Source organism: Verrucomicrobiota bacterium (assembly GCA_016871495.1).
Classification (GTDB): Bacteria; Verrucomicrobiota; Verrucomicrobiia; order Limisphaerales; family VHDF01; genus VHDF01.
Map to the genome: position 1 here is coordinate 1 of VHDF01000016.1, position 57,671 is coordinate 57,671.

40 protein-coding genes, 10 tRNA genes and 3 pseudogenes are annotated in these 57,671 nt (G+C 60.1%); 31 read left to right on the top strand and 22 right to left on the bottom strand.

The genetic code is table 11. The annotated features are described in order from the left end of the window. Nucleotides 1-334: 334 nt before the first annotated feature. On the top strand, nucleotides 335-1,393 hold the full coding sequence (locus FJ404_05370; protein ID MBM3822316.1) for a 3-isopropylmalate dehydrogenase: 1,059 nt from the start codon (nucleotides 335-337) through the stop codon (nucleotides 1,391-1,393). Between the two features lie 55 nt (nucleotides 1,394-1,448). On the opposite strand, the gene FJ404_05375 is transcribed toward FJ404_05370, so the two are convergent. From FJ404_05375 to FJ404_05390, 4 genes are all read right to left on the bottom strand, one after another. Further along, nucleotides 1,449-3,557 carry an EAL domain-containing protein gene (locus tag FJ404_05375; GenBank protein MBM3822317.1) on the bottom strand — a complete coding sequence of 703 codons (2,109 nt, stop codon included), beginning with the start codon at nucleotides 3,555-3,557 and terminating at the stop codon, nucleotides 1,449-1,451. A gap of 67 nt (nucleotides 3,558-3,624) precedes the next feature. Then, complete coding sequence (locus tag FJ404_05380) at nucleotides 3,625-6,537, bottom strand: hypothetical protein (protein ID MBM3822318.1); 2,913 nt, start codon at nucleotides 6,535-6,537, stop codon at nucleotides 3,625-3,627. 689 nt (nucleotides 6,538-7,226) lie between these two features. Further along, nucleotides 7,227-7,811, bottom strand: coding sequence for a DUF4230 domain-containing protein (locus FJ404_05385; GenBank protein MBM3822319.1), 585 nt, complete (start codon nucleotides 7,809-7,811; stop codon nucleotides 7,227-7,229). An 11-nt stretch (nucleotides 7,812-7,822) separates the two neighbouring features. Further along, nucleotides 7,823-8,362 (bottom strand): FHA domain-containing protein, encoded by a 540-nt coding sequence (locus FJ404_05390; protein ID MBM3822320.1) that lies wholly within the window; start codon nucleotides 8,360-8,362, stop codon nucleotides 7,823-7,825. 837 nt (nucleotides 8,363-9,199) lie between these two features. On the opposite strand from FJ404_05390, the gene FJ404_05395 reads away from it, so the two are divergent. The 7 genes from FJ404_05395 to FJ404_05425 all read left to right on the top strand — a co-directional run bounded on the left by FJ404_05395 (nucleotide 9,200) and on the right by FJ404_05425 (nucleotide 16,461). Further along, nucleotides 9,200-10,099, top strand: coding sequence for a DUF1559 domain-containing protein (locus FJ404_05395; GenBank protein ID MBM3822321.1), 900 nt, complete (start codon nucleotides 9,200-9,202; stop codon nucleotides 10,097-10,099). 349 nt (nucleotides 10,100-10,448) lie between these two features. After that, entirely contained in the window at nucleotides 10,449-10,793 is a 345-nt protein-coding gene (locus FJ404_05400) for a hypothetical protein (protein MBM3822322.1), read from the top strand. A 61-nt stretch (nucleotides 10,794-10,854) separates the two neighbouring features. Next, entirely contained in the window at nucleotides 10,855-11,541 is a 687-nt protein-coding gene (locus FJ404_05405) for a UDP-N-acetylglucosamine diphosphorylase (protein ID MBM3822323.1), read from the top strand. Nucleotides 11,542-11,553: 12 nt separating this feature from the next. Next, on the top strand, nucleotides 11,554-13,719 hold the full coding sequence (locus FJ404_05410; GenBank protein MBM3822324.1) for an ATP-dependent DNA helicase: 2,166 nt from the start codon (nucleotides 11,554-11,556) through the stop codon (nucleotides 13,717-13,719). A 97-nt stretch (nucleotides 13,720-13,816) separates the two neighbouring features. Beyond that, on the top strand, nucleotides 13,817-14,170 hold the full coding sequence (locus FJ404_05415) for a hypothetical protein (GenBank protein ID MBM3822325.1): 354 nt from the start codon (nucleotides 13,817-13,819) through the stop codon (nucleotides 14,168-14,170). Nucleotides 14,171-14,309: 139 nt separating this feature from the next. Continuing rightward, nucleotides 14,310-14,993: a response regulator transcription factor gene (locus FJ404_05420; protein MBM3822326.1), complete on the top strand. Its 684-nt coding sequence runs from the start codon at nucleotides 14,310-14,312 to the stop codon at nucleotides 14,991-14,993. Further along, nucleotides 14,875-16,461: a HAMP domain-containing histidine kinase gene (locus tag FJ404_05425; protein ID MBM3822327.1), complete on the top strand. Its 1,587-nt coding sequence runs from the start codon at nucleotides 14,875-14,877 to the stop codon at nucleotides 16,459-16,461. Before FJ404_05420 ends, FJ404_05425 begins: the two co-directional genes overlap by 119 nt. Here FJ404_05425 and FJ404_05430 read toward each other — a convergent pair. Genes FJ404_05430 through FJ404_05455 form a run of 6 tightly spaced genes read right to left on the bottom strand, consistent with a single transcriptional unit; the run spans nucleotide 16,440 to nucleotide 23,607 of the window. Further along, a complete protein-coding gene (locus tag FJ404_05430) occupies nucleotides 16,440-17,843 on the bottom strand; it encodes a YihY family inner membrane protein (protein MBM3822328.1) in 1,404 nt (467 codons plus the stop codon). The two genes, FJ404_05425 and FJ404_05430, sit on opposite strands and share 22 nt — an antisense overlap. Before the next feature lie 4 nt (nucleotides 17,844-17,847). Then, nucleotides 17,848-18,747: a sugar kinase gene (locus FJ404_05435; protein ID MBM3822329.1), complete on the bottom strand. Its 900-nt coding sequence runs from the start codon at nucleotides 18,745-18,747 to the stop codon at nucleotides 17,848-17,850. After that, complete coding sequence (gene thiE, locus FJ404_05440; GenBank protein MBM3822330.1) at nucleotides 18,744-19,394, bottom strand: thiamine phosphate synthase; 651 nt, start codon at nucleotides 19,392-19,394, stop codon at nucleotides 18,744-18,746. The genes FJ404_05435 and thiE overlap by 4 nt, the downstream gene beginning before the upstream one ends. After that, the gene (locus tag FJ404_05445; GenBank protein MBM3822331.1) at nucleotides 19,391-20,614 is read right to left on the bottom strand and encodes a c-type cytochrome; all 1,224 of its coding nucleotides are present in this window, start codon (nucleotides 20,612-20,614) and stop codon (nucleotides 19,391-19,393) included. The genes thiE and FJ404_05445 overlap by 4 nt, the downstream gene beginning before the upstream one ends. A gap of 7 nt (nucleotides 20,615-20,621) precedes the next feature. After that, nucleotides 20,622-22,712 carry a hypothetical protein gene (locus tag FJ404_05450; protein ID MBM3822332.1) on the bottom strand — a complete coding sequence of 697 codons (2,091 nt, stop codon included), beginning with the start codon at nucleotides 22,710-22,712 and terminating at the stop codon, nucleotides 20,622-20,624. A gap of 25 nt (nucleotides 22,713-22,737) precedes the next feature. Then, nucleotides 22,738-23,607 (bottom strand): hypothetical protein, encoded by an 870-nt coding sequence (locus FJ404_05455; protein ID MBM3822333.1) that lies wholly within the window; start codon nucleotides 23,605-23,607, stop codon nucleotides 22,738-22,740. A gap of 346 nt (nucleotides 23,608-23,953) precedes the next feature. Here FJ404_05455 and FJ404_05460 point away from each other — a divergent pair, with 346 nt between their 5' ends. Beyond that, nucleotides 23,954-25,612 (top strand): c-type cytochrome, encoded by a 1,659-nt coding sequence (locus FJ404_05460; protein MBM3822334.1) that lies wholly within the window; start codon nucleotides 23,954-23,956, stop codon nucleotides 25,610-25,612. A gap of 25 nt (nucleotides 25,613-25,637) precedes the next feature. Here FJ404_05460 and glpK read toward each other — a convergent pair whose 3' ends face one another. Together glpK and FJ404_05470 are read right to left on the bottom strand one after the other, a co-directional pair. Next, a complete protein-coding gene (gene glpK, locus FJ404_05465; protein MBM3822335.1) occupies nucleotides 25,638-27,119 on the bottom strand; it encodes a glycerol kinase GlpK in 1,482 nt (493 codons plus the stop codon). A 1-nt stretch (nucleotide 27,120) separates the two neighbouring features. Beyond that, complete coding sequence (locus tag FJ404_05470; protein MBM3822336.1) at nucleotides 27,121-27,852, bottom strand: aquaporin family protein; 732 nt, start codon at nucleotides 27,850-27,852, stop codon at nucleotides 27,121-27,123. An 803-nt stretch (nucleotides 27,853-28,655) separates the two neighbouring features. On the opposite strand from FJ404_05470, the gene FJ404_05475 reads away from it, so the two are divergent. From FJ404_05475 to FJ404_05505, 7 genes and pseudogenes are all read left to right on the top strand, one after another. Beyond that, nucleotides 28,656-29,192, top strand: a complete 537-nt coding sequence (locus tag FJ404_05475; GenBank protein ID MBM3822337.1) for a VPDSG-CTERM sorting domain-containing protein — start codon at nucleotides 28,656-28,658, stop codon at nucleotides 29,190-29,192. Between the two features lie 121 nt (nucleotides 29,193-29,313). Continuing rightward, a complete protein-coding gene (locus FJ404_05480; GenBank protein ID MBM3822338.1) occupies nucleotides 29,314-29,532 on the top strand; it encodes a hypothetical protein in 219 nt (72 codons plus the stop codon). Between the two features lie 354 nt (nucleotides 29,533-29,886). Further along, nucleotides 29,887-31,002, top strand: a complete 1,116-nt coding sequence (locus FJ404_05485; GenBank protein ID MBM3822339.1) for a glycosyltransferase family 4 protein — start codon at nucleotides 29,887-29,889, stop codon at nucleotides 31,000-31,002. Between the two features lie 10 nt (nucleotides 31,003-31,012). Beyond that, on the top strand, nucleotides 31,013-31,357 hold the full coding sequence (locus FJ404_05490; GenBank protein ID MBM3822340.1) for a hypothetical protein: 345 nt from the start codon (nucleotides 31,013-31,015) through the stop codon (nucleotides 31,355-31,357). Nucleotides 31,358-31,709: 352 nt separating this feature from the next. Next, nucleotides 31,710-31,877: pseudogene (locus FJ404_05495) on the top strand (hypothetical protein). Between the two features lie 102 nt (nucleotides 31,878-31,979). After that, on the top strand, nucleotides 31,980-35,015 hold the full coding sequence (locus FJ404_05500) for a DUF1549 domain-containing protein (GenBank protein MBM3822341.1): 3,036 nt from the start codon (nucleotides 31,980-31,982) through the stop codon (nucleotides 35,013-35,015). Nucleotides 35,016-35,021: 6 nt separating this feature from the next. Beyond that, the gene (locus tag FJ404_05505) at nucleotides 35,022-36,488 is read left to right on the top strand and encodes a DUF1501 domain-containing protein (GenBank protein MBM3822342.1); all 1,467 of its coding nucleotides are present in this window, start codon (nucleotides 35,022-35,024) and stop codon (nucleotides 36,486-36,488) included. Nucleotides 36,489-36,614: 126 nt separating this feature from the next. On the opposite strand, the gene FJ404_05510 is transcribed toward FJ404_05505, so the two are convergent. From FJ404_05510 to FJ404_05540, 7 genes are all read right to left on the bottom strand, one after another. After that, nucleotides 36,615-37,055: a hypothetical protein gene (locus tag FJ404_05510; protein MBM3822343.1), complete on the bottom strand. Its 441-nt coding sequence runs from the start codon at nucleotides 37,053-37,055 to the stop codon at nucleotides 36,615-36,617. 6 nt (nucleotides 37,056-37,061) lie between these two features. After that, nucleotides 37,062-37,517 carry an RES domain-containing protein gene (locus FJ404_05515; protein ID MBM3822344.1) on the bottom strand — a complete coding sequence of 152 codons (456 nt, stop codon included), beginning with the start codon at nucleotides 37,515-37,517 and terminating at the stop codon, nucleotides 37,062-37,064. Further along, the gene (locus FJ404_05520) at nucleotides 37,517-38,032 is read right to left on the bottom strand and encodes a DUF2384 domain-containing protein (protein MBM3822345.1); all 516 of its coding nucleotides are present in this window, start codon (nucleotides 38,030-38,032) and stop codon (nucleotides 37,517-37,519) included. The genes FJ404_05515 and FJ404_05520 overlap by 1 nt, the downstream gene beginning before the upstream one ends. Beyond that, nucleotides 38,029-38,208: a hypothetical protein gene (locus tag FJ404_05525; protein MBM3822346.1), complete on the bottom strand. Its 180-nt coding sequence runs from the start codon at nucleotides 38,206-38,208 to the stop codon at nucleotides 38,029-38,031. Before FJ404_05525 ends, FJ404_05520 begins: the two co-directional genes overlap by 4 nt. A 931-nt stretch (nucleotides 38,209-39,139) precedes the next feature. After that, nucleotides 39,140-40,666 carry a hypothetical protein gene (locus FJ404_05530; GenBank protein MBM3822347.1) on the bottom strand — a complete coding sequence of 509 codons (1,527 nt, stop codon included), beginning with the start codon at nucleotides 40,664-40,666 and terminating at the stop codon, nucleotides 39,140-39,142. An 11-nt stretch (nucleotides 40,667-40,677) separates the two neighbouring features. Further along, a complete protein-coding gene (locus tag FJ404_05535) occupies nucleotides 40,678-41,697 on the bottom strand; it encodes an iron-containing alcohol dehydrogenase family protein (protein ID MBM3822348.1) in 1,020 nt (339 codons plus the stop codon). A gap of 7 nt (nucleotides 41,698-41,704) precedes the next feature. Beyond that, the gene (locus tag FJ404_05540; GenBank protein ID MBM3822349.1) at nucleotides 41,705-43,165 is read right to left on the bottom strand and encodes an amino acid permease; all 1,461 of its coding nucleotides are present in this window, start codon (nucleotides 43,163-43,165) and stop codon (nucleotides 41,705-41,707) included. 1,460 nt (nucleotides 43,166-44,625) lie between these two features. On the opposite strand from FJ404_05540, the gene FJ404_05545 reads away from it, so the two are divergent. The 11 genes and pseudogenes from FJ404_05545 to FJ404_05595 all read left to right on the top strand — a co-directional run bounded on the left by FJ404_05545 (nucleotide 44,626) and on the right by FJ404_05595 (nucleotide 50,445). Continuing rightward, nucleotides 44,626-44,701 (top strand) — tRNA-Asp (locus tag FJ404_05545). Between the two features lie 5 nt (nucleotides 44,702-44,706). Continuing rightward, nucleotides 44,707-44,783 (top strand) — tRNA-Pro (locus FJ404_05550). 285 nt (nucleotides 44,784-45,068) lie between these two features. Then, nucleotides 45,069-45,142, top strand: a tRNA-Asn gene (locus FJ404_05555). Nucleotides 45,143-45,489: 347 nt separating this feature from the next. After that, nucleotides 45,490-45,563: transfer RNA gene (locus FJ404_05560), tRNA-Ile, on the top strand. Nucleotides 45,564-45,600: 37 nt separating this feature from the next. Further along, a tRNA-Phe gene (locus FJ404_05565) sits at nucleotides 45,601-45,675 on the top strand. Nucleotides 45,676-45,762: 87 nt separating this feature from the next. Beyond that, nucleotides 45,763-45,840: transfer RNA gene (locus tag FJ404_05570), tRNA-Arg, on the top strand. A gap of 4 nt (nucleotides 45,841-45,844) precedes the next feature. After that, nucleotides 45,845-45,920 (top strand) — tRNA-Thr (locus tag FJ404_05575). A gap of 282 nt (nucleotides 45,921-46,202) precedes the next feature. Next, on the top strand, nucleotides 46,203-46,985 hold the full coding sequence (locus FJ404_05580; GenBank protein ID MBM3822350.1) for a hypothetical protein: 783 nt from the start codon (nucleotides 46,203-46,205) through the stop codon (nucleotides 46,983-46,985). Between the two features lie 198 nt (nucleotides 46,986-47,183). Then, nucleotides 47,184-47,359, top strand: a pseudogene (locus FJ404_05585) (nucleic acid-binding protein). Nucleotides 47,360-47,562: 203 nt separating this feature from the next. After that, nucleotides 47,563-49,254: a TROVE domain-containing protein gene (locus FJ404_05590; protein ID MBM3822351.1), complete on the top strand. Its 1,692-nt coding sequence runs from the start codon at nucleotides 47,563-47,565 to the stop codon at nucleotides 49,252-49,254. A gap of 1,115 nt (nucleotides 49,255-50,369) precedes the next feature. Beyond that, nucleotides 50,370-50,445: transfer RNA gene (locus FJ404_05595), tRNA-Arg, on the top strand. Nucleotides 50,446-50,667: 222 nt separating this feature from the next. Here the strand turns inward: FJ404_05595 and FJ404_05600 are convergent. Next, nucleotides 50,668-51,552 carry an amidohydrolase family protein gene (locus FJ404_05600; GenBank protein MBM3822352.1) on the bottom strand — a complete coding sequence of 295 codons (885 nt, stop codon included), beginning with the start codon at nucleotides 51,550-51,552 and terminating at the stop codon, nucleotides 50,668-50,670. 9 nt (nucleotides 51,553-51,561) lie between these two features. Beyond that, the gene (locus tag FJ404_05605) at nucleotides 51,562-52,020 is read right to left on the bottom strand and encodes an amidohydrolase family protein (protein MBM3822353.1); all 459 of its coding nucleotides are present in this window, start codon (nucleotides 52,018-52,020) and stop codon (nucleotides 51,562-51,564) included. 199 nt (nucleotides 52,021-52,219) lie between these two features. Between FJ404_05605 and FJ404_05610 the strand changes: the two genes are divergently transcribed. The 4 genes and pseudogenes from FJ404_05610 to FJ404_05625 all read left to right on the top strand — a co-directional run bounded on the left by FJ404_05610 (nucleotide 52,220) and on the right by FJ404_05625 (nucleotide 53,727). Beyond that, nucleotides 52,220-52,295, top strand: a tRNA-Arg gene (locus FJ404_05610). A 178-nt stretch (nucleotides 52,296-52,473) separates the two neighbouring features. Next, nucleotides 52,474-52,547: transfer RNA gene (locus FJ404_05615), tRNA-Gln, on the top strand. A gap of 255 nt (nucleotides 52,548-52,802) precedes the next feature. Then, nucleotides 52,803-53,387, top strand: a complete 585-nt coding sequence (locus FJ404_05620) for an HNH endonuclease (GenBank protein MBM3822354.1) — start codon at nucleotides 52,803-52,805, stop codon at nucleotides 53,385-53,387. A gap of 175 nt (nucleotides 53,388-53,562) precedes the next feature. Further along, nucleotides 53,563-53,727, top strand: a pseudogene (locus FJ404_05625) (RtcB family protein). A 310-nt stretch (nucleotides 53,728-54,037) separates the two neighbouring features. Here FJ404_05625 and FJ404_05630 read toward each other — a convergent pair. After that, a complete protein-coding gene (locus FJ404_05630) occupies nucleotides 54,038-57,079 on the bottom strand; it encodes a hypothetical protein (GenBank protein MBM3822355.1) in 3,042 nt (1,013 codons plus the stop codon). Nucleotides 57,080-57,671: the final 592 nt, after the last annotated feature.

The window sequence follows — 57,671 nt, forward strand, 5'->3', positions numbered from 1 at the left end:
CCCCACCAAATGCCTGGTTTTGGTTTAGACTGCCACCAAATGGGCCGAGGAGTCAATCTTGAACTGTGGGTTTTTTCGGACCTATTGAGCTTTTCTCTCAGAACGACTAATGCAACTATATGGTCACGTGGGTTTTATAAATAACCACGAATTGATCTAGTTTCGCTTAGAATAGAGCTCGCATCTGCGATCTATGTATTTTGTTGCCTCCCCGACATAATCCTTGCCTGTCCAATCGCACCCGATACCATCCGCAGTCCTTGTTCGCGAACCCGGCTGCGGGATGGTCCATGGGGTCGGAATTCGCGGCGCACGGGACTGATCTCAAAACTGCATGAAGAGTTACAATGTCGCGGTGATCGGAGGAGACGGCACAGGGCCCGAGGTGGTTCGCGAAGCCATCAAAGTCCTCGACGCCGCCTGCCCAAAATTCGGCTTCAAACTGAATTACACGCCGTACGACCTCGGTGGTGAACGCTACCTTCGAACGAACGAAGCCTTGCCCGCCAGTGTCGTGACCGAGTTGCGCCAATTCCCCGTCATTCTTCTCGGCGCCATCGGCCATCCCGATGTCAAACCCGGCGTGCTCGAAAAAGGAATTCTTCTGCGCCTACGCTTCGAGCTCGAACAATACATCAATCTTCGCCCGGTCAAACTCTACGACGACCGCTTCTGCCCGCTGCGCGACAAAGGACCATCCGACATCGATTTTGTCGTCGTGCGCGAGAACAACGAGGGGCTCTACACGGGATCGGGCGGATTTGTTTTCAAAGGCACGCCCCACGAAATCGCGGTCCAGGAAAGCATCAACACGCGCCGTGGTGTGGAGCGTTGTTTGCGTTACGCCTTCGAAATCGCGCGCAAGCGCAACAAGGACAAAAAGCTGACGCTCTGCGGCAAGACCAACGTGCTCACGTTCGCCTTCGATCTCTGGGAGCGAGCCTTCCATGAAGTCGGTGCCGCAGAGTTCCCGGACATCAAAAGGGACTATGCGCATGTGGACGCCACCACCATGTGGTTCGTGAAGAATCCCGAATGGTTCGATGTGATCGTGACGGACAACATGTTCGGTGACATCATCACCGACCTCGGTGCCATGATCCAGGGCGGCATGGGAATCGCCGCCGGCGGTAATATCAATCCCTCCGGCACCAGCATGTTTGAACCGATCGGCGGCAGTGCGCCGAAATACACGAATCAAGGTGTCATCAATCCGCTCGCGGCCATCTGTGCGGGTCAAATGCTTCTCGATTTCCTGGGAGAGTCCGCCGCCGCGAAGGCCATCGAAACCGCGGTCATCAAAACGACCCGCGAAAAAATCAAGTCTCTCGCCGCGGGCAAGATGGGTTACTCCACTTCACAAGTGGGAGACCTCGTCGCCGCCGCCCTCTGATCCCCGCCCAACGCCCGCCAAGAGGGAGCCACGCCGACCTCCTCTCGACGGCAGATCAAGCGGACTGCACGATCGGACTCACGCCTGAGAAACCCTCCCTCAAAAATTGCTCCGGCGGCGCCGGCTCGCATATGTGCCAGCCCTGGGCGAAATCCAGCCCGATTTCGACCACATGCCGGAATACCTGCGGGTTGGTGACGAATTCCGCCACCGTCTGCTTGCCCAAAATATGAGCCGTTTCATGCATGGCTCGAACCAAAGATCGGCTGACCGCGTCCTGATCCAGATGCTTGATGAAGTTGCCTTCGATTTTCACATAATCCACCGGCAGATCCCGCAAATAGGTCATCGAGGAAAAACCTGACCCGAAATCGTCCAAGGCAAAAGTGCTGCCCTGTTGCTTGATCCTATCGATCAACCGGCGCGTTTGCGCCAGATTCTGGATCGCGGCTGTTTCGGTGATTTCGAACGAGGCCCGCGCCGCGTCCACCCCTCTTTCCCGAAAACTTTCCTCCAGAAAGTCCGGCAACTCGGGATCACCCAATGTCTGTGCGGATAAATTGATCGCCAGATGCAAGCTGGGATGGGCTTGCAACAACTGAATCGACCTCCGGATCACAAACCGGTCTATGAGCGCCATGTTGCCAAAACGCTGGGCCGCGATCATGAAGGCACCGGGCAAAATCCGCTCCCCTCCGGTGTCCCGCATTCTGAGCAAGACCTCGAAATACACCCGGGTGATGGCTTCGCGAACCGGCAAAATCGGTTGCAGCCAAATCTCCATGCGATCCTCGCGCAACGCATCTTTGATGGCCACGGACCATCGCGACTCCGCGTCCAACTGCCGCAACGCCTGTTCATCGGGCTGAAATTCGGCAAACCCATTCCGCCCCCGCTCCTTGGCCACAAAACACGCCGAGGCGACATCCGACAAATGATCCTCCGCCGTCCTTCCGCTCCGCACCTGGGCCACTCCCACGCTGGCGGTTGCCGGATAGGCTCGTCCCTTGTCGAAGAAACGATGCCGGTCGAAGCGCTCGACCAATCGACGAGCCAAGGCCAGCGCTTCTTGCGCGTCCGCCTCCCGCATCAAGACCACAAAATCGTCGCCTCCAAACCGCGCGACCAGATTGGTCGGGTTGACTTCGGACTGAATCATCCCCGCGACATCCTTCAGCAACCGGTCGCCGGTTTCAAACCCGGCGGCCGCGTTCACCGCTTTGAATTGATCCAAATCCAGATAGAATACGTAGCCCTTCGCGGGCCTCGTCTCCAGGAACTGGTCGAGCTGTTCGGAAAAATAACGCCGATTCGCCAGCCCGGTCAGGGGATCATGATTGGCAAGGTAAAGCAATTCGCCCTCGAGCCGCTTGCGCTCCGTCAAATCGGTGAACAACAACACCACCTCTGCACCGCCCGTGAGGAGACTGGCCCGGCAGAGGCAAAACAACACCGCGCCCCCCGGACTCCTCACCGGAACCTCACCCGACCAGGATCGCCCGCACCGGCAGGTCTCCCATAACGTGGACCACCCGTCCTCCGCAAGTTCGAGCCGTTCCAATGGAAACACCCCTTCGACGCCGGCGGAGAACCCTCCGAACATCGCCGCGAACGAGGAATTGCTGTAAAGCACCCGGTTGTCTTCCGCCACGATCGCGATGGCGTCAGCTGCATGATCCACCGCGCTGCCCAATCGGCGCATTTCTTCGTGCGTGCGCGCGTTCTCCTTTTGGTGGGCTCGTTCCCATTCTTCGAAACGTGCCTTGCGTTGCAAGGTTGCGTGCACTCGCGCCAGCACCTCGGGAATCACAAAGGGCTTGTTGATATAATCCACCGCCCCCAAGGCAAAGGCCCGAACCTTGTCCTCCGTGCTCTGCCGTCCCGTCATCATGATCACCGGAACGCGAGTCAAACCGGGCTCCGACCGGAAAACAGCGCACGCCTCCAATCCATCCATCCCGGGTAAAACCAAATCGACCAACGCCAGATCGAATCCCTCGCGCCGCGCCAGCTCCAGCCCGCCTTCAGCATCGGCCGATTTCCAAACCTCCATCCCTTCGCCCCGCAACGCTGATTCCATGAGGTCCGCCACTTCCGGAATGTCCTCAATGATCAGAATTTTGCGTGGATTCATGGAGACATCACGAAGCGGGGCACCGCCCATCCTCTCCTCGCATCTTGGAGTGAGCGGAACGGTCTGTCGCGCCGACGGCAGGATTGCCTGCGGGGTTCTATCGATTCAAAACCCGGTAGAACCTCGCTGGAATCCCTCCCGCAAAATCGGTCACCACAAAATGATCGGCGGGTGCGGTGTTCGTCTTGAGGGAAATCCAACTCACCAGATCTGGTGAGGCCTGTAAAATGTAGGATCGGCCGGCCTTGCCCTCCAAGGTCAATTCCACAAAACCTCCCGAGGCCACTAATCCCAGAAACTTCGCCGAATCTCCTCCACCTCCTGTCGTGGCGTCGGCCTCGCCATGTAATCGAACGACGTAGGCGTAGTTGAATCCGTTCGCTTGCCGGAAATCTCCGCCCACCAGAATCGAGCCGTCCTGGGTCCGAGCCAGGGCGTTCGCCCTGGGAACAAACCCGCCCGCGATGCCGCTGCCTACATCAAAGCTCGGATCGAGTTGCCCTTGAGCGGTGAGGCGGGCCACCCCCGCGCGCGATTGGCCGAAAGCCTTGGTGAAACCTCCCGCCACAATCACCCTGCCGTCAGCCTGCACCGCCACGGCATTGATCGCCGCGTCCGTTCCAGCACCCGGGTTGAACAAAGGATCGAGCGCACCACTCATCATCAAGCGCGCCACCCCACCCCGGGCCTGGCCTTGCACTTGCCCAAACGCTCCCGCCACAAACACACTGCCGTCCTTTCCCAAACTCATCGCGTTCACCGCCTGGTCGGGGCCCGCACCCGGATCAAACCCCGCATCCAGTGTCCCATTGGACTTGAATCGAGCAACCCGGTTGCGCGGAATCCCGCCGGCCTCCGTGAAATCACCCGCCGCCACAATGTTCCCGCCCGCGTCAATGGCCAGCGCCGAAACCCGGGTCACCAACCCCCCCCCAATCCCGAGATTGTCGAACCCGAAGTCCAGACTCCCGTCCGTGTTCAGTCGCGTCAAACCGTTCCGGCGCTGTCCCGAGAATTGAGTGAACGCACCCCCCACCACAACCTTGCCGTCACTCTGCAATGCAATGGCATACACGGCATTATTACCTCCAGCGCCGATAGCGAAACTGGAATCCAGCGATCCATCCGGCATCAATCGCGCCAATCCCGGACGAGACACCCCGGAAACCCGATCGAAAGCGCCAGCTAACAGAAGCTTTCCATCCGCTTGAAGCGCCAGCGCGAAAACGGAATTGTTCGCTCCCGCCGACGGATTGAATCCCGCGTCCAAGGACCCGTCCGAGCGAATCCGGGCCACGCGCCCTCGCGAGACATCGTCATAAGTCGAGAATCCGCCCGCCACGAACCATCCACCCTGCCCGTCTGGAACGGCGGCCAACACCGGTCCGTTCGGGCCGATATAAGGGTTGAACGCACTATTCGGCTGTCCTGGAGTGGTCGGACCCGTGGAAACTCCGGTCATCGTCACCCCTGAGGATGTGGTGGTCGCGCCACGATTATCCGTGGCCACGGCCACGATCGAATAGGTGCCCGGTGGCAAATTGGAAACGACCAGGCTGAAAGGGGCGCTTTGGGCGCTGCCCAACAGGGAAGGTCCGGCGTAAAATTCGACTTTGGCAACCTGCCCGTCGAGGTCGCTGGCATTGGCCGAAAGTTTGATCGATTTGGGCGCAAAAAAGCGGGTGCCATTCAAGGGGCTCGACATGGATACAATCGGGGACAAATTGGCCCGCGGAGCCACCGTAATCACCGCCACACTGCTCGTGACGGACCCCGAACTGCTGTTGACCACCACGAAGTAGGAACCTGCGTTGGTGGACTCCACCGCCGGGATCTGGAAGAAGGGTGAGGATGCGCCCGGCAGGTTTGTTCCGTTAAATGCCCATTGGTAGCCCAGGGGCGGAACCCCCGCCGCTTCCACGCTCAACAGCAAAGGAGTGCCCACCACGAGAGTCTGGCTTTGCGGCTGAACCAAAATCGCCGGGGGCGTCTGCACGCTCAGTGTCGAGGCCAAACTCGTCACGGAACCGGCGCTGTTCGACACGGTGACTCGGTATTCGCCCGCGTTCAGCGGACTGACGATGGGGATGTTGAGGACGGCGCTCGTGGCTCCCGGAATGTTCGCGCCCCGAAACTGCCACTGGTAGGTCAACACCCCCTGCCCCGTGGCGACGACGCTGAAAGAAGCCGGCGAGCCCGAAGCCACCGCGACATCCGTCGGCTGGGTCACGATGACCGGCGGTTTCGTCTGCGGACCGGTCACGGTCAGATCAAAAAAATCGCTGGCATTCAAGCCCTGGGGATCCGCCACCGAAAGCGTGATGCGGCTGGTGCCCACCGCCGTCGCGGGCAGATTCAAAATCACCAGTCGATCCGATCCGGAACCGCCAAAGAAAATACTCGTGTCCGATACCGCCGCGAAGTTCGAGGAAAACCCGATGAGCACAAGGTTGCTCACCCCGTCGGGATCCTGCACTTTGAAGGGAACACTCACCAGGGTGCCTGCTTCCGCACGGACCGCTTTGTTCGTCACCACAATGGTGGGAGGATCGTTCAAATTAAACACCTTGAATTGGAACGAGGTGCTCGCCGCTAAATTCTCGCCATCCAACACGCTCACCGTGATGAGGGTCACGCCCACCTCGTTCGTGGCGGGAATGATCGTCAGAAACCGCTCGGCGCCCGTCCCTGAAATGATCACGTTGCCGGAAGGCACGAGTTGCGTGTTGGAGGATACCGACGCCACCCGGAGGGACGCCGCTGGAGTTTCGGCATCGTTCACCGTGAAGGGGATCGGCTCCCCCGGAGTGTCCTCCGTCACGAATCGATCCGTGATCACCGAAATCGTGGGAGGCACCGCCAGCGCCCGGGAAAATCCCAGGACCAAGAGCACAAAAACCGCCCCGAGGAGCGGCAGCCGGAAGATTTTGGGAAGAGTGCGAAGTGGATTCGCGTCGGATGCTTTCATGGAAGTTGGAACTGAAACGCTAAACGGACGCATCATTCGCATCGACCCGCCTGAAAACAAGCTCTTTGTGCCCCGCCCCACAGAGCAGAATCAATGGGGTCGAAAGGACCCGGTTGCGGAAACCTCATCATCATGGAATGTCACTTACTGAAATGCAGAGGCTCTCGCGGAACCACGAAGGCCAGGAGATGGGAAAGCATGCTTGAACCGTTGATCCCGTGAGGGAGACGGGCTTCGAATGCTTTCTCTCCGTCACTCTGTGCCTCCGTGAGAGCCATCCGACCGCCCGGTGCGCCCCAGCAGAATGCAAGTTTGTCGGGGACAGAAATCTTGGATCGTCTCCCCTGCTTCATCTCGAACTCTGCGATCTCTGCGCCTCTGCGCGAGAACAATCCCTGCTTTCACGAAAGCACGTCAGATTCGTCAAGTTTCTAGAGTTTCTAGGGGACAGAGATCTCGAGTTTGAACCGCCGAATCCTTCTCTCGGTCGAATGCGCCTGAGGGGTCGCATCTCACAATTCAACAATTGGCGAAGGGGCGATAAGACTTTCGAACAGGGTCCGACCGTTGCAGATCCAGCCACTGTTGAATGGTGAGATGGGAATCTATTCCATGACCCTCTTGCTGAGAACAACGGCTCCGCGGGTAGCCTGGGCGGAAATCGTGAGTTGCAACCGGCAGCGTCAAACCTCTCCCCGCCACCCCTCGGTGACGTGAACAGTCACGCACCCTTATTGCGTCTTAAAATCGACCCGTTCAAACCCAAGGGCGGTGAGCATGGCTCGCAGTTGCAAATGAGCTCGTTCCTCAGCTTCCTCGTAAATCCCACTGTTTCGCGCCCCAATCCGGATGTCGTTCACCGCTTGCTGCCTGGCATTCTGCTCCAGATTGGCGTCGGCCGTCCGCATCAGGCCGGTGGATCGCTCAATCACCCGTGTTTTTTTCTCGTCCAGGTAGGCATCGGTCACCATGGCACGAGGCAGTCGCAACAGGATCGACCGGCCCTCGATCACGATGTCCTCAGGCTTGATCTGGCCCAAATCGATCCCGGCCTTGACGACCCCGTGGGCAAGCAGAAGCAGGCGATTCTCCCCATACCACTTGACGTCCTCCAGAATCACCACTTTCTCCAAGACATACTTTACCGTCACCAAATGGGATAATCCCTGCACCTGGGTCAGCACCACGGATGCATTGATTCCCGGACGCGTGGAAAGTACAGGGCCGAGCGGAGGAAGCAACAGGCCCAGCAACACCCCAAACGCCAGCACCAGCGCCAGGATGACGGCGAAAAAGACGGCCCGTTGGCGCCCCATGGCAACCTCCTCTACTGTCCGATCTCGCCGAAACGGAGAACCGAGAGGACGATGAAAATGATGATGGCGAGCGCGAGGATGACGCCGACTCCAATAAAAATGAGATTGGCCTTGTTGCTCTTCTTCGCGAAACCGGGATTCTTGTCGAGCGCAACGCTCTTGGGAACACTCTCACTCTCGCCCAATCGCACCCCTTGACTGGGCCCTGACTCAACCGATTTCTTCGCAGCCGCAGCCGTAGCCGCTGGCGCAGCCGCCGGAGCTGCCGGCGTGTCGAGCTTCAGATCCACCTGGCCCAGCCGCAAGGTTTGGCCAGGTTTCAAAACCGACTCCGAAATCTTGTCGCCGTTGATGAAGGTCCCATTCGTCGAGTTTAGGTCCTTAATGACCACGTCCGAACCACGCAAAAAAACCTCGCAATGATGGCTCGAAATCGAAGCTTCGGCGATTTGGAAAGTATTGTCCTCGACACGCCCAATCGTCACTTTCTCCGTCGTGAGCTCGTAGCTCCTTCCCGCGTGGCCATCGCTGAGTACGACGAGTTTGGGCATAAAAGGTTTCGGTCCGCGAATTATCTTCACGAAGTCCGGCAAGTCAAACGGAATTCTAGCAAATCCTTGGTGCTCATACGAAAAGACAACTTGGCCGCCAAGTGGGCGCAGCAACGTTACACCTCTGGAGGCAAACGATTTGGGAGCGGGAGGCGAACCTTTGAATCCTCAGACTCCACACTCGAAATCCCCGCCGTTGGCAGACGTGAATCCCTGTTGACCTCAACGGGGAAACACCGACGAAGGCAGGGATCCCTCGGAATCGCAGCGGGAAACAGGAAAAGGTCATTCTCGACCTGGGGCGACCCTTCCCACCAGGAGAGTTCGTCGAAGATCCAATCGCATACCTCATCGTCAAGGATCGTCATCAGGTCCCCTCTGAAATCTTGCGCGGCAAGCAGGGACCCAGTCCAGGTCGATGTTGGCTAAGAGCGATGAAGCATCGGCATCTCGTCTGTCCTGTCTCAATCTTCGAATCGAATGATGAGACAAAAATGGAACGGGCTCTCACGGAGCCGCGAAGGCACGGAGATGGGGAGGTATGCTTGAACCGGTGACGTCGTGAGTGAGACGGGCTTCGAATCCTTTCTCTCCGTGTCTCTGTGCCTCCGTGAGAGCCGTCCATCCACCGGAACAAATCAGTTCAAGCGGTTCAGGACTTCGCGATGTCGATCAATCCCTCGGCCTCCAGGAAGTCACCCGAAATGCCGTCGCCGTTCTTGTCGAATGGCCGTGGGCATCCGCATTCAGACAAAAGGTGCTTGGGAGTGCAGCAAGTCGGACACGTCACGGCACGTGTCGGCAGCAACCCCGTCGAATCGAAAAACTGCTATCCGCATGAATCCGGAGGTGGTAGGAGCACTGGGTTACCTTGATGACACGCAACTCCTCGTTGGTATGAAAAGGTTATCGCTTCGATCCCTTCCTCCCGGCCCCGAGCCCCGGATGATCCCCGGCCCCAGCCGCGCGATTCGCGCCGGGTTCACCCTCATCGAACTTCTGGTGGTTATCGGGATCATTGCGATCCTCGCCAGCATGCTGTTGCCCGCGCTTTCCAAAGCCAAAGCGAAGGCGCAGCAAACCGCGTGTTTGAACAATCTCAAACAGCAAGGCCTCGCCCTGATTCTCTACGTCGACGAAACCCGGCAGTATCCGGGCAGTGTGCAGGAGGCCGGGGATTTGGTCGCCCTCTTGAACGGCAAAGTGAGTTGGCCCCCACGCATGCTCCCTTACCTCAGCAGCAATCACGTGGTCTTCAACTGCCCCACGGAAAAGCAGCGTTATCACTGGACCAACAACCCTTCCAAGGGACCCCCTTTCCCATTCAACATCCTTCCCAATCAAACCGGGTTCACCTATGGCTACAACGATTGGGGCGTCGGAGAGGGCGGTCGCAACAGCTCGCGAGCCACGCTCGGATTGGGCAGCCACTTGGGCCTGGGCGATCCCCAACTCAGGCCCATCAAGGACACGGATATCCTGGTGCCCAGCGACATGATCGCCATCACGGACACGAAGTCCGACAACAATTGGGACAGCGTCACCGATCCCTCCGATCCGGGCACCTTTGCCAATCCGGCAGGCGAATGGCCGAGCCGGCGGCACAGTCTTGGATCGAATGTGTTGTTCACGGATGGACACGTGGAATCCTGGAAGCAAATGCGACTGGTCGCCCGCGATGAAAACGTGCGCAAGAAATGGAACAACGACAATCTGCCTCACAAGGAGGCGTGGTGACCCGGGGCATCCGCGGGATGTCGTTGACACGCGCCGGGGCTGACAGGCACGGCGTTCAAGCCGCTTCAAGGCGGGTTGTCGAAGTAGCACGGCAAGCCCGAGGCGCAAAGGTGTTGCCAGGGCGAAGGCATGTCCACTGGGCGGGCCATCGACCCGGAGGAGATCGCCGCGGGTGGGTTCGCGCGCGCGGAAGCGCCGTGAACGGCGCGGTCCGGCAACTCGGGGAGGCACCGGGATTGACCCGCTAGAGGCTCTTGGAAGTTTCGCCTGCGCTGGCTTCCATTCCCGCGCTGCCTGATCGCCCGGCGGCGCCAGACTCCAGCCCTTCGAGGTTCATCCTGACCTTTCGATGAAAAATACCGTTCTCCTCGCCCTGGCCCTGGCCCTCCTGGCGGGCAGCGTTCTGGCCTTGCGAAATTACGTCCGCGAGCAGCGCCAGAGCGAAGATTTCCCTGAAGGCGCCCATTGGTTGTGCCTCCAATGCCGGGAGGGTTTCACGGTGAGCCTTGAACAGGTGAACCAGTGGGCAGGCACCGATCCCGCCGGTGGTTTCGCGTGTCCGAAGTGCAAGAGCGGCCAAACTGCGCGCGCCAAGAAATGCCCCCTCCCTGCCTGCGGCAAGTTTTACCTCGAACGTAATCTGGTCATTGACGACAAAGTGTGCTGCCCGATCTGCAAGTCACCCCTGCCCTGAGCCAGGCTCGCGAGGCCGAATTTGGATTGCCCGAGCCGGGGGTTCCCATAACCTAGCAGCCATGTATGCGCCGTCCGATTTGTTCGATCTCAATCACACCCGCCACGCTGCCCTGTTCCAAGGCTGCGAATTTGCCTGGGATGGATTGAAGAGGCTCAAGGATTACCTCCGCCAACATCTCAAGCCAGGACTTCACAATCGCTGCGAAGGCCGCGCCTTCATCGGCGAGAACGTTTTCATCGGCGAAGGCACCGTCGTGGAAGACGGCGTCATGATCAAGGGCCCCGCCCTCATCGGACGCAACTGCCAGATCCGCCACAACGCCTACATCCGCGAAGACGTCATCATCGGCGACGATTGCGTGGTGGGAAATTCCACGGAACTCAAGCACTGCCTGCTCTTCGACCATGCCGTCGCGCCCCACTTCAACTACGCGGGCGATTCGATCCTGGGCTACAAGAGCCATCTCGGCGCCGGCGTCATCCTCTCCAATCTCAAAGTCGTGCCGGGTAACGTCACCGTGGAGAAGGACGGTGTCCCTTTTGACACCGGTCTGCGAAAGTTCGGAGCGCTCATCGGCGATAGCGCCGACATCGGCTGCAACAGCGTGCTCAACCCCGGATCGATTCTCGGACGCGGCTGCCTGCTCTATCCCGGCGTCAATTGGCGGGGCTTTCTCCCGGCCAACATGATCGTGAAAAACAAGGCGCAATCCGAAGTCGTGGTCCGTCGTCCGCGCGGCGTGTAGCACCGACTGGTCATGATCGGCTTCCTGGATGAGACCGGGAAAAGCGCGGCATCCAGCTTGGTGGACAAGGTGGAGGCGATCTTTTCCCCGACGGGCCTTTTGTCCGGCGCGAGTTCTTTCGAATACCGCCCGCAACAGCAGCGCATGGCGGTGGAAGTGGCGCGCGCGCTCATGTCCAAGCAATCCTTGGTCGTGGAAGCCGGCACCGGCGTGGGAAAGAGCCTGGCCTATTTGATCCCCTCCATCCTCTACGCGATGCAGGAGGGTAAAAAGGCCGTCATTTCCACACACACGATCAATTTGCAGGAACAACTGATCGAAAAGGATTTGCCCCTGCTCTCCCGCATCCTCGAAGTCCCCTTCCGCTACACGATGCTGAAGGGGCGATCCAACTATCTCTGCACCCGCCGGCTTCAAAAAGCCCTGCAACAAGCCTCGACGCTCTTCACCTCGCCCGAAACCGCCGAGTTGCACCGCATCGCCGAATGGGCCAAGACCACCGGCGATGGAAGCCTGTCCGACTTCGAAATCGAACCGGATCCGAAGGTGTGGACCCAGGTCTGCTCCGAGCGCGGCATCTGCACGCCCAAGAGATGCGGGGCCACGAGCGACTTCGCGCGCGATCACGGCCCCTGTTTTTTTCAAAAAGTCAGGCAACGCATCCTTTCCTCGGACGTGCTCGTCCTGAACCACACGCTTTTTTTCACGATGCTTTCGGGCGTGGACGAGGAACAAACGAGCGGCATCCTTTTCAAGAACGACTTCGTCGTGTTCGATGAAGCCCACACCGTCGAGAGCGTGGCCGCGCGCCACAGCGGCCTGAGCGTCTCCAACACTCAACTGCGTTACGCCGCTCAACGGCTCTGGAATCCCAACTCCGGAAAGGGCCTTCTGGCGGACCTCGTGAAAAGCCAGCCGGTTCAACTGGTGGACGAGTTGATGGAGGCGGGAGCCTCCTTCTTCCAGGCAGTCGAGCAAGCCTGCGATGAACTGGAAGCCCGGAGCGCTCGAAAGTCCCCCGGATTGCGCGAGAAAGCAGCCGGAGAGGCCGGCGCCCCTCGCCGCTCCTGGTCCGAGCTTCGCATCCGGCGGCCCGACTTGATCCCCGACACGGTCACGCTTCCAATCCAGCGGGTGCGGGAGGCGATCGGGAAACTGATCGAATCCAGCGAGGATAAGGAAGCAGGCCTGGAGTTGATCGAATGCAATCGCCGGCTCGGAGAACTCAAGGAAGCCACGGCGGTGTTTCTCAGCCAGGCCGAGGAAGGCTTGGTTTATTGGGTGGAGCGCGCGGGCAAAGGACAGCAGATTCTGTCCCTCAATGCCGCGCCCGTCGATGTGGCCGGCTACTTGCGGCGGCGTTTGTTTGGAGGCCAAACCTCGGTCGTGATGACCAGCGCCACACTGGGCACGATCGCGAGCGAGCGCGAGTCATCCCAGCCTTCCCCCGGCCAAGCGCCGACCCGCCCGGTCCGGCGGGAGTTGCCCGCACCTTCCCCCGATGCGCCCCTGGCCTACTTCACGGGACGAGTGGGCGCGGAAAAGATCCGCGCGCTGCAAGTCGGATCTCCCTTCGATTACAAGCATCAGATGCGGGTCTACGTGGTCAATCGCATGCCGGACCCGCGCGATGCGGAATACACGAAGTCCTTGACCCATTGGATTGAACATTTCGTCAGGAAGACACACGGGAAAGCCTTCGTGCTGTTCACCAGCTTCAAGCTGATGCACGAGGTGGCCGGTCGCCTGGATCGGTTTTTCGCCGAACTGGGGGTCAACGTGTTTGTGCAAGGCATGGGAACCCCGCGCTCGACCATGCTCGAGAAATTCAAGGAAGACGTGGATTCCGTGTTGTTCGGCACGGACAGCTTTTGGCAAGGGGTGGACGTCCCGGGCGAGGCGCTCTCCAACGTCATCATCACCCGGCTGCCGTTTGCGGTGCCGGATCATCCTTTGGTCGAGGCGCGCGTCGAGAACATCGAAGCGCGCGGGGGCAATTCTTTTGGAGAATTTTCGCTGCCCGAGGCCATTTTGAAGTTCCGCCAGGGCGTGGGCCGCCTGATTCGTCGGAAATCCGACCAAGGCATCGTGGTCATCCTGGACAACCGCGTGCTCACCAAGGGATATGGCAAGTCGTTCCTCGATTCGATCCCGGAATGCGAAGTGGAAATCGTGTAAGGTTCGCATCGAGAGCGAGCCGGACTTCATCCGTATTACCAAAGTGTCATGAACGCGTAATCGGGGGGACATTTCGCAGGAGTGGAATGGAACTGACATGAAACCCCCGCGATCCCAAACCAGCGCTCTGGGTCCCCTGCTCCGCCAGGAAGCATGCGCCCTGCTGGACCGCATTCGCTATGGAATCCTGGGAGTTCTGGTGTGCGCCGCGTTGGGCCACACCGTTCATCGCGAGTTCCTGGACACCGCTCTCAGTCCGGAACCCATTTCGCCCACGCAGGCGATTCAATCAAAGCCGCCGCGCCGGCGCCCGGTGATTCCGGCTGAACTTCAATTTCCCGTGGCTCTTCAGGAAGTCCGTCCGCAAGAGATCGGGCGGCAGCCATCCTGCCTTTCCGAACCGTCCATGGTCGTCCGCCCGGGGGCCATGGCGCGGGTTCGGACGGCCTAGGATGTCTGCCGCCCGATTTCACGAGCGGCGGGCTTTCAGCGGAGCCTCCCCCGGCCGCCAGCGTGCAGTCGCACCGGGTGCATGAAAGAGTTTCCTTCAATCTTGCTGTACGAACACGGTCGGGCATCATGGGCGGCGCATGCGAATCTTGGTGGTTGAAGACGATCCGAAGATTGCGTCGTTCATCGTCAAAGGCTTGAAACAGCATAGCTTCGGGGTGGATGCGTGCCCCGATGGCGAGGAAGCCATGAGTTTGGCCCTGACGACCGATTACGACACCGCGATCGTGGATATCATGCTCCCCAAATTGGACGGCCTCAGCCTCGTGCAACGCTGGCGCGCCAAAGGAATCAAGATCCCCGTATTGTTCCTGAGCGCCAAAGCCACGGTGGACGACCGGGTGCGGGGCTTGCAGGCGGGGGCGGACGACTACTTGACCAAGCCCTTTGCCTTTTCGGAGTTGTTGGCGCGCGTCCAGGCGCTCATCCGGCGCGCCACGCGTCCCGCGGAGCCGAATCTGCTCGTGTGCGGAGATCTCGCGCTCGACTTGCTGACGCGGGAGGCGACACGAGGCCAGGAACAAATCGAGCTGCAGCCCCGCGAGTTCGCCCTGCTCGAATATCTCATGCGGAATTCGGGACGGACGGTCACCAAGACGATGGTGTTGGAACACGTTTGGGATTACAGTTTCGATCCGCAGACCAATGTTGTGGATGTCCTGGTTCACCGCTTGCGCGCCAAAATCGATCCCGACAAATCAAGACTCCACACGTTGCGTGGCGTCGGCTATGTCCTCAAACCTGCTCCAACGGCTCCGGCGTGACGTCAGCGTCCGGATCACTCTCTGGCACGCCGGGCTTTTCTCCGTCGGGACGGGGGCGCTCTTCTTCCTCGCCTATTACCTGCTGGTCTCGGCGATCGTAGGCAAGGACGCGGAGATCCTGGAAGCGAAGCTCAAGGAATACGCGGTCACTTATCGCGCGGGAGGGGCTCCGGCGTTGCAAAGCGCGGTCAATCGGGACGCCTCCACCGGCAGCCAGAGGCGTCTCTTTGTGCGGCTGGTCAACCGGAGGAATGACATCATTTTGACCGAGGTCCCTCCGGAATGGATCACCGTGAAAGAGGTTGAGACAGGATTTGAGGGCTGGCGTCGCCGGGTGGGAGTGATTCGCATTCCCGTCAATGAGGAGCGGGAACTGGCCCTTTCCTCGACCGCCCTCCATGACGGCTCGCTGCTGCTGGTGGGGCGAAGCTCGCAAAACCAAACCGCCGTGCTCGAACCCTTCAAGCGCGTCTTTCTCGGGGTCGGAGGCGGCATGATCTTGTTCAGTCTGGGCGCGGGATGGCTCATCGCCCGGCGCGCGATGCTTCCGGTGCGGCAGGTGGTCGAGACCGCGCAATCGATTCTGAGCACGGGCAATCTTGACTCGCGGGTGCCCACCCATTCTTCGCACGACGAGTTGAGCGAGATGGCCGACTTGTTCAACACCCTGCTCGACCGCAATCAAGCTCTGATCCGGGCCATGCGAGAATCGCTCGACAACGTGGGTCACGACCTTCGCACCCCGCTCACCCGCCTGCGGGGCACCGCCGAAATGGCCCTTCAAGAACACGTCGATCCAAACGTCATCCGCGAGGCCCTGGCGGATTGCGTTGAGGAATCGGAACGTGTGCTCAGCATCTTGCGAACGCTCATGGATGTCACCGAGGCGGAGGCGGGAATGATGAGGCTCCACAAGGAGACGCTTGACCTCAACGCCTTGCTCAAGGAAGTGGTGGAGCTCTATGAATACGTGGCTGAGGAAAAGAACCTTCGCATTCGCCTGGACTTGCCCGCCCGCAGCGTGGCCTTCGCGGATCGCAACCGCCTGCGGCAGGTGTTTGCCAACTTGCTCGACAACGCGGTCAAATACACGCCTGAAGGAGGTCACATCGTCGTCAGCGCCCGTTCGGATTCCGGGCGGGCCATCGTGCGTTTCAACGACTCCGGACTCGGAATTTCAGAGGAGGAACAGCCAAAGATTTGGACCCGGCTTTATCGCGGTGACAAGAGCCGGTCTCAGCGCGGACTTGGTCTGGGCCTGAGCTTGGTCAAAGCCATCGTGGAAGCGCACGGCGGCATCGCGACGGTGTCCAGCCAGCCGGGCGTGGGCTCCTCATTCTCCGTCGAACTGCCCAATCCAGGCTCCTCCACGGGAGCGGGACTGCTTGCCCTCAAGGAGGCTTCGGAAAAAAGCGCTGGTGAAACAGGTGTGAAAGCGCCCACCACTCAAGCGGCTCCGGTTTCCTGAACGATTTGCAGCAGCGTGACCTGCCCTGCCGCGCGGGCTTCCGCGTGCCGCACGGCGTCCACGTGTTTGGAGACGGGCGCCAGCGCGGGATCGGAGCGAGTGGCAATGGCAATGCCCTGACCGGACCGCATCGATTGCAGCACGTGATGCACGGTGATCTGGTCCAGCGGCCTGGCCGGAACGAACGTCGGATTCGCGGCGGCGGCTTCGGCCACCAAACCGGATTTGACGAGCATTTGCATCAGCCTCAGCGCCAGGGTTTCAGGGATCTCGAGTGCGGCCGCCCATTCTCGTATGGCCTTGGGCGATTCGCCCTTGTGGAAACTCAAGGCCAAAGCGGTCATCAATCTCAACGCGGCAAACTCTCGGCCGCTCTGATGAACCGCATCGCTTTGCAGGCCGATGGCGTAGGCCCGGCGGCTTTGAAAGGCGCAGGCGACCTGGGCGCCAAACAACATGATCATCCATGAAAAATAAAGGCCCAGGAGGAACACCGGCAAAAGAGACATCGGACCGTAGATGGTCGCGTAAGTGAACACCTTCGAGGCATAGTGCACGTTGACCAGGTTGTTCAACTGCCACAGGCATCCGCCTACCGCGCCCCCAACCAGCGCCGCCCGCCAATCCACTTTGGTGTTGGGCATCACCTGGTAAAACAAAGCGAATCCGAGGCTCAACAGCGCAAAGGGAAACAAGGACACCAAAAAGACCCCGACGAAAGGTAGCGATTCGATCCATTGCCGCGTGAGGGCAAAATGGGATCCGGTGGTCACGCCGATGGCGAGCAGGAGGAAGAGCGGCCCCAGCGAGATGGCCGCCCAATAGTGCACCACCCGGGAAAACCAACTGCGTCCGCGCGGCACACCCCAGATGTCGTTGAACGCGGTTTCGATGGTGGCCAGCAAGGACACGGCGACGAAGACCAGGCCGAGCACGCCGCCCACGTTGAGCGCCCCGCTTTGAATTCTTCCGATGTACTGCGTGATGCTTTGCACCACCTCCCGGCGTCCGTCCTTCACCTCGGCGTTGGGATTCTTGGAAACCAAGTCCAGTTGGGGAGCGACTTTGGCGACGGCGGACTCAATCAGCGCCTCGATCGGTCGTTCTCCCTGTTTCTTGAGGAGACTGGAGCTGATGCCGACGGCCAAAGCCAGCAAGGGCACGATGGCCAGCAGCGTGGTGTAAGCGAGCGCGGAGGCGCGGGACGGACAGCGATTTCGACCGTAGCTCTTGCCGACACTCACCCAGAACTGGAGAAAAGACCGCCCGGCCGGAGGCATCGCTCCCGGCACAAGATGGACCGAAGGGTCATCTTCCAGGATGGCTTGAGCCTCCTCTTGCAGACGCTTGAGCTTCAGCACTGGGGTCGCGGGTTCAGCCATGGAACTAAGCCTCCGTCGCCTCACGATAGGCCCGCACGCGCGCGTCGATGTCCGACCGGCTGACCTTGGTTGTTCGCGTCAGACCGAATCCTTCGCAACAAAACGAGGCCACGACGCTGCCATGCACGATCGCCTGGCGAAGGTTTTTCTCGATGGAGCCTTTGCAGCCGGCGAGATAGCCGAGCAGTCCTCCGACAAACGAATCTCCCGCCCCGGTGGGATCGATGACGTTCTCGAGCGGAAATGCAGGAGCCACGAATAAACCCGAAGGCCCGGACAACAAGGCGCCGTGCTCCCCCTTCTTGATGATGACAAACTTCGGACCCAATCGATGAATCTTGCGCAATGCGGTCAGCAGATTCTCGGTGCCGGCCAACTGCCGGGCCTCGCTGTCGTTGAGAACGAAGGCATCGATCTTCTTCAGCAGGCGCAGCAAATCCGGCAGCGCGATGTTGAGCCAAAGATCCATCGTGTCGGCCACGATGAAACGCGGGCGGTTCACCTGGCTCAGGACGTGCAACTGAAGGGAAGGTGCGATGTTGGCAAGGAGCACATACGGAGTGTCTCGATGCCGGTCGGGAAGGCGCGGAGAAAAAGTCTCAAAAACCCCCAACTCGGTGGCCAGCGTGCGTCGGTGATTCATGTTGAGCTCATATTCGCCCGACCAGTGGAATGTCTTGCCCCCGGTTTGTTGCAGTCCTTCCAGATCGATCCCATGCTTGCGGTAAAGAGCCCGATAACGGGGGGGGAAATCCGCCCCCACGATTCCAACCAGTTTGGTCGGAGCAAAAAAGCTCGCGGCCACAGCGGCGTGGCTGGCGGAACCACCCAGCAATCGCGGGTTCTCACGGGTCGGAGTCTTGATGGAATCGAGTGCGGTGGATCCAACGACGAGTACGCTCATGTAGCCTTGGACTCTAAGCGTTTCCGAAAGGCACGGCAAGCTTGAGCCACATCCGGAGCCTTGAGGATCGCCGAGACGACACAAATCCGCCGGGCGCCAGCCTCCAGCACCGCCGCGAGTCGTTCCCCATCAATCCCTCCGATGGCAAACCACGGAATCGTGAGGTTGGCCGCCGCCCACCGGACATACTCCAGGGTCACGGGGAGGGCGCCGGGCTTCGTGCCTGTCGCATACACAGGACCGATGGCGACGTAGTCCGCCCTGGCTTGAACCGCGCGAAGGGCCTGTTCGGGCGCGTGTGAACTCAGCCCCAGCCGCCAGACTGCCCCTGAACCACGCGCGTCATCGGCAGATCGATGACCCGCCTCGAAGAAATCCTCTTGCCCCAGGTGGCAAAAATCCGCGCCGCACGCCCGGGCAATCTCGGGATGATCGTTGATCACCAGCCCCACGCTTCCCGCGTGGAGAATCGGCTGGATCGCCTCCGCCACCTTCAAGATCCTGTCCGGAGACCAGTCCTTGGCCCGCAACTGAACGAGGTCGGACCCTCCGTCCACAAGGGCGCGCGCAATTTCGACGGGCAACCTGCCCTCCAGATACGCCGAATCGATGAAGGTGTAGAGCCGGCAATCGCCGAGGGGTTTCACGGCGACTTCTTGAGGGTGGTCAGGTATTCGACCAAATCCACCAATTCCTCCACCGTCATCGCTTGATCCAAACCGGCGGGCATGATGGAAAGTTTTTGCTGCTCTTTCCGGATCACTTCCGACTTCGGATAGCGGGTGACAATGCCGGTTTGCGCCTTGATCGAGATCTGGTCCACGGTCTCACTGGCAAGCAAGCCGAAAGGTTCATCGCCGTTCTTGAGTTCCAACGCCCAAGCCTCAAACCCGAAGGAAACTCCAGCGCTGGGATTAAGAATGGCCTCGTAAAGCGCGTCCTTTCCAAGTTTGTCGCCGATCTCCGTGAGACCCGGACCGAAATCCACACCTTCCTGGCCCACCTGATGGCACTTGATGCAACCCACCTCGTCCCGCCGGTAAATCTTGGCGCCGCGAACAGGATCACCTTTCCGGGCTAACAGTTCGGCGACGGGAGGCAGCTTCTTCTCGGTTTCGGCAGGGACGGGAGGCAGCACCTTGGCAGCCTCCGCCCGAAGGTCCAGCCAGCGGATCTTGCTTAACTCCGCCGCAGCCAAAGGTTTCAGGTCCTCCACGAGGCGCCCCTGGATGGCCGACGCGATGAGGCTGGCGGCGCCGGATTCCACGCGGGCGAGCGAGCGGACGGCTTCCTGGCGCAAGGGCGGATCGAAGTGGGCGTTCTGAACCAGCGGTTGCAGCAACGCGCCGATTTGGTTCGCTTCCGTATTGCCCGCGAGCCTGGTCAAACTGATCGCTTGCGAAGCATTGGTGCCCTGCAACACGCCTTTCACCAGATCGGTCGAACCATGATCCAGGATGATCCGCAATGACTCGACGCCCGTGGCGTTGTCCGGATGCTTCAGGGCCAACTTAAGCAACTCGGCGTCCTGGTCCTTGATCTTGAAGTCGCGAACGATCTCCAGGAACTGGGGGCGTCCCCGGGTCTGGCTGAGGACCTTGTAGACCGCGCTTTTGACCGCGGTGTTGGATTCCAAATCGACGCCCTTCAAGCGGTCGAGCGCCTCGATGGCAATGGCCAGCTTTTGCGCCTCCGCATCGTTGGAACTCTCCGCGCCACGAACGACGCCCACAGCCAGAGCCAAGCCCCATGAAACCAGAAATGCACGTTTCCCCCAGGCAAGGACAGGGCATGCCGCCACCCGTCGCAAGGAGTCGCGCAGGATGGTGGACTTGTCTCCTTCCAACTGCGGGAACCGATCCTTCATGCGGATCTTACTTGGTCGAAATCAATTCCACCAAGGCCGCGTCCTTTTCCGGCCCGCTGATGAAGTCCAGGGACCGGAAGTAGCGATCACGCTCGGCTTGCGAGATGGACTTGTCGCCGATGAGTTTCACCAGGAGTGCGGGCGTTTGTTTCCCGCGGGACCGCCAGATGATATCCCGCTTGGCGGGGCTGGCGAGATCGGAGCCCGCTTTGGCGAGGTAAGCGCTCAGGCAAGCGTCCCATTTTTGATCCGCCCCGATGCCCAAAGCTTCCAAGTACCATCGATCCTTGCCGTCATGTTGCATGGCCAGCGAGGCCCAAAGGGCAGGAACCTCAGGACTCTTGTGGTGTCGCAAGGCAATGGCCACTTCGCGGCGCACGGCGGGCGACTTATCCGAGGCGAGCTGCTTGCCGTATCGAATCACATCGAGCTTCAGCGACCGGGCGATGCGCAGCCCCGTGATGCGGATGTCCGCATTCGCGTCCTTCAAGGCCGATTCCACGTACTTCTTTTCCTTCCCAGGAATCCGCGCCAGCAAATGCAGGGCGCGGGCCCTCATCGCGGGCTGCGAGGACTTCCACAAGGCTTCCAATTCCTTTTCGGCTTTGCCTTGCATGGCCTTCAACGCGGTGAACGCATGATACCGAACCGCGAGATTGGGCGACTGCAAGGCGCTGACCGCGCCCGCAGCCGTGGACCCGTCCAGCTTGGGCACCACGGGCTTGTGTCCGGAAGGCGCGACACGATAAATGCGGCCGGTCATGGTGGCCAGTTTGCGGTCCGCCATGTTGTGCCCCCCGACTCCGGCGTCATTCCAGTCCGCAATCAACAGCGATCCGTCGGGGGCGGCGCACACGTCCGCAGGGCGGTACCACGTGTCGGCACTGGTCAGCAAATCCTCGATTCGTCCTGCATAGCCCGCCCCTGAGGGAGTGGCGGGGTAAGCCCGCACCACGCGGGGACCCGCGTCGCAATGGATCGGCTGGCCGCGAAAAACCTCCGGCAGCAACTGTCCTTCGTAAAGGAGAATGCCGGTGGGAGATCCATTGCCGGTCTGAATGAAATTCGGAACGACACCCGGATCAGAGAGATGCCAATGATAATCCGGACGCTCCGCCTCCTGGACGCCCTTGCCCTGCGCCTTTTTCCAAGCTACGGACCAGCCGGCGCCTGTCAGTTCATCCACGTAGCCGTAATTGCCGAACTCGAAAACGTAATTGATGCGCACCCCGCGATTGCCATCGTCATCGTTGTCCGATTGCCACAGCCCGCCAAAAGAATCGACCGCCACCTCGTAGTTATTGCGAAAGTTCCAGGCGAGCGTTTCCACTTCGGAGCCGTCCAGATTGCAGCGGAAAATCATGCCCTGGCGGTAGGGCTTGCCTTTGTTGGTGACTTCCACGCCATCCATGTCAATCACCGGAGTGGTGGTGTGATCCGGAATGGGACCGTGCAGAGGCAACTGGGAAAGCCCGCTGGGGCGAAGCAGTTTTGGACTGTCATTGCCGAAGTTGAAGTAGAGTTTGCCATCCGGCCCGAAGACGAAAGCGTGCAAGTCGTGATCGTGATCTCCCTGGCCGCCATCCTCGAAGAGAATTTCCCGCTTGTCGGCCCGATCGTCCCCGTCGGTGTCCGTAAGCACGAAAACATAGGGTGACACCGAAACGATCACTTTGTTCCCCAGCACACAAATGCCGAGCGCCGCATCGATGGTCCGATCCTGGTAAAAAGTCTTGGCGTCATCCGCCACGCCATCCAGGTTCTTGTCTTCCAAAATGACGATGCGATCGCCTTCGGGTCGCAGCACGCCCCACTCCCGCTTCATGCGTTTGGAAACGCGATAATTCGCGCCTTCGGTCACCCAGACCCGGCCCCGAGAGTCGATATCCAGATTGGTGGGATTCACCACCATGGGTTCCGTGGCGAAGAGTTTGGCCTCGAGACCGGACGCTACTTTGGCCGACTTGAGTTGCTCCAAGGCGGCCTCCATGCCGGAACGGTTGGAGGCATCCGCGGCCCGAAGGGTCGGCAAAGCGAAAGGAAGCACCAAACCAGCCAGGGCAAATCCGCGCCGGAAGGGAGAAGGAAGCGATTTCATAACTTGGCCTAGAGGTCGAGATTGGCTATTTCTTGGACTTGTCGTCGAGATTTTGTTTCAGGTCGTCCTCCGTAAGGGAAGACTCGACCCCGCCGGGCGGCACGTCCACGTGAGCGATCCAAAGGAAGGCGTTGAGCACCGCTTTGCGAAACGAGTCGTTGCCCCAATTGACATGGCGATGGCCGCCCGTGAATCCAAATCCACGCCCGCCTCCGGGCCTTTGGAAGGCCCACATCATGGTCTCCGTGCGCCCCTTGGCCTCCTGAATGTGCGGATACGGGCCCTTGGGATAAACGTAAGGACCGTCGCGGACATCGTCCGAGGGCACCGCAACCAGAATCGGCGTCACCTTGTCCGAGCCCCATCGCATATTGAAGTACCACTCGTCCTTGACCGAGAAAGGTTTGACCCCGCGAGCGATGGGATGGTCGGGCAGAAACTTGAATTCAGGACTCCACATCGGATTCACGGAGTATTGATGTTCGTAATAGCCGCCGATCCACCGATGCATCGCCTGGCCAGGATCCCCTTTAGGCACCTCGACGCCGTAGTGCATGCATCCGAGGCCCACCCCCTTCGCGGCGAGCGCGTCGAGGCGTTTCAAGCGGTCCGCCTGAATGGCGGGGTGCCCCCCTCCGCCGTCCGCGTAAATAACAATCGCCGCCGCCGAATCCAGGAGCCCCTCGTCAGAAAGCCAGCCGTTGGTCCGCACGTGCAGTTGAATCCCGGGATAACCGCGCAGTGATTTCTGCAACAACAAGCTGCCGGCACGGAACTCGTGATCGCCGGGGCCGTGGCTGACACGGCCCGCAATCAAGACGATATGTTTATCAGCCGCCTGCAGCGGAGCGGCCACCAGGAGAGTCCATGCCAGGAGATAAAGGGTGCTTTTCATGAGTGCGAACTGGAGTTCAAATTCCAGGCAACGTCGCCCGGCGGGCAAGCCGGAAAACGTCTGGAACGACCAAGAACACCGCACTTTCCGACGCGCCGTCAAAGCCAAATGTTCAAAGTCTGACTCGACCCGTGTATCCCGATGTTGTTGGTAGGGCGGGCCTGTCCCAGCCCGCCGCCCACGGGATGCAAAACATCATGCTCCGGCGGCGCGCCGGGACGGACGCGCCCTACCTGCATCTCCGGCAACATCGGGACGCACCGTGACTCGACTCGATCCACCCGCAGCAGCCATGCCCACCCATTCGCCCTTGACGGCTGGGAACGAATGCAGGCTGGCTTGACCCATGATGTGTCGATGGCTGGCTCTGGGGATTCCAATGGCCGTGGGCGGGCTGTGCACTTGGCTCGCGGGACAACCCGGGGCTACGGCCCAAACCGATCCCGCCTCACGCATCGAGCGAGGACGGCAACTCTATGCCACGCATTGTTTCGCGTGCCACCAGATCAACGGAGAAGGAGTGCCCGGCGTGTTCCCGCCGCTCGCGAAATCCGACTTTTTGGCGGCGGACCTGGAAAGAAGCATTCGTGCGGTCTTGGAGGGACTCACCGGCGAGATCACGGTCAATGGGCAGAAATACGCCGGCGCCATGCCGCCCACGGTCGCCAATGACCAGGAGGTGGCGGATATCTTCACCTTCATTTTGCAAAGTTGGGGGAATTCCGGGGGCGAGGTGGGCCCGGAAACGGTGACGCGCATTCGCAGTCGCACGGCGTTTCCAACCTTCGAGAAACTCCAAGAGGCCAACGTCTATCCCCCACTTCCAGCCGCCCCGAAGGGATTCACCCTGCGCGAAGTGGTTCGACTGCCCCAAAAAGGCGTCCGCATGGCCAGCGACGGGAAAGGAAACTCGCTCTACATCCTCACGGAACAAGGAGATGTGTGGCGGCTCGAACCCTCCCTCGGCAGCCTCACCCAGGTCCTCTGGGGCGATCGCTATCTGGAAAAACGCCCAGGAGATCTCGGCGGACCCCTGTTCGTGCTGGGGTTGGCCATGGACAAGCAGAACCGGCTTTACATCGCCTCCAACCAACAGAACGAATCCTCCTTGCCGGTGCAGAATATCGTCACGGTGTACCGCACGGACCCCATCGTCAAAGGACTCGTGCCTCCGCCCGGTCCCTGGTTCCAAACGAATTACCCGGGCAACGCCGCCTATGTTCACGGGGTCGAGCACATCGCCTTTGGCCCGGACGGTTTTCTGTATGTGGGCAACGGAGCGCGCACCGATGCGGGACAGACCGGGAAAGATCGCCGATGGCACGGCGAGGGCGAAACCCCCATCACGGCCTGCCTGTGGCGGATCGATCCCAAGACTTCCCCCCCAACCATGGAGATCTATGCTCGAGGCATTCGCAACGCCTACGGTTTCTGCTGGAACGATCGCGGTGAGATGTTCGCGACCGAAAACGGTCCGGATGCAGACGCGCCCGAGGAATTAAACTTGATCGAGCGAGGCCGGCATTACGGCTTCCCCTATCAGTTTGCCGACTGGAAAAGAAAGGCCTACGGGCACACGCCGGATCCGCCGCCGGGGTTGGAGCCGACGTTCCCCATCCCCAATCTGGGCCCCGACGGGGGATTTGCCGGCCAGCCCCTTTACACGTTCGATCCGCATTCGGGGCCGGGCGGCATCGTGTTCTTGGGCGGCGATTTTCCCGAGGATTACCGAGGCACTTTTTTCATCACGCGTTTCGGCAATTTCATTCGCACTCCGAAAGACAATGTCGGTTTCGACGTGCTTCAAGCCAGGCTCCGCAAGGGCGAGAACGGCCAGTATGAGGCCCGCATCCATACCTTGCTCGCGCCTCTGGGCCGGCCCATTGATATTCACCTCAGCGGAAAGGGCACGATCTTTATCTGCGAGTATTCGCGAGGCACCAACAGCGCGTCCTCCTATGCTCCTCCCGGGAGAATCCTGGAACTGAAGGCGAAGCTCGAGTAGGGCTGGAAATCGCCGCCAGGCAAGTTTAACGCGCCCAACCGGAAGCCCGATCGAGCGCGCGTTTCCATTCCGCCCGCAACTGTCCGCGTTTCGCGGCCGTCATGCGCGGCTTGAACACGGTCTCGGCTTGCCATTGGCGGGACAAGGCACCGCGATCCTTGAAGAAGCCGACGGCTAATCCCGCCAAATAAGCCGCACCCAACGCGGTGGTCTCAGCAACTCTGGGACGCACAACCCGCGTCCCCAGCAAGTCGCTTTGAAATTGCATCAACAGATTGTTGACGCAGGCCCCGCCATCGACCCGCAATTCCCTCAGTCGAAGCCCGGCATCTTTTTCCATCGCGGCGAGCACATCGGCAACCTGGTAGGCGATGCCTTCCAAGGCGGCGCGGGCGACATGCGCCCGGGTCACACCCCGGGTCAATCCCGCGATCACCCCCCGGGCATACTGATCCCAATGCGGCGCGCCAAGCCCCGCAAAAGCCGGAACGAAATACACCCCGCCATTGTCCGCCACCTGGGCCGCCAGAGCCTCGATTTCCGCGGAGGACCGAATGAGCCCCAATCCATCCCTTAACCACTGCACGACCGCTCCTGCGATAAAAATGCTTCCTTCCAACGCGTATTCCAAACGCCCTCCCAATCGCCAGGCCACCGTCGTCAGGAGTTGATTCTTCGAGGTCATGGGCTTCTCGCCGGTCTGCATAAGCATGAAACAGCCCGTGCCATAAGTGTTCTTCACCATCCCGGGCTTCCAACACCCCTGGCCAAACAACGCCGCTTGCTGATCACCCGCCATGCCCGCGATGGGCGTTTCCCCTCCCAACACGGAAGTCGAACCCACGACCTCGCTCGAGTCCCGAACCTCAGGGAGCATGGACCTCGGCACCCCGAAAAGGCGCAGCAAGTCGTCGTCCCAATCCCCAGTCTTGAGATTGAAAAGCATGGTGCGGGATGCATTGCTCGCATCCGTGACGTGGCAGCGTCCCCCGGTCAAATTCCAGATCAACCAGGCGTCGATCGTGCCGAACGCGAGCCGTCCCTGCCTGGCTTTCGCGGCGGCGCCTGGAATGTGTTTCAGAAGCCACTGCACTTTTGTCGCCGAAAAATAGGCATCCACCACCAAACCGGTTTTCCGCCGGATCACCGCCGCCCATCCCTTTTTCCGCAGCCGGTCACAATGCTCCGCCGTGCGACGGTCCTGCCAGACGATGGCGGGGGCGATCGGACGTCCCGAGTCGCGATCCCAGACCACTGTCGTCTCGCGTTGATTCGTGATGCCGATGGCGGCCACGTCCGTCGCGGTGGACCCCGCCTTCTCGAGAGCCTCCCGGGCGACAGCCGCCTGGCTGGACCAAATCTCCATGGCGTCATGCTCAACCCAGCCGGGCTGGGGGAAGAACTGGCCAAATTCCCGTTGCGCAACCGCGATCATCCCTCCGGATTGATCAAACAAAATGGCTCGAGAACTCGTGGTTCCCTGATCCAGCGCGAGAACGTACTTCATATCATGGATTCCAAAAATAAACGTAAAACTGAGCCCCAGCGATGCCTCCCAGAATGGGTCCTAAAATCGGCACCCAGGCGTATCCCCAATCCGAACCGCCTTTGCCCGCGATCGGAAGGAGAGCGTGAGCCAGTCTCGGACCGAAATCGCGAACCGGATTGATGGCGTAACCCGTGGGGCCGCCAAGCGACAATCCAATGGACCACACGATCAAACCGATCAGCGCCGGCCCCAGACCTTTGTCGAACCCCGAACCTGGAACCAAGTTGGCGGGCGAAGCGACCGCCAAGGCCCCCAGTACCAACACGAACGTACCGATCACCTCCGACATGACGTTTCCGACCGCATGGCGGCAAGCGGGTGCCGTGCAAAAGACCGCTAATTTAGTTGCAGGATCTTGGGTAGCCGCCCAGTGAGGCAAGTACGCGAGCCACACCAGCACCGATCCCGTCATCGCCCCAAGCAGTTGGGCGGCCAGATACGTGGGAACCTTCGCCCAGGCCAATTTCCCAATGGAGGCAAGCCCAAGCGTCACGGCCGGATTGAGGTGCCCTCCGCTAGCGGAACCCACACAATAGACCGCAAGGGTCACAGCCAGCGCCCAGCCGGTGGTGATCACGATCCAGCCTGATCCAGCGCCTTTCGAACGTGTTAACACAACGTTGGCGACCACACCACTTCCCAGAAGGATGAGGAGCATGGTGCCGATAAACTCCGCGGCAAAAAGAGACATAAGAACTAAACTCGATGGGATTGCCAGACCTCCTACCAGAAGACCCCGCAAAACACCATGCAAAAGAATGGCGCCCGTTCGACCACCGTGTATCCCGATGTTGTTGGTAGGGCGGGCCTGTCCCAGCCCGCCGCCCACGGGATGCAAAACATCATGCTCCGGCGGCGCGCCGGGACGGACGCGCCCTACCTGCATCACCGGCAACATCGGGATGCACCGGTTCGACCAAGGTGCCTCCGCAAGTGGTCGCTGACCGGGTTGTCGTGGTCACGCCGACAGCCCTGTCTGCCGTTTCGCAGGCTCCCCAAACTGCGGGGCGACGAAGGGAACCCGTCGTGTGGAGAGCATGGAAGGGCCTCATTCTTCACCCGCCGGACCGACGGGCCTTCGGCGATACGGCAGGCTGGGCAGCCTGCGCCACACGACAGACAACTTCAGGATGCACGGGTTCGCCTAGGGCTTCGAGTCCATCACCCCAGTCCCACTGGATCGTGAATTCGAACTCTTGCTCTCGCGTTTCAACCACACTCCACGCTTGGTGTCGAAAATCCTTACATCCCCATTCCCCAGCACACCACTACACAACCACCTCATTTCCAAAGAGTTGAAAACCACAAGCCTCAAAGCGCATTCCATCCGTCAGAAAAATCGTCGGAAGACCTTACAATTCTTGGATCTTGCAAAACAGAATCCTCGGAACATAAAAAACTCACGATGTTATTCATCAACCACTTATAACGATTTCAAATGAAACGGCCTAATTCCTGCTCTCAATTTGGTCATTCAAGCATTCAACGCGAATTATGAAAAAGCATCTTTGTTCATGGGTTGCAGGAGTGAGTCTGGCCATCCTAACTTCCCACGCCGCTAAGGTTTCGGTTACATTTCCGGAAGTGGACGGTCCTTTATTTTCGACCGGCTTCCGTTTGCCTCCCGCGGCTGTGTCGACAGAACTGTTTTCGCTTCCTCCGGGAGCCGCGATCTCTTCTGCAACGTTGGAAGGCACTTTTGGGGCGACATCAACATTCGTCGGAAGTACGGCGCATCATGCGCTTTTGATTGATGGAGTGGTGTTCGGAGGCACCGGCATCGTTGTTCCCGATCCTTTTTCCTCGGTTGTTCCTTTCAGTTTCACGTTGCCCAATGTTGCTGGAGTCTTGGACGGCTTGTTGGACGGTGACGCCACACTCTCCTACATCCAAACGTCTCCTTTCAGGGTTCGGTTCAGCGAGACCACTTTGACCATCGAATACGATGTCGTGGGCGTGCCGGATGCGGGTTCGACCGCCGCCTTGCTCGCGCTGGCCGGAGTGGTGGCGATTCGCCGCCGACGCCGCTAAGCATTTTCCGACCCTTTTCAAACCAACGCGAAGCCCCTGCGGGCTTCGCGTTTTGTTTGTTTTGTTTGATCCCGCATCTCCCGGCTTGCCCCGCCCCGGCGGCACAGTTCATCTTGCCTCCATGACAGAGGATCGCCAAGCGGGCATCGCCCGCATCCGGGACGCCTGCAAATCGATCGCCCTCGAAATGATGAAAATCCACCCAACCCTTCCAAGCCTTCAGGACACCGAGGCCCAGGGAGAGATTCTGAAAGCCTTGTTCGAAGCAACGAAGCAGGTCGAAATCATCAAGAAACGCCTGGCCAAATTGGAGGCCAAAGATGACTCGGCACTGCTCTAACCTGTCCAGGCTCGTCCGCCCCATCGGCATGGGATTTCCCTGTTAAAAGCAGGGTTTCACGTGCCGTGCGGACCATGTTTTCGCGATGCATTTTAATGTGCCACCAGACGCACATTTGTCGGCGAGTCAAGATTTGGTAACTAAGGACTAGGTTAACGGTTGTATTGCCAGAGTCTTCGAGTCACTGGGTAAACGGAAACGGCGGCCTCTCGGAGGCCGCCGCTTTTCTTTTCTCTCCACCGACCCCTCCTCCGCTTCACGACCGATCCCACTTCAATCCATCGTGGCCACGCAAGCACTCAACCTTGCTCGGCGAGACGGATTGCTGGCACCTCCATCCCCTTCGTCAACTCCATGACGCCAACTTCGAGCCCAACCCGGCTTGCCGTGCTCGTCAACGGATCAATCGGATCAATCGAATGGATTCGCGCCACCCAGCATCTCGGCTTCACTTCCAACGACTCAACCCTGTTGCTGGTTCGACGCGGCGGATCGCTTTCCACTTGGATTTCCTGGATCCAAGAATGCCAGCGTTTTCGTCCCGAGTTGCTCTATGTGATCAACACCGCCAGTCCGGGAGTGCCGTTCGCGTTGTGGAGAAAACTCGTTGGGAACATCCCGTTCGTCCTCGACACAGGCGACCTCGTTTTCGAAATGGCGCGGAGAAGCGGCATCGAACCCGCCGCCAAATGGCCCATCCTCTGGGCGGGCGAGCAAGCAGGGTGGCACGCGTGCGAAACGCTGGTCGTGCGAAGCGAATGCTTCCGCCAGCACCTCCACGAACTGGGATTCCATCACGCGATGACCTTGCCCGATGGCTTCGCACCGCCCCCGGAACTCACGGACCGCTTCGCCATCCAATCGCTTCGACGGAAGCTCGGACTTGGTGGCTTCCTGGTGGCCGGCGTCATGGGATCCTTGATTCACAGTCCGAAGCTGAACCTCTGTTACGGATGGGACCTCATCAGCGCTCTCCCCATGCTGACAGACCTGCCCTTTCGGGCCTTGATCGTCGGGGATGGGCCGGGGCGCCCATGGCTTGAGAAACTCGCCCTCCGCCTCAGCGTGCAGGATCGTGTGGTGTTCGCCGGAAGGGTGCCTTACGCGGAACTTCACCATTACCTTCAGCTGATGGACGTCGCCATTTCCACGCAGACCAACAACCTGCCCGGCCGGGTTCGCACGACAGGAAAACTGCCCGAGTACATGGCTGCGGGTCGATTCATCCTGGCGTCCAAGGTCGGCGAAGCAGCGCGGGTGCTCCCCGAACCGATGCTGATTGATTACGAAGGTGACGTGGACTTGAACTATCCGAAGCGCCTGGCAGAGCGATTACGCGGAGTCGCCGGCGATCCCGAAAAGGCGCGTGTCATGGGGACCAGCAACCGGGCCTTGGCAGAGAAGCATTTCGGAAAGGAGACTCTGCAATCGGCCCTGCGTGGAATTTTGGCGCGCAACGCGAAACGATAGTTTGACGGCAATGATCTTTCTCAAGTTTCAATGGATCACCTTGCGGATACCCCTCAACTTTCGGCGGGCCTTTGCCACTCAAGCTTTGGCGCCTCTCGACACGCTCGACGGCTCCGTTTTGGTTGAACGAAGCGACGCCCGTGCTAAGGAAACGCGGTTGATCCATGAAATCCGCCTCGCTCGCGGTCGTCTCAAGGATTTCTTGTCTCCTTATCCGGGGTTTTGGGCCTTGCCTTACGGATTGATTCCGAGGTGCCAGGGGGTGAGCATTGGCCTTCATCTCGACCATGATTTCCTATCACTCCGTCTGTCCCAACCCTGGACTTCGAGAAATCCGTTGCTTGCATGTGCTTGATCCCTAGTGCGTGCTTCCGCTCGGTTCTTACGCTTTCCTGGAGTATTACTGCGAAGACAACGATTGCGACTGCCGAAGGGTATTGATTGAAATCCGTTCGCAGGATGATCCGGAGAATTCGTTGGCCACCATCAACTACGGTTGGGAGAGCGAGGCATTCTACACCGAATGGATGCATGGCGACGCCGAGGCCGGACGTGAAATCGCTTCCGCGTCACTCGACCCTCTGCTTCCGCAGTCGGAGTGGGCTGATCTTTTTCTGAGTTACTTCCAGGAGGAGATGATCACACGCCCCGATTACGTGGACCGTTTGATGCGCCATTATGACCAGGTCAAGCAGGCTCTGCTTCGCCCGCAACCGGTCCGCGTTGGACGCAACGAGCCTTGCCCATGCGGCAGCGGTCGCAAGTTCAAGAAATGCTGCGGTGCGGCCAACCCGCATCGGTCAAGCAGGATTGGAGCGGGAATCAATCTCCCTCGAGATGTCCGAGCCTTGCCGCCATGTCCGCCGGAGAAATGAAGACCATCGATTTGCCTTTCTTTCGCATTTCCAACAAACCGCCGGGCAACATGGCCTGGTAGGACAGCGCTCGATCGGCGCGCCCGTAACGTCCACAAAGGGATGATCGCAGGTCAGCCGGAAGTGGAGCACCAACGCCCTCACCGCCGGATGCACGAAGTAGGTGGGCATTTCTCCAATCGCGAAGGCACAGTCGGCGTTGATGCGACCCTCGAAGTCCCCGTCTCGATCCGGACTCGCGCCTCGGAAACACCTCGTGCATACTGCTGCACCATGACGCGCGACCTCTCCTGCTCTCCTCCTCCATGGCCCGCTTGGCTCCCGCTGCTGATCGCGCTGATGTCCGTTTCATTCGGCTCAAGCCGGTCACTGGAAGCCGACGAGTCACGCCCATCTTCTGCCCAAAACTCCAGGAACCATTGGGCTTTTCAGTTGCCACCCCGGCCCGAGCCGCCGCCATCGCGTTTCCGAAAGTTCGTGCGCAACCCCATCGACGCGTTCGTCCACGCACGGCTCGAGCGCGAGAAACTCACACCCTCGCCCGAGGCGGACAAACCCACACTCCTCCGCCGGCTCCACCTCGATTTGACGGGACTTCCGCCCAGCCCCGCCGAAGTCGACGCGTTCATGCAAGACCGCCGTCCCGATGCCTACTCGCGTGGGGTGGAAAAACTCCTCGATTCCCCGCACTACGGCGAGCGCTGGGGACGGCACTGGTTGGACGCGGCCCGCTACGCCGATTCCAATGGATTCGAGAAAGACCGCACACGCACGATCTGGCCTTACCGCGATTGGGTCATTCGCGCGGTTCAACACGATCTCCCCTTCGACCAATTCACGCTGCACCAACTCGCGGGCGACTTGCTGCCCCATCCCACCACGGAGCAGCGTGTAGCCACGGGATTCCTGCGCAATTCCATGCTCAACGAGGAGGGCGGCGTGGAACCGGAAAAATTCCGCGTCGATGCCATGATCGACCGGGTGGATGCCGTGGGACGCACCTGGCTCGGACTCACCATCGCCTGCGCCCAATGCCACGATCACAAATATGACCCCGTCTCCCAACGGGAGTACTTCCGCTTCTACTCCCTGCTCAACCAGGACGCAGAAACTCATGTGGAAGTCCCCACCCCAGCCCAGGCCGCTCAACGCGAAGCGATTTTGAAACACGCCCGGGAACTCGAAAGCCAATGTCGTGCTTCCATCCCCCATCTCGACGAGCGTCTGAAAACCTGGGTTCAATCCCAGTCGTCCCGCGCGGGATCCTGGATCCCGATCGATTCCTCGGAATGGCACAGCCAGCCCATGAAGTACGAGAAGCAAGAGGACCTTTCCTTCTTGGGCGGCGGAGACGCCACCATGGATACGGTCATCCGCGTGTGGTGGGACAGCTCGATCGAGGGCATCACGGGCTTCCGGCTCGAGGCCATGACCGACGCCAACCTGCCGCTCAACGGTCCCGGACTGCGCGCGGACGGGTCCTTCAATGTCGCCGAATTTGTGGTCGAGACCACTCCGTTATCCGACTTGAAACAAGACCTGCACCAACCCGCGACCAACAGGGTCGAATTCGCCCGGGCCATGGCCGACGCGGAAGCGAAACATTGGGAAGCCTCAAAGACGATCGACGGCGAAACCACACGCGGAGGCTGGGCCAACGCTTTCACCGCCGGCCGACGCAACCAGTCGCGCCGTCTCGTCCTGCAAGCGCGAAATCCCGTCGGCTCCAAACAAGGCCTGCGCTATCTCATCACCATCCACTCGAAAGCCCAGCAAACCGGCTTGCCCAATCAAGCGCTCGGACGCTTCCGCATCAGCTACACGACCGCCCCCGGCACGCTCTCCGTCGATCCCTTCACCGAAGCCCAGCGCGAACTGTTCACTTCCGGCCAAGTGCTTTCATCCAGCCAGCAGTCTGAACTCTTCCAAATTTTCCGCCTGCACCAACCTGAACTGGTGGAATGGAATCAAAGATTGGACGACGCCTGGAAAGGTTGGCCCTCCACCATCACCAGCCTGGCGCTCCAACAACGACCCGTGCCGCGGAAAACCCGCATCTTTCACCGCGGCGATTGGACCAAACCGACGAAGATCGTCGAAGGCGGTGTCCCCGCCATCCTTCCGCCCCTTCCTCTCGAAGCGCCCCGCAACCGCCTGGGCTTGGCGCAATGGCTGGTCTCGACCAACCAACCCCTGACGGCTCGGGTGATGGTCAATCGTGTTTGGCAGACTTACTTCGGCCAGGGCCTCGTCCCGACTCCGGAAGATTTTGGCACCCGTGCCGAATCGCCTTCCCACCCCGAACTCCTCAACTGGCTTGCCTGGGAATGGATGTCACCCCGCACGATCGCCTCCTCCGCGGAACGGCATCGTCCGCTCGTCCCCTGGAGCCTGAAACATCTGCATCGGCTCATCGTCCATTCCTGGACCTACCGCCAACGCTCGAACATGACGCCCGAAATGCTGGAAAGGGATCCCTACAACCGCCTCCTGGCCCGGGCGAGCCGATTCCGGGTGGAAGCCGAAGTCATCCAGGATATCGCGCTCAAGGCCTCGGGATTGCTCAGTCCCAAAGTGGGCGGCCCGAGTGTGTTTCCACCCCTGCCCGAAGGCTTCATGCAACTCGCCTACGGACCCATCCCTTGGAACATCAGTGAAGGCGAGGACCGTTACCGCCGCTCGCTCTATACTTTTTGGAAGCGATCGGTGCCTTTTCCCACCATGGTGACGTTTGACGCGCCGCCCGCCGAACAATCCTGCGTCCGCCGCACCCGCTCGAACACCCCGCTCCAGGCCCTCACCACGTTGAATGAACCCACCTTCAATCACGCCGCCCGTTGGCTCGCCTATCGAGCCATCCGCGAAGGCGGGGACAGCGATCGCGCCCGTCTCAACTACGCCTTCAAACTTTGCGTCGCCCGGGCACCCGCGCCCAAGGAACTTCAGACGTTGGCAAGGCTGCTCGAAGACACCGCCCGCGAATACGAAAAGCAACCCCAGGAGGCTGCCCGCGCCGCCTTTCTCGATCCCAAAGCCCCGCCGCCTTTGCCTGACGGCGTTTCGGTTCCACAGCTCGCGGCGTGGGCTTCGGTCGCCCGAGCCCTCTTGAATCTCGATGAAACCGTCACTCGCGAATAACACGCTATGAATCCTTCCTTCGCTCGCGAACTGCTCGCCGAAAGATCCCGTTTCCTCGCGCGCCGCTGGTTCCTGCGTGATTGCGCGCTCGGACTCGGCGGCATCGCCCTGTCCTCCCTGCTCCATCGGAACGCTTCCGCCAAGGAGGCCGCAGCTCTCGCGTCCGCTCCCGCCGGTCCCATGGCGCCCAAACACCCCCACTATCCGGCTCGCGCCAAACGCGTCATTTACCTTTTCCAGGCAGGCGCTCCCAGCCAACTCGACCTGTTCGATCCCAAGCCCGCCCTGGCCAAGTGGAATGGCAAACCCGTGCCCAAAGAAGTCGTCAAAGACCAAACCTACGCCTTCATCAAGCCGGACGCCGCCCTCTACGCGTCCGAGTTCAAATTCTCGCGCCACGGCCAATCCGGAGCCGAGATCAGCGAAGCCATGCCTCACCTGGCCGGCGTGGCGGATGACGTCGCCTTCATCCGTTCGATGACCACGGACGCCTTCAACCACGCGCCCGGCCAGATCTTCATGAACACCGGCTCGCAACTGTTCGGCCGTCCCAGCATGGGCGCCTGGGTCACCTACGGACTCGGCAGCGAATCCCAAGATTTACCGGGCTTCGTCGTGCTCAGCTCGGCCGGCGGGCTCAGCGGCGGCTCGGGCAATTTCGGCTGTGGTTTCCTGCCCACGGTGTTTCAGGGCGTTCCGTTCCGCCGCACCGGCGATCCCGTGCTCTACCTCTCGAATCCACCCGGCGTGTCCGGCTCGGTGCAACGGCGCACGCTGGACGCCATCAAAGAACTCAACCAGCAGCGGCTGGGCGCGGTGGGAGACCCTGAGATCGCCACACGCATCAACTCCTTCGAAATGGCCTATCGCATGCAGGCGAGCGCCCCCGAGCTCATGGACCTTTCGAAGGAACCCAAGTCCATCCTCGACCTCTATGGCGTCGAACCCGGCAAGGCTTCTTACGCCGCCAATTGTCTTCTGGCCCGCCGCCTGATCGAACGAGGCGTCCGCTTCGTGCAGCTTTTTCACGAGGCTTGGGACCACCACAGCGATGTGAAGGGGGGCGTGAATGCCCAATGCCAGCTGACGGACAAAGCGAACGCCGCGCTGGTCAGGGACCTCAAACAGCGCGGACTCCTCGAGGATACCCTGGTGGTTTGGGGCGGCGAGTTTGGGCGCACGCCGATGGTCGAGGCCAGCATCGAACTCGGACGTAAACTCGGACGCGATCATCATCCGCAGGCCTTCACCGTATGGATGGCTGGGGGAGGCGTGAAGCCGGGTGTGACGGTCGGTGCCACCGACGATTTCGGTTTTCACGTGGTCAAGGACCGGGTTCACGTGCATGACCTGCACGCCACGCTGCTGCACCTGCTGGGATTTGACCACACGCGCCTGACCTTCCGCTTCCAGGGCCGCGACTTCCGCCTGACCGACGTGCATGGCGACGTCGTCAACCAAGTCCTGGCCTGACGCCGAATAGAACAGCCCAGAAACCACGGAGAGGGAACAGGCCGGTCGCAAAGCACAGGCATCACACCCTTTTCCCTCTCGCCCCGCGAGGCACGAGTGGGGAGAGAGCCGGAGAGAGGGGAACTCTCAGCCAACCCCCTCTCCTCGGTCCTCTCCCCACTCATTCTTCGCAGGGAGAGGATGAAAGTTTTCCGGCCGCACCACCGCTGGTTTGGCCCTCACCACCATCGCGTGCGGCGAGCAAATGCCGTTCGTCTCCGCCCCCTTCATCTGGCGCTGATCCGCCCGGCGTCGGCCAAAAATGACGTCGCCCTTCCGAAACCGCAGCTTCGTGCCAATAACATCGCTGCCCTTGCCCCACCGCCGGATGTGCAAGCTCTCCGAATTGAAATCATCCAACCCGACGAACATTTCTTCCGCCGCATCCACCGGATCAAAGCCCTCATTGCCGCTCTCCGCACACCGCCCAAACGCCGGCCGCTGCCACCCCTTGCGATCCAACAGCGGCAGCCTGGCCCAGTTGGAGTTGGGCTGGAGCTTGGCGAGGGACGGGATTTTGGGGCTCACGATTTTTCAAGTGACCAACCGGGGATCGAAGCTGAACGGCTCAGGTTTGCCGATCTTGATTTTGGCAAAGTCAGAATGCGCCGGATTGATGAGGAAGTTGGTTTCGCCGGTGATGACGCTGGGCAGGGCGAGCAGTGCGGATTGGGCGTTTTTCACCCAGGCATCGCCGATTTGTTGCGAGATCAGGGAGGGCGGCTCGGCATCCCATCCGTCCGGCAGCGTGGCGGGCGGGAAGGTTTCCACCAACGCATCGTGGAACCGGAGCGGGATGGCGACGTATTTGGACGTCACCGGCAGTTTCAAATGGACCAGCGTTTCCAATGCGGCCAGCGATTTGGTGACGCTCACATAAACCGCGCGCACGCCGACGGAGTTCCAGCGACCGCCATTGAGCCTTGCGCCCTCGCCATCGAAGGCGGCGGCCGCGTGCTTCCGCTTCACGATGCGCCAAGCTTCGCCCATCAGGAATAGACTCCGTATTCGATGCGGCCCAGGAGATTCTCAACTTCGCGTGCGCCGACTTCAGTTTCGGCATATTCGAGGGGCACAGCGCCGCCAAGGCCGAACTGCGGTGAATGGAGCCACTGCCGGGCATTTTCCTCGGACTCCATGACTTCCACGGCCTTCCCCATCAAGCGGGCGTAGCGGACGACGCGGTCGGACTCCGCCTGATCGAGCCGGCCCTCGATCTTGCGCCGATGAAGCGTGGCCTTGGAAATGCCGAGCATGGGCGCGAGCTTGTCCATCGGCACGGCGAGGGTGGCTTGCAGGTCGTTGAGTTCCTGGACCGGCAGGCCGACGCGGAGCACTTCAACGAGCTTGGCCGGAGCAAAGGTCAGCTTGCCAGACGGCCCGTGAACGCAGGAGCTGACAACGCCGCCGATGGCTTTCTTAAGCGCCACCGGCGCGGCCTTGCGGCGGGCGACCGGCTTGACGGTGAATTTCTTCGGCAACGGTTTGGTCCAGGGATTGCTCATTTGACATTTTTTATAGTCTCAATTGAAACCGATGTCAACTGGCCTCTTTTCCGGCCGTCTATCCCGATGTTGTCGGTAGGGCGGGCCTGTCCCAGCCCGCCGCCCACGGGATGCAAAACATCATGCTCCGGCGGCGCGCCGGGACGGACGCGCCCTACCTGCATCACCGGCAACATCGGGATGCACCGCTTTTCCGGGCAGCCCAGCCAAGGCGGCCGGGACGCCAGTCGAGCCGCCCATTCAGCCCGCCAACGCCGCTGGCAGGGTAGCGGTGTTCGTGGTTTCGAGATGGGGCGCCGGGTGGCACTTCGAGCATCTCGGTCATCCGGTGGACGACGGTGCGGTGGGTGGAAAACTCGGAGGAGAGGCGGCCGGTTTCGTCGGTCTCATCGAAGCCGTGGATGGAGAGTCGTGACCATTCCGAACGACGAATTTCGAATGTCCAACTGGCTGAACTCCAGAACTCGCAGCTCGAACTTCGCAGTTCTTTGGGCGAAACTGGTCGTTACTGCCCCAGAGACGTTTTTCAAGCAAGGCGTTGTCCTATTCTCAGACATCCTAACCCCGCGAGCGGGGGATGCGGGATGGATGCAGAAGGGATGTGAGACCAGAGTGACGTGAAGCGGCTCAGTCGCAAGCCGGAGGCTTGCCAGCTTTTAGCCGGTGGTTGAGGAGCGCAGCGACGATACCACCGGTCCACCGGGTCGCCCCAGCATGGGCATCCTGGAGGGATGCCAGCGTCGCAGGTGCCCAGACCCGGGGTGTGCGGGATTCAGGTCTCCAGGGCCGATTCTTCATGGGCAAGGGGCGGACCGCTCATCCCTGAGCTTCAGGCCTACTGACTTCGATCTGCGATTACCTGCGGAGACGGGAACACTCTTGAGACCACCAACCTCGGCATGATCGATCGCCAACGGGGTTCATCCTGATTCTACCCCGGGTCAGGATGTCTGATTTTTTTTCGGATGGGGCGATCCTGTGCATCCGTTGGGGCGAGGAGACCGAAGGGTTTGCCGGTTAACAAGCGCGGTTCTGCCGCAGGCGCGGGGCGGATCACCCGCGGGTCTTCGCGTCCCAGGCGCGAGCAAAGCACCAACCGCAGCGACTTCACGGCCTCCACTGCAACGTGGCCACGGACTTGGGAGGGAGCGTCGTCATCAGAATCCCGCCGCGCCAACTGAGGGACAGCGGGCGCTTGGTGCTCAGCGGGTTGGCCGCGACCAACACGATGCTTCCGCCCGGGTTCCTAAACGCCACGTTCGCCGGGGCCGCGCGAGGGTTGGTGGTGGCGATCCGCACCGCCCCGGGTTGGATGAACTTCATGAACTGGCCGTAGAGATAGAAGTCGGCGCGGTACTCCGTCGCAAGCGTGTCACGATTCAGCACGATGATGGTCGGATCGCAATCGTGGAATCCCGAGACGTTCGGCTTGCCTTGGTGATCAATCATCGTCACCCACGCGTTGTAACTGCCGGCCCAGTGGCGAAAGTAGGAGATGATTTCCGCGGCGCCCTGGGCGCCGTAAACGGAACCTTCGGTGAAGTAGATGGGCTTGCCCGGAAACTGGCGATGGAGTTTGGACATCGCCTCGGGCCGGCCCTCGTAGAGATGAAAGGCGCTGCCCCCGACGAATTGCGCCGCCTGCGGATCGCGCAGGATGGTCGCGGGAAAACCCGGGTTGTTGAAGTTGTGGTCGAATACCCAGATGACCGTGCGAATGCCCCGCGCCTGAAACAGCGGCCCCAGGTGATCGCGGATGAAATCCCGTTGCTCGGCGGCGGTCCAGAGGCAGCTCGGATAAGGCTCAGGGCCGAACTCCGGTTCGTTCTGCACGGTGAGGGCGTGGATCTCGATGCCTTCGCGCCGATAGGCTTCGATGAATCGAACGAGATACTCCGCGAAGTAAGGATAACACTCCCGGCGAAGCCGGCCGCCGCCGTAGCGGCCGTTGGTCTTCATCCACGGCGGAGGCGTCCACGGTGAGGCAAAGAACTTCAGATTCGGATTGAGGCGCTGGGCGGTCTTGATCACCGGCAACACGTACTCCCGATCCCGTTCGATCGAGAAACGCTCCAGCTTCGGATCCTCCTGGCCCGCGGGCAGGTCGTTGTAGGTGTAGAACGGACCCGGCGCGAAATCCGAAGTGCCGATGCAAAGGCGCATCAAATTCATGCCGATGCCGTGCTCGGCGTGGACGAGGCTCTCGATCACCTTTTCCCGCCGAGCCGCCGGCAGCAGGCTGAGGTTGTAACAGGTGCTGTGCTCGAAGGAACTGCCGAGCCCCAGCACGGGTTGATAGGTGGTGGTGTCGTCGATCTGGATGGCCTCGCGTCCCGAGGTGGGTCCAGCTTGAAACTGAAGCTCCGGCTGCGGCGTGAGCTTGGCCGTGCCGTCCTCCGACGAGAGCCACTCTTGAACCTTCGTGCCCGAACCTTGCCGGCTGCCGCGCTCTCCGGTCGATTCCGCTGTCGATGCTTGGGAAGAACCGTTGACTGCGGCCAGGCGTGTTCCGCACCCGGCAACCGCGAAGCCGAGAACGGAGATCAGCGCGGCGCAGATCGCCGTGGAACGTAATGAAGTCCGGAGCGTGGCCTCGCGACGGGGATCGATGTTGGCGTGCATGCTTGAAATCATGGAACTCCGATTCAGAAACGCAGCGTGGCGAGGGCCGCGCTCACCCAAGCCGGCGTGATTTCGTGCTCGTTGATCACGGTGTGCCAGAGGTCGCGGCGGCCGGCGACATACGAACGCAGGTTCAAAAGTGAGGCTTCGAGATCGCCGCGGCGGATTTCCATGTCCGCGGGCTGATAACGCAATCCCACGTCGTCCATGAACGCCACCATCTCCGCGTGACGGTTTTCCTGCCACCGGCTGAGCAGGTGGATGCCGAGCCCCACGATCCAGCCGTGGATGAAGGAGCGCTCGAGCCGTTCCTCCAATTCGTAGAACAGATAATGCTCGCTGCCCTCTTCCACCCGGTAATGCCCGGCCGGCAGACAGATCGTGTTCACGCGCATATAGCCCTCGACGATGGCGCGCAGACCGTCATCGGTGCAGGCCCGGATGGCACCGGCCTTCGCCATCGTGTCGGCGAGGATGGCGCGAGCCTGGGCAATGTCCTCCGTCCGGAAGGGATACTCACTCCTGCCCGCGCGTCCTGCGAGTTCCCAGTCGAAGCAGGCGGTGTGAATCGAAAGCAGATCGCCCACGCCCGCAATGTTCAGCTCCGGCGGGGCGGTGCGGATTAAATCATAGTCAATCACCAGCGGGTCGGGACTGGTCTGGCCAACGTATTCCACGCGATGTCCGCGACGAATGCCGGCGGCGGGCGTGACGAAGGCGTCCACACTCAGGATGGTTGGAACACTCACCAGCCGCAGACCGCGTTTCCACGCGATGTACTTCGCCAGATCGATGGCCTGACCACCGCCAATGCCGACCACCGTGTCCGCAACCGGCGCGGCGGTCAGTTGGCGGTCGAGGGTCTCGACTTCCATGTTTTCCACGAACAAGACGGCCTTGGGCCGGGCTTTGAGCCGGGGTTCAGCATGGCGCCAGGGTACTTCCATGGTGGTCACCAGAAAGCTTCCCGGGGCCAAATCCAATTCACTCAAGGAGCCGGCGCCGAAGCGGGCGGAACGAACGTTGGTGTTTCCTTCAATCATAGGGTGGCTATGGGTGGGTGGAGGGGATGTCTTCTCCGGGAGCCGGTGGTCCAGCTTCACCGCGGAGCAATCGACGCCGGATCAAGGTGAGATAGAGGACCACGCCGATGCCCAATCCCACCAGTGTCGAAAGCAGGGGCAGATGCTGCGTGCGAATGCCGGCCAGTTCCGTCGGAGGGATGGTCAGCGCGGCCACCACCCCCAACACCCAGATCAGCGCGGCGGTCCCGATCCATGGACGCGCCCGGCCGAGTCGCCAGCCATCGGATTGCGTCGGCGGCGGGGCAATCAAGGCGGCGATGACAATGCCGGCATAGCCGAGGTAACCGGCGACGGCAGAAATCTGCGTAACGATGTCGAGGGTGGGCAGTCCGAGGACGACGGCCGACGACACGAGCCAGATGAACAGGATGGCGTTGCGGGGAGTGCGATGGCTCTCGGTCACCGAGGCCAGCCATCGGGAACCGGGCAGCATTCGGTCGCGGCCCAGCGCAAATAGCAACCGGCTCGTGGCCGCCATGCTGGCCAGTCCGCAGGCAAAGATCGAAATGCCAATCACAACCCGCACCACCCCGGCCCCGCCCGTGCCCAGGGCCTGCCGCAGCGTGGTCATCAGCGGATCGCCCGCCTTCTGCGCGGCCGCCAGATCACCCACCGCCAGCATGACCCCGCTCAGCAACAGGAACCCTGCAACGCCTGAGCCCAGAAGCGACAGCAGGATCGCCCGTGGCACCACGCGCTTCGGCTGCCGCGTCTCCTCGGCCAAATCAGCGGCGGCTTCGAACCCGGTCAAACACCAGGCCCCGACCAGCAGCGACAGCGCCCAGGCTCCCAAGCCCGCCGGGCTTCCGGTGGTGGCGTTCGTGGAGTCGAACAAAACCGCGGGCGAAGCGCCGCGCTGCAAGGCCAGCACGATCAGCACGAGGCTCGCCAAGAACACGCCCAACAGTTCCGTCCACACGCCGGCATCGTTGACCCGAGCCGCCCATCGGATGCCAAACAGGTGGATCATGGCCGTCAACGCAATGATCGACAGCGTGAGGGCGGTCACCGCCGGGGACGAGGCCCACTCGCCACCCATCCAGTGGCCGGTCTGCGCGGCGAGCGTGGCGCAGACGCCGGGAAAGCCCGTGAGGAATTGAAGCAGGAGCAGCCAGCCCACCGAGAATCCGAAATGCGGATTCACCAGCCGACTGGCCCACTGGTAACCGTATCCGGAAAGCGGTATCCGCGTGGCCAGCTCAGCCAGCAGCAGCGCCACGAGCATCTGCCCCGCGAGCACGATCAGCCATGACCAGACAATCCCACCGCCGACTTGCCGAAGTCCGTGACCGAAGTTGGCCGAAACGCCCGTGAAGACGGAGATCAACGAAAACGCCACCGCAAAACTGGAGAACCCGCCCAGGGTCCGGCGCAGTTGTTGCGCATAGCCAAAGCGCTGCAGCTCGCGTTCATCCGGATCGTGCATGGACAAAGAGTGCCGACTGAAGCCCGATGTGCCTAGACAAAATGTCGGCCGCCACGCTGGAAGGCACTCTTGATGCTGAAGTTACTTACCGTTCCGCACCCCGGCCCGCCGGAGTTTTTTGACTAGAAACGGCAATTCAGCAGCGTCGAGATGCGCAAAAGATTGAGTGGCAAAGGCCTGCCGAAAGTTGAGGTGAATCCGGGATTGCTAGTAAAAGTTCACTTCCCTGAATGGATACGCTCGGGAGTACGACCCCATGCTGGATGAGTTTAGAATCCGATAGGGCTGTGCCTGTGTCATGATCCTTCATGGCGATTACGGACGCCGCGAAGGAGCGCTTTGTGATTATAACTCGCAAGACACACCTGTTTAAGAAAATCTTTTCGAAAACATTTGACGCAACCTAACACACCAGGTAATAGTCTAGCAGGTTCGATGCAAACCTGCACTTACATAGCAGCCGCGAATAGGCCGACGATGTCGGTCGCGAAAGCGACACGTCATAGCCGGTTGAGTCAAGGTTGTGTTTTCGGCCTTGGCCTATCCAGATTGGATCAAGGGCAAGCCCTCGAAACGAATTTGGATAACCCGGAGGCAAGCAGGTAAAAGAAGATCCATAGAATTTTCCAAACCCTGCTTACCGAAAAATAAGCAGGGTTTTTTGTCTTCCCCGAATGACTAACAACACAAACGAAAGGTGAACGATCTGTGAACGAAACAAAGGCGACATCTCGATGATGTCAACCGACACAAAATTAAGACGGGCGCGGGAGAGCCGAGGTTCTCCACCGAGGGGCCATGCCCAACGGTTGCCAAGAAACGCGCCCCTTGTGTTCAGCCAGAATTTACATTCCAAGGGCTTCGGAGGAGGTGTGCCCTTAAACACCGAAAGAGCCGCCGTGAAACCGCGGGTTGGGATCGAGTAGATCACCAAGAGGTGTTTGTTCTTTGTTGAAATGGCATGGGCCGGGAGCGAGAGATCGCTTCCGGCCCTCTTCCTTTCGCGGCTGTGGTTTAACAGCAGAATGTCTTCCGACCATGTCGATGGTCCGGGTGCCGTTCCCGGCAGCCGCAATTATTCCTCTAGGCTGCGCGTCAGCACGCGGCCGAGTCTCCACAACTCAGCTTACTCCGGGCAGCACGGAGGCAGCCTGCCCTTTTCATTTGGGGTCGTGGCAGACAAGCAATGCACTTGCCCTGCAAGCAAGCTGATGTGGGAGCGTTACCCACCGACTCCACCAATCTTCAACTGCGGGAAACTCGACCAGATGCACAGAGAGAAGCCTCATAAACTTCTTCAGGTGGGTGTGACTCCCACTCCCGCTACCAATTCACTGGGAAGTGATCCGGCTGCCCGACGGTAAATCGGGCGTCAGAAAACAAAAGCGGAAGTGACGAACTGGAGCATGACCAGCACTTCCCACCAGCCTTCGCCATAGCTTCGCTGGGCCAGCCATTTCGGACTCGTAGCTCAATGAGCAGAGCAACCCGTTGTCTGCGGGAAGGCTGAGGGTGCAAGTCCCTTCGGGTCCGCCATTTCTCGGAACGCAGCTCAGTCTTTAGAGCACCCGGCTTGGGACCGGGAGGCCACAGGTGGAAATCCTGCCGTTCCGTGCCAGCGGTCGAATCAAATTGACCCGTCCGGGGTCGAAATGATTGACCCGTCGCTCATTGTCGCAAAAAGAGACATGTTTTCTTTAAATCATTCCGCAACAACGTGATAAGGGAGTGATTTAAAGGAAACATGTCGGCCAGGGTGGGTCAGCCATTTCGACCCCGGACGGGTCAATCAATTCGACCGCTGACAGTTCCGACCATCTCCTATTGCTGCCGTGGTCGAATACATGAGGCGTCCGTCTTCTAAACGGAACGATGCAGGTGGGGATCCTGTCGGCAGCACCATTGCCAGGTAGTGTGAAAGTAGCACGGCGGCCTGTTAAGCCGCTTGTCTTGGTGCGAGTCCAAGTCTGGCAGCCAATATAAGTTAGTTCATTCGCGATGGGCGAGCCTCGTGCGGATCGCCGCGTCAATCTCAACCCTGAATTGCCACATCCTCCGGATGATTGGCCGAGCAGAAATAACCCGGTCCCGAATACCGACTGAAACTCCGGGTTGCGTGGCCGCCATCTCTGGACCATCCGCCCTTTTCAAACACTTAACGAAAGGACACTCCATTCCATGAAGCCTGTCATCCGTAATCAAAGCTCATTGCTCTTTCGCAAGAGCTATAAGCCGAATCGTCTTATTCGCATCCGACCCACGGCCAAGCCCGGCGTCACCTTTCGTCCGATGCGACAGTTCGGTTTGAAGCCGCAACTTGAATTCGTCTCGTAGCTCAAAAGCAGAGCACCCGCCTGATAAGCGGGAGAACGCGGAGCGTTACCGCGCGGGACGACCATCCTTCGCTCCCCGAGCTACGGCTCGGCGAGTCCCTTCCCCGAGTAGCTGAGGCAGATTAGCGCCTCGCTGAAGACGAGGAGACGTTGGTGCGATACCAACCTCGGGGACCATTTCGGTCCGTGAATGCAAAACAGCTCAAGCAGCCGGCCTTTCAAGTCGGGCCTAATCGGTGCAAGTCCGATCACGGATGCCATTTTGTCCGCGTAGCTCAGTGAGATCAGAGCGCCACCGTGCGAAGGTGGAGGTCGCAGGTGCGATTCCTGCCGTGGACGCCACTTTGCCTCTGTGCCTCAGAAGCGACAGGACGAGTTTTGTAAACTCGTATTCGTCGGTGCGAGTCCGACCAGAGGCTCCATTTCATGGTGATCATGATGTAACAGCAGCATCACGCCCCGTGAAGGCGTTTGTGCCGGTGCGAATCCGACTGGTCACCCCATTTTCGACGGGTCGCAGGATTGGGTTATCGTTCATCACGACGTGGTCGCCGGTTCGAGTCCGGCCTCCGGAACCAATGCCGGAGTAGCTCAGGGGTAGAGCGCGTATTCCCAGTTCGTCTCTTATCCGTCGTCCATCGCTGCGGCTCGACCAAGTCGCAGCCTAATCCTCCACAATACAAATCGTACTTATGAGATCAGACATGCACAAAGTCGTCGTCGAGCGGCCACGGAAAGATCGCCATTGGGCCAAGTCGCGACCGCGTCCGAAACCGCCCTTCGATGACCTGCCTCACCATGAATCCATCAAAGCTCGGCACATACACCGCAAACACTTCAGCGATCTGCTTGGGCCCCTCAAACGTTGGTTGCGCTCGCAAGTCGGCCGTCCCTGGAACGATATTTATTCCGAGGCGTGTGCGGTCATCAAACCGGACAGCATCGTCCGCGCCCACATCAAGGGACACATGCTCCAATATGTGCAACGCCACACCTTCATGCACGGTGGTAAGGTTTGCGTGATCGATCAAGACTATCTTAGGTTGGGTATGATTCCTGTGGAGGAACGGCAGCACTGTTCAAATCTATTCTTTGTTCATCCTGACACAGGCTTGCTGTGCGCTGTCGCACAGCCGCCAAGCAAACACCTCGAGATTCCGAGGCCGCGGAAGCAGCCGGAGACACTACGCTGGCTCAACGAATGTTTTGCGTTAAAACAAATAAAGGGCCTTTGGTTTGAATGCCAGTTTCGCCACGTCCCGCCCAAAGGACAACTTCGGGTCTACGACCATGCGCTTGGAAAGCATGTCCTCCGCAAGAAATTGCATTGGCGCGATGGGCAACAACTGCACTGTTTCGCCAAGCGCCAGCTTTCGCGCCGCCAATTGCGCCACTTTGGCCTGCGCAATTCACCGATCGCTTCCTCCATTGGGGCGCAGTCTTCAGTCCGAAGCTTTGGCTTTGGGTTGAGGACTGCGCTCCAGTAGTGGCGGGCCGGACCTAGATTGTGGGTTCTCGCGTGTTATGGGTTCAAATCCAGCGGCCGGCTCGACAGGTCGGCCTAGCTCAACGGTAGAGCAGCCCCGCTTTGTTCGCGGGGAAATTCCACGGCATCCCTTGCCCATCTGAATCTTGATCGGTCCGCGGCTGTCGACATCCAACCGCACCATGCATACGGAGGCCGTATGGCAAACAACACACAAGATGATTCCCCTTTTGAAATCACCAGCAAGCGACGCAAAGGTTTCCCGTCGAGACTCGGGTGAAACGTGGCGTGCGCGTCGTTCACGGTCAAAAGGAGCTCTTTGAAAGGCTCGGGCGCAAGGATCTTTGCCCGTGCGGTTCAGGACGCAGCTTTTAAGAACTGCTGTCTCCGCTCCGGACGTTACGACGGTTCAAAACGGAATCACTTTTTTCCGCGAGTAGTCATCCATCAATTTCTGCGGGCCGAAGAACATGGGTTACCTCTGTTCAAGGACAATTCCCACGTTCCCAACTTGCCCGCAGTTCAACCCACGCAATCGTGCCGAGAGTTGGCGGCGCATCAGATGAAAGGAGGCCTCCATGGCTATCCACTACGCGAAGCATTTGAACCGACGCCGCACACCCCAGTCGCAACCGATTCCCGGCACGAACCAGGTTCGCAACTCGAACAGCTGTTGCTCGTGGCAGGTGGATGACTGGACGCGCCTCGACCGCTTCCTGATCCTCGGTGCTGAAGGCGGCACCTACTACATCAACGAGCGCGATCTGGTGAAGCAGAACCACGACGCCATCGTGCGTTGCATCAAGGCGGACGGTGTTCGCGCCGTGAACCGCATCGTTGAAATCAGCGATGCCGGTCGCGCGCCGAAGAACGATCCGGCCATCTTCGCTCTCGCGCTGGTCGCGACGCACGGTGATGCGCAGGCCAAGGCTGCTGCGTTCGCGAACCTGGGCAAGGTCTGCCGCATCGGGACCCACCTGTTCCACTTCGCGGAATACGTGAACGCGATGCGCGGTTGGGGTCGCGGTCTGCGCAACGCCGTGGCGCGTTGGTATGGGGACTCTGAAGCCGACGCTCTCGCCTACCAGGCTGTGAAGTATCAGCAGCGCGACGGTTGGTCGCACGGTGACCTGCTCCGCCTTGCTCATCCGAAGGCCCCTTCGCCACAGCACGATGCGGTCTTCCGCTGGATGCTCAACGGCGCGGAGTCGCTCCGCGAACGCGAAGTGAAGCGCAAGGTTCGCGGTGAGGACCGCGTGGCAAAGTATGGTGCGGTCGGCGCACTGCCGAAGATCATCGAAGCGTTCGAGCAGGCCAAGCGAGCATCGAGCAAGGATGAAATCGTGAAGCTCATCACGGAGTTCGACCTGCCGCGCGAAGCCCTCCCGACGCAGTGGCTCAACGAGGTCGCTGTCTGGGACGCGCTGCTCGCTCGCATGCCCATGATGGCCATGGTTCGCAACCTCGCCAAGATGACAAGCATCGGCCTCATCAAGCCATTCAGCGATGCCAAGAAACTCGTTCTTCGGAAGCTGAAGGATGAAACGGCGCTGAAGCGTTCGCGCCTCCACCCGCTCGCCGTTCTGGTGGCACAGAAAATCTACGCCCAGGGGCACGGCGACAAAGCTGCGCTAAAGTGGTCGCCAGTCTCGGCGATCGTAGACGCACTGGATGAGGCGTTCTACGCGACGTTCCCTAACGTTGAGCCGTGCAACAAGCCGGTTCTGCTCGCACTCGACGTGAGCGGTTCGATGGCGTGCTCGATCATCGCCGGTTCCAGTATCAACGCCCGTGAAGCGAGCGCAGCCATGGCGCTGATCACGGCGGCGACGGAGCCGGAACATGAAATCATCGGGTTCTCCGCTCCAGATCGTGGTGGTTACGGCGGGATGCATGGCGGCGGTGAACCGGGCATCACCCGCGTCAACGTGTCGCCTCGCATGAGACTCTCCGAAGTCATCAAGCACATCGAAAGCATTCCGATGGGCGGCACGGACTGCTCTCTGCCCATGTTGTGGGCGGCCCGCAACAAGCTGAACGTGTCAGGCTTCGTGACCTACACGGACAGTGAAACGTGGGCGGGCAACATTCATCCGGCGCAAGCGCTGCGTCAGTATCGCAGTGAGTTCGTCGGAGACGCAAAGGCGGTCGTTGTCGGCATGACCTCCAACGGCTTCACCCTCGCTGATCCGAACGACCGCGGAATGCTCGACGTGGTGGGCTTCGACACATCCGTGCCGGCAGTGATTGCGAACTTCGTTCGCGAGTAGCGAACGGTCCAAAGGACGCCAAGACAAGGTAACCACGCAGGCGGAGGTGAAAGCTTCCGCCTGCGCTTCCCACTTCTATCCCGTTGGCCGAGCAGTTCAGGCGGCGGTTTGCAAAACCGCAGAGGCTGGTGCGATTCCAGCACGGGATTCCATTTCTCCGAGCATAAGTGTTGAGAGATACACGCCGGTCTTCCAAACCGGAATACAGGGCGCGCTACCCTGATGCTCGTCCATTTTCGCGACGCGAACCGGTGCCGGTCAGGACTTCACAGGCCTGGCTGCGGCGGTTCAACTCCGCCTTCGCGTCGCGTCTCTTTCGGGCTGCAAGCACTGCAGCGATGCAGCGGTCTCTTAAACCCACAAAGCGCAGAGGTCCTTGCGCACGGCCCTCAAGGGCAGCACCGAGGCGACCCACCATCCTTCGCCGATGTGGCTCAGCAGCGACAGCACCCGTTTGGTAAGCTCAGACATCCTGACCTCAAGCGGGAGATGCGGGACGGATGCAGAAGGGATGTGAGACCAGAGTGACGTGAAGCCGGCTCAGTCGCAAGCCGGAGGCTTGCCAGCTGTGAGCCGGTGGTTGAGAGGCGAAGCGACGATACCACCGGTCCACAGGGTCGCCCAAGCATATGCATCCGGAAGGGATGCCAGCGTCACAGGTGCCGATACCCGGGGTGTGCGGGTTTCAGGTCTCCAGAGCCGATGCTTCATGGGCAAGGGGCGGACCGCTCATCCCTGAGCTCCAGGTCAAAAGAACAAGGGAGAGAACCGGAAGTAATGGTTGCACGGTTCCTTAGCCCTCTGCGACCCCTTCCGGGGTCGACGACGCTGTCGTGCCCAGGATCCGGGGGTGGCGCTCGTGCCTCGCGCCACCCCCGGGTTATGGCTGGCATCCCTTCGGGATGACCCGTGGTCGAGCAGACTTTTGTTCCGCGACCGATGCGTTGTGTTTTTTCGCCGCTTCAGACCGTCGCATGCTGAGACCACTAACCTCCGCATCGTCGATCGGCTCCATTTCGAGGAAGGAACGGCAGATTGAACAATCGTTGAGAGAACCGTTGGGCATCATCGTTCAACGGGATCTCTGCCTTCGGCGCTCCTTCTTCGATCCTTTTGCTCCCGTAGCTCAACCATCAGAGCGCCGCGCTTCGAACGCGGAGGTTGCAGGTGAGATTCCTGCCGGGAGTGCCAATTGCGGGCATGGGGTTCAACCCGAACAGCAGAGGGTCCAGACTCAGAATCGAACAGCCTGGGGAGTGCAATGCTCCCCACGCCGACCCGTTTGGAATGTCAACCGGACGAGCGAGCCGGACCTGTTTGCTAAACAGTGGGCTCCCCGAATGGGGAGTGTGGTGCGAGTCCACGGCATTCCGCCATTCTCTCGTCGAGTTAGGAGGCTTCCGGAGCCATGGCCTACTCGAGTTGCGCGATCCTTTCGGCTTCGCGCAGCAAGCCATTGAGTGCTTCGCGATCCAGATACCGTCCACGCAAAACCACAGCGCGAATCCCTTTGGTGTTGGTAATCTTCTCCAACGGATTCGCGTCCAGCAGGACGAGGTCGGCGATCTTGCCCACAGCGACGGTGCCTGTGTCGTCCAACTTCAGAAACGCGGCGGGATTGCGCGTGGCGGACTGCAGGGCCTGCATCGGCGTGAGTCCGGCCTGGACCATCAGTTCAAGTTCGTCGTGGAGGTCGAATCCCGGATACGAACCGGCCGGACCCACATCGGAACCGGCGAGCAAGAGCACACCGGCCTGTTGCATCTTTTTGACGAGCGGCAGTGCGATCCGGAATTCCTGCGCCTTGTTCTCATAAAATTCCGGCGTCAACTGATTCTTGTCTCGGGAGACCAGTTCCGCGGTCCACTGGGCGGCGGATCGTGAGACGTATTTGTCCCGCGGGTTCGGATTCGTCCGGCCGAACTGAGTCGCCATCCGATGCGAGACCAGGGTGGGAGTAAAGGCCGTCTTGTTGCTGGAGAAGAGCGCAAACAACGCGTCCGCCGATTCCTGTGCGAACCTGTCGAGTGCCGCGGCGTAAGATTCGCTTTGGTGAGAATGGGCGAAAGTTCCTTCGAAGAGCGTTATCACGTGCTCAATGAATGCTTGTCCCGCCTGGGAGGCCTCCTGCGGCGTCACCGTTCTCGGAATGTGCCCCGCGACCGAAAGCCCCAGCTTCCGGCTTTCATCGACCGCACCGAAGTAGGCCTCGCGGGAAATCGCACGATGAACCTTGATGCAGTCCACTCCACACTTGTAAAGGGCACGCACGGCCCCGCGCGCCTCTGATTCGTTCATGACCGCAACCTAGTGAACTCCAAACTGGCGGCCGTTCAGCGTTGGCCCGGCGCGGATAATGCGCGGACCGACCAACAATCCTGAGTCGATTTTGATTCGCCATTCGTCGATGTCCCGGAGAAGACCGCCCAAATCACGCACGCCGGTCACTCCGTTCGCGACCAGCGCCGGCAAGGCGCTCGCTCTCGTCGAGAACATGTGAATATGCATGTCCCAGAGCCCAGGGATCAGATATTTGCCGGAGGCATCGATCACCTTTGCGTTCCGGGGAACCGCCACGCTTCCATCCTTGCCCAGCGCCTGAATCCGGTTACCTTCAATCACCACCGTCATTCCGGACTGGGCCAATGCGCCGGAGCCGTCGATGACCGTCACGTGGGAAATGACAGCTAGGTTCGTGTCGGTGGTCGGCTGGGCGGCGAAAACTGGAAGCGCCGCCGCAGCGAAGAGGATGAGCAGCCGAACCATAAGGCAACCTATGAAAAGTCATGTTTCACGTCATGAAAATTCTCGCACCAACGGTGGCGGGAATTCCCGGTGCCAGCCCCGATTCCGAATGGATTTCCTTCATGCGCGCGTAGCTCAAAGAGAGCCGGCGGCCTTATACCCCGCATCGCACTAGATCAGTGCCGGGTTCCGGAGCGTTACCGGACGCGCCTACCCATTTGTCCCCATAGCTCAACCCACAGAGCAGACGTGTCCTCAGCGTCAGGTTGTCGGTGAGAGTCCGGCTGGGGACACCACTTTGGGCGGGTGGTTAAGCGGGAAAAGCAGACCGCGCAGATCGAGAGTCTATGAGCCTTGGAGGTGCAAGTCCTCTCTCGCCCATTCATTTCAAGGAGTCGAAGCCACAGCAGACCGGCACCGGACTTTTAATCCGGTAGGGTGAGGTTGCAACTACCTCCGGCTCCACCAATTCATTGCCGGGTCGTCTAATCGTAGGACAGCGCCCTTTGAAGGCGCGAATGCTGGTGCGATTCCAGCCCTGGCAGCCAGTCCTGGCAAGTCGAGCTTCAACCCGCCCGGTGGTGAAATAGCATCACGTCTGGCCTACACCCAGAAATCGAGGGGGCAGAACCTTCTCGGGCGACCATGGCCTCGTTGCATCATCAGGAGTGCGCCGGTCTCTGACACCGGAGGACCTGGAGCGAAGCCAGGCGAGGCAGCCCATTTCCCATGGCCGTGCGCAAGCACCAACAAAGAACAAACACCTCATTGCGCGAAACGCAGCGGCCGTGTGCAAACGCTTTATGAGCGACATACTGAACAAGACCATTGTGCTGGTGCTGAACCGCAACTGGCAGGCGATGAACATTCGCACGCCACAGGAGGCGTTCTGCCAAATGGCCACGAACGTTGCGACCGCGCTGGAAATTGACGGCGAGAACCACATCCGCCCCGTCACGTGGGACGAGTGGATCACGCTGCCCATCCGCGATGGCGACAACGCGGTCCAGACTGTGCGCGGTGCGATCCGCGTGCCAACCGTAATTGTGGCGATGAACTTCGCGAAGGTGCCCAAGAAGCGTCCGAAGCTCTGCGCAAAGACCATCCGCGAACGCGACGGCAATCGTTGCCAGTACAGCGGCAAGCTTCTGCGCCCTGACGAAGGCAGCCTCGACCACGTTCTTCCCCGCTCCCGCGGCGGCAAGGACGCCTGGGACAATCTCGTGTGGGCAGACAAGGCCGTGAACGCGAAGAAAGGCAACCGCCTGCCGCACGAGGCTGGCTTGCAGCTACTCACCCTGCCGCGCGCACCGAAGGAACTGCCCGTGACGGCACTCATTCGCAACGCCTACGGCATCGTGGATTGGAAGATGTTCGTGAAGGAATGAATCAACGGGCGGGCGGGCCGCAAGGCTCGCCCTGCCCAACCATGTAAAATAGACTATGACTGTGAACGACCTGCCGACGATTTGCCGGTTTTCAGTGTCCACATCATCTGAGAAATCGAAGTCGTCGTTCAACTCAGGAAGAACTGCCAATATGACCCCAACTCAAATCCACACCACGGATTGCCGCCTTTATCCGAAGGACGAAGCGCCAGCCGCTTATAAAGACTTCAACGCAGTGCTCGATTCCGTGAAAGCCGCTGGACTGGCAAGCGAAGTCGCACGACTTAATGCCCGCTTCGTCATCAAAGATTCCGAGATGAGCCTGAAAGGGGCGGCTTGAGCAGAACAATAGTTTTGGAGTGACGGGGTGGAAGCAGACCTGATGCTGGGTTTCGATGGAGCCAGCACGATGTGCCTGGTCCGCTCAATTCATCCGGTGCTTGCGAAATGGCATCTTGAAGCCGACGCGTCGGGAGCCCGCCTTGGCCCTGTAGCGAGCGGCTACAAGATCATACCAATGACTCCACGCGGACAGAATTGAGTTCTGCCACTGATCTCGAAAACCTCGTGCTCAGTTATCGTGCTCCCTCTCGTTCTTCACTGCGGAGAGCGCGGAATCGGAAAAGTCCCTGACCGGGGGGGCAATCCCTCTATCTCAGCAGAACGCGATAGAATTCCTGCTGAGCAGCGGGTTTAGGGAACGTGCCAATGATCGTTCCGCCCGAGCCCGGTCGGAACGTGACACCCGAGACATCCGTCCACTGAATCGGACTGAGTTGCGGGGTTCGCTGAATCACATGATTTCCCGTAGCGCTCGACGTGGCCACCGTCAGTTCCAGGTTGTTTCCCGCAATGGTCGCGCTTCGAATCGAGATGTTCCCGCCGCCGGAGGATCCGCTCCCCACGAGCGTGAGCTTACCGTAGGTGAATTCGCTGTGCGCTCGACCACTCCAACCCATTTGCGCTTCGCGGTTGGCTCCATCGTCGTCATTGACCGCGATGTGGAAGCCCAACGAACTGCCGTCCGCGGGATTGAGCAGGGCTGATTTCTTCACTCTAAACTCCACCTGATAGCCTTTCAGCGTCTTCTTCGTGCTGGCAAACCAATCACCCGATTCACCAAAGGTGGGGTTATTCGCTTCATTGTCCCGCCACGCTCCATTGGCCGAGATCACATACTGTCCCTCAAACTTCTCACCGCCGCGTCCGACGTCTTTGCTGTTGTTCGGATCAAAGAAAATTTCCACGCTGTCGTCCTCCCAAGTATTCCCATCTTCAGACCCGGCTTCGGCGGAATCCGTCGTCACCACGCTGTCCATGACGTCGACCGCGACAAAGACCGAGTCGGCTGAATGAACAACCCACGCGCGGTAGCTCAGATCATCGGTTTCAAACGTATCGTCCCCGGAAGGGATGTCAAAAACCGCATTTTCGGAGTGGATGCGAATCTCTTGTGCGTTGGCGTACTCGGCGGCTCTGATGATGCCGTCGACCGTTGGTGCGGCAGATTTCACGGCGTCGTAGCTCCGGGCTCCGAGAATCAAGTTTCCGTAACTCGATTCGATGTGAGGTTTTCCGACCCAGATCACCTGACGTTCGCCGCCGCCCCCGTCGTCGTCGTCGTTGACCGCAACCGTGAACCCAATCAGTTCGCCCGGCTTCGGGTTGCCGATGGCACTGAGCGCAATCCGGAATTCAGCCTCGTAGCCCGCGGCCGTCTTCGCTGTCTTGGCATACCACACTTGATCGCCGCCATAGCCGGGCTTACCCGCTTCGGCATGTCGATAGGCATTGTTGACGGTAATAACGTATTGCCCGCCTGAGCCGACCAACTCACGGTTGGACCCGCTCGTATCGCGAACCGGAAAATTCGAATTGTCCCCATCCACAAACACCTCAACACTGTCATCCATCCAGGTCGTGCCGTCTTCGGAATCCGCAGCGGCACTGTCATCTTGAATCACGTCGTCCGTCACTTTCACCGCCACGTAGAGGTTTTTCGCGTCGTAACCGGCGTAGACTACATAACTCAGGTCGGCGGAATCTTTCGGAGGATTGTTGCTGCCGTCGCCCAGCGCACCGCCTTGGATTTTGTCGGCCAGTTTGTCATTGAACACGACCCGCCAAAAATCGCCTGCCGCACCGCCGGCGCGCCTCCATTCGTCGGGTTTGACCGTCCCATCGATCGTTGGCGCCGTTTCGAGGAAATGAGCGAACTGAGTGCGGGTCGGATCGGCGTTCTTGCGTCCGACGGGATCAACCGACACTTGCGCGGCTCCGCCAAGATGGAGCACGCCGTAGGTGAATTCGCTGTGGGCACGCCCGCTCCAACCCATCTGAGCTTCCCGGTTCGAGCCGTCGTCATCATTCACGGCGATGTGAAACCCGAGCTTGCCGCCATCGGCGGGATTAAGGAGCGCGCTTTTCTTAATTTTAAACTCCACCTGATATCCTTTGAACGTTTTCTGCGTCTTGGCGTGCCAATCCCCACTCTCCCCAAAGGCGGGGTTGTTGGCCTCGTTATCGCGATGAGCTCCATTGGCCGAGATGACATACTGTCCCTCAAACTTCTCACTGCCGCGTCCGGGGTCTTTACTGTTGTTCGGATCAAAGAATATTTCCACGCTATCGTCTTCCCAAGTGTTGCCGTCCTCGGAGTCAGCTTCGGCCGAATCGGTGTTGACCGAGTCGTCCGTGATGTCAACCGCCACGTAAATCGCATCCGCCGCGTGGACAATCCAGGCGCTGTAGCTGAGATCTGAGTTCGAAAAGGTGTCGTCCCCGGACGGAATATCAAAAATGGCATTGTTCGAATCGATCCGAATCGGCGTCGCTCCCGCATACTCGCTCGGAAGGATCCGACCATCTACGGTCGGCGCTGCCGTTTTCGGCGCGGTATACTCGCGCCCGCTGAGCAGCAAGTTGCCATAGCTGCATTCCGTGTGCGGCTTCCCCACCCAGATCACCTGACGTTCGCCGCCGCCACCGTCGTCGTCGTCGTTGACCGCCACCGTGAACCCGATTAACTCGCCCGGCTTCGGGTTTCCAATCGACTTCAGCGAGATTCGAAACTCCGCTTCGTATCCGTCCGCCGTCTTGGCCGTCTTCGCAAACCACGCCTGGTTCGGGCCGTAGCCGGGCTTGCCCGCCTCGGCATGGCGATACGCGTTGTTCACGGTAATGACGTACTGCCCGCCCGTGCCAACGACATCCGCATTCGAACCGCTGGTGTCGCGCTGCGGGAAATTGCTGTTATCGCCGTCGATAAACACTTCGACACTGTCGTCCATCCAGGTCGTGCCGTCCTCGGAGTCACCCGCAGCACTATCCTCTTGCAAGACATCATCCTTAACTCGAACGGCCACGTAGAGATTGTTGGCATCGTAGCCAGCAAAAACAGTGAAGCTCAGGTCGGCCGAGTCTTTCGGGGGATTGGCGGCGCCGTCGCCGAGAGCCCCGCCGCGGATCTTGTCGTCCAACTTGTCGTCGAAGGTGACATTCCAAAACGAGCCCGCGGCGCCGCCAGCGAGCGACCACTCGCCGGCCGCGATCGTTCCGTCAATGGTTGGCGCGGTTCGGAGTGGAAGCGCGATTTGCGTCCGGGTCGAGTCCGGTGTGGAGCGATCAGCCAGCGCAACCCAGGTGCATGCAAAGAGGATCGTCGCCTGCAATATTCTCGTGATTTTCTTCATCGTGATCAGGTGGGAGAGTTGAGGAGCACATTGAGAGATCCAAGGACCTCAGGAAAACGCAAATTGCCGCACTCAGGGATCGAGCTCGCCATCGGCGCGGACGCGACCTGCCCCAAAGGAGATCCGGTCTTCGCCCGTGCGCGCATGAGCCACATGTTGTGAATATGCTTGTTCAACGTTTTGAAAGTGGCGGGGAAGATGTATTTTCAGGAGCCTTTCCGCAAGCGAAAATCGATTATTTTTCGGCCTTCCAGCATAAGCGGTCATCGGGGTGCGGTCTATGCGAGGCGGAGGCAAAGGGTAGATTCGGAGGATAAAACGTCATCGAGCAGCCAGTTTGACTGCGAGTTCCAACGAGATGGCCGACATCATCGTGAGATACCAAGCGAGCGGACCCAGACGTAAAGCCTTTGCTTTGGACGAGGTCATGCCGCCGGGGCGGTTGCACCAGAAGCCATCTCAGAGATGTCTGAGAAGGATCCTCGCAGCTCCGAGGTGGGGGAAACCCTGAAAGTCTTTAGCCTGCCGTTCGTCGCGAACCACGAGACGCCGGAAGTTGAAGAGCCAGGCGAAGAGTCGCTCATTCTTCCAT

Excerpts from the sequence above, each read along its gene's own strand:
- FJ404_05410 (MBM3822324.1), top strand. The coding sequence starts at position 11,554 with ATGATCGGCTTCCTGGATGAGACCGGGAAAAGCGCGGCATCCAGCTTG.
- FJ404_05470 (MBM3822336.1), bottom strand. The coding sequence starts at position 27,852 with ATGTCTCTTTTTGCCGCGGAGTTTATCGGCACCATGCTCCTCATCCTT.
- FJ404_05530 (MBM3822347.1), bottom strand. The coding sequence starts at position 40,666 with ATGATTTCAAGCATGCACGCCAACATCGATCCCCGTCGCGAGGCCACG.
- FJ404_05385 (MBM3822319.1), bottom strand. The coding sequence starts at position 7,811 with ATGGGGCGCCAACGGGCCGTCTTTTTCGCCGTCATCCTGGCGCTGGTG.
- FJ404_05380 (MBM3822318.1), bottom strand. The coding sequence starts at position 6,537 with ATGCGAATGATGCGTCCGTTTAGCGTTTCAGTTCCAACTTCCATGAAA.
- FJ404_05515 (MBM3822344.1), bottom strand. The coding sequence starts at position 37,517 with ATGGGCGAAGCTTGGCGCATCGTGAAGCGGAAGCACGCGGCCGCCGCC.
- FJ404_05400 (MBM3822322.1), top strand. The coding sequence starts at position 10,449 with ATGAAAAATACCGTTCTCCTCGCCCTGGCCCTGGCCCTCCTGGCGGGC.
- FJ404_05480 (MBM3822338.1), top strand. The coding sequence starts at position 29,314 with ATGACAGAGGATCGCCAAGCGGGCATCGCCCGCATCCGGGACGCCTGC.
- FJ404_05375 (MBM3822317.1), bottom strand. The coding sequence starts at position 3,557 with ATGGGCGGTGCCCCGCTTCGTGATGTCTCCATGAATCCACGCAAAATT.
- FJ404_05605 (MBM3822353.1), bottom strand. The coding sequence starts at position 52,020 with ATGGTTCGGCTGCTCATCCTCTTCGCTGCGGCGGCGCTTCCAGTTTTC.
- FJ404_05535 (MBM3822348.1), bottom strand. The coding sequence starts at position 41,697 with ATGATTGAAGGAAACACCAACGTTCGTTCCGCCCGCTTCGGCGCCGGC.
- FJ404_05420 (MBM3822326.1), top strand. The coding sequence starts at position 14,310 with ATGCGAATCTTGGTGGTTGAAGACGATCCGAAGATTGCGTCGTTCATC.
- FJ404_05415 (MBM3822325.1), top strand. The coding sequence starts at position 13,817 with ATGAAACCCCCGCGATCCCAAACCAGCGCTCTGGGTCCCCTGCTCCGC.
- FJ404_05540 (MBM3822349.1), bottom strand. The coding sequence starts at position 43,165 with ATGCACGATCCGGATGAACGCGAGCTGCAGCGCTTTGGCTATGCGCAA.
- FJ404_05630 (MBM3822355.1), bottom strand. The coding sequence starts at position 57,079 with ATGAAGAAAATCACGAGAATATTGCAGGCGACGATCCTCTTTGCATGC.
- FJ404_05390 (MBM3822320.1), bottom strand. The coding sequence starts at position 8,362 with ATGCCCAAACTCGTCGTACTCAGCGATGGCCACGCGGGAAGGAGCTAC.
- FJ404_05600 (MBM3822352.1), bottom strand. The coding sequence starts at position 51,552 with ATGAACGAATCAGAGGCGCGCGGGGCCGTGCGTGCCCTTTACAAGTGT.
- FJ404_05450 (MBM3822332.1), bottom strand. The coding sequence starts at position 22,712 with ATGAAATCGCTTCCTTCTCCCTTCCGGCGCGGATTTGCCCTGGCTGGT.
- FJ404_05485 (MBM3822339.1), top strand. The coding sequence starts at position 29,887 with ATGACGCCAACTTCGAGCCCAACCCGGCTTGCCGTGCTCGTCAACGGA.
- FJ404_05590 (MBM3822351.1), top strand. The coding sequence starts at position 47,563 with ATGGCTATCCACTACGCGAAGCATTTGAACCGACGCCGCACACCCCAG.
- FJ404_05445 (MBM3822331.1), bottom strand. The coding sequence starts at position 20,614 with ATGAAGGATCGGTTCCCGCAGTTGGAAGGAGACAAGTCCACCATCCTG.
- FJ404_05490 (MBM3822340.1), top strand. The coding sequence starts at position 31,013 with ATGATCTTTCTCAAGTTTCAATGGATCACCTTGCGGATACCCCTCAAC.
- FJ404_05455 (MBM3822333.1), bottom strand. The coding sequence starts at position 23,607 with ATGAAAAGCACCCTTTATCTCCTGGCATGGACTCTCCTGGTGGCCGCT.
- FJ404_05500 (MBM3822341.1), top strand. The coding sequence starts at position 31,980 with ATGATCGCAGGTCAGCCGGAAGTGGAGCACCAACGCCCTCACCGCCGG.
- FJ404_05405 (MBM3822323.1), top strand. The coding sequence starts at position 10,855 with ATGTATGCGCCGTCCGATTTGTTCGATCTCAATCACACCCGCCACGCT.
- FJ404_05370 (MBM3822316.1), top strand. The coding sequence starts at position 335 with ATGAAGAGTTACAATGTCGCGGTGATCGGAGGAGACGGCACAGGGCCC.
- FJ404_05580 (MBM3822350.1), top strand. The coding sequence starts at position 46,203 with ATGCACAAAGTCGTCGTCGAGCGGCCACGGAAAGATCGCCATTGGGCC.
- FJ404_05525 (MBM3822346.1), bottom strand. The coding sequence starts at position 38,208 with ATGTTGCCGGTGATGCAGGTAGGGCGCGTCCGTCCCGGCGCGCCGCCG.
- FJ404_05460 (MBM3822334.1), top strand. The coding sequence starts at position 23,954 with ATGATGTGTCGATGGCTGGCTCTGGGGATTCCAATGGCCGTGGGCGGG.
- FJ404_05505 (MBM3822342.1), top strand. The coding sequence starts at position 35,022 with ATGAATCCTTCCTTCGCTCGCGAACTGCTCGCCGAAAGATCCCGTTTC.
- FJ404_05430 (MBM3822328.1), bottom strand. The coding sequence starts at position 17,843 with ATGGCTGAACCCGCGACCCCAGTGCTGAAGCTCAAGCGTCTGCAAGAG.
- FJ404_05520 (MBM3822345.1), bottom strand. The coding sequence starts at position 38,032 with ATGAGCAATCCCTGGACCAAACCGTTGCCGAAGAAATTCACCGTCAAG.
- FJ404_05620 (MBM3822354.1), top strand. The coding sequence starts at position 52,803 with ATGAGCGACATACTGAACAAGACCATTGTGCTGGTGCTGAACCGCAAC.
- FJ404_05395 (MBM3822321.1), top strand. The coding sequence starts at position 9,200 with ATGAATCCGGAGGTGGTAGGAGCACTGGGTTACCTTGATGACACGCAA.
- FJ404_05435 (MBM3822329.1), bottom strand. The coding sequence starts at position 18,747 with ATGAGCGTACTCGTCGTTGGATCCACCGCACTCGATTCCATCAAGACT.
- glpK (MBM3822335.1), bottom strand. The coding sequence starts at position 27,119 with ATGAAGTACGTTCTCGCGCTGGATCAGGGAACCACGAGTTCTCGAGCC.
- FJ404_05475 (MBM3822337.1), top strand. The coding sequence starts at position 28,656 with ATGAAAAAGCATCTTTGTTCATGGGTTGCAGGAGTGAGTCTGGCCATC.
- FJ404_05425 (MBM3822327.1), top strand. The coding sequence starts at position 14,875 with ATGTTGTGGATGTCCTGGTTCACCGCTTGCGCGCCAAAATCGATCCCG.